Genomic DNA, 57671 nt, shown 5'->3' with positions numbered 1-57671 from the left:
ATCAACGAAGGAGTGAAACCATCGTAATAAAACGATACGCAATATGCAGTGTAATCTGTATTTGAAGCAAGGTTACTTATGGTGCTCGCATAATCAGTATCCGCATTGGTTACCGAAATTTCTTTATAGTAATCGCTTCCTACAGCTTGTCCATTGCTGTCTTGTCCATTGAAGACTTGGCTTAGATCAGGAGCTGATTCAGAGCTTTCGAGAACTACAACTCTGGTATAGTGTTGCGTCCCGCCTGTATTGGTTAAGTTGGTGACTATGTCGGCCGAATTTTCAGAGATAGCACTTGCCAATGGATACCCAACTGTATATTGGGCGGTAGCATTTAGAGTGGTGAAAGGAACTTCGGTGGGGATGGTCGATTCAATGGGGGTTGGCGTAAAGCCAGACATGTAGTACGAAATACAATAAGCGATATAGCTTGTCGAAGGATTTAAATTCGTTGCATCCAAGCTGTAGTCCGTATCTTGACTCGGTATGCTGATGGTTTTGGTATGATCTGATGGAACCGGAAGACCATCTCCACCGAGTCCTTGATATACTTGAATTAGAGATGGTTTTGTGGCATCTGATTCTAATACGACAAATTTTGTGTAATATATATTCCCACTCGTGTTTGTGATATTAGAAGTTATCGTTGTTTCACTTTCAGTAATTCCTGAGGCTAGAGGAAACCCCGTTGTATATGATTGCCCACTTAAATGCCCAGAAAAGAGAAATAGTAATGCTATAGTAAAAATATTATAAATATGTTTCATCATGATCGTTTTAAAGGGCATTGGTTTAAATATCAAAACGAAAGATACTATTTTGATTTTAAACATAAAACCACAATTTGGAAATATTTGATGACTTAAGTTGTTCGATAATAAAGTAATAAGTGTTTGAAATGTTTATACGACAAACGACTATAAAAGTTGCAGTCGTGCAAGGTAGTCGTAATGAGGGCCATCGGCTATTTTTTCAAAGGAGAAACCATTTTTATAGGCTTCTTGCGACAACAATGCAGCATCAATAAAAAGCCATTTAAATTGGTCGCTTTTTTGATCTTCGTAGCTCATTGAGTAGCTAACCTCACCGTAGTACTCTTCGTCAGATGGAATTATGTCCGAATCTTCATCCATAAATAGGTAGCGCAGGTCAGAGCTATCTAATATTATTTGCCCACCTGAAGCTAGCAGTTTTTTAACCTGAGCGAAGAATGTTGGTAATTCATCAATGGTTTTAGCTAAACCTATACCATTCATCATGAGCAGCAAGGTATCGTATTTATTTTCTGATTCAAACTCGAAAAAATCACTTGTAACATAGTTCTTAACACCACGCTGCAATGCTGCTTGTTTGCAGCCTATTGATGTGTCGATGCAATCAACAGCTAATCCTTTATTTTGAAGGTATAAGGCATGGGAGCCAACACCAGCACCAATATCTAACACTCTGCCTTTGCATAGCATCAATGCTTTTTGCTCAATATCGGGCATTTGATGAAATGATCGAAAGAGGTAGTTGACCGGAATAAAATCATCTTCTGCAATGTCTGACTTTACTAGTATCTGATTATCTTTTTTACCCGAAAGATAATCGAGTGCTGCTTTTCCAAAAGGATCATTTTTCATTCCGTATCTTTTTCTAAAGTTAAAGAATAGCTTGTTTTAATGGAATATAACAAGACAAGTAATAAGAGTGTTGCGTCTTGTTATGGATTGCTCATCAATAACAAAGGCCAATTCATACGAATTGGCCTTTGTTCTATATCTATAAAGACATTACAATACGCTTGCGATTTTATCCGCTTTGTATTTGCCATCTTTTAATTTTTCTTGTACTTCCGAGAATGCTTTGATCGTATATTCAACGTCTTCGATTGTATGAACAGCTGTTGGTATAATACGAAGCATTATCTGATCTTTTGGAATAACAGGGTAAACTACAATAGAACAGAAGATGTTGTAGTTTTCGCGCAAATCCATTGTGATTTGTGTTGCTTCAGGTACATTTCCTTCGAGGAAAACCGGGGTAACAGGAGATTCTGTTTCTCCTAAGTTGAAGCCCGCAGCTTTAAGTCCTGATTGAAGCGCATTAACAACCTTCCAAAGATTCTCTTTGTGTTCTGGTTGTTCACGCAACATCTCTAACCTTTTCAATGCACCGTATACCATAGGCATTGGTAGTGATTTTGCGAATATCTGTGAACGTAAATTGTAACGTAAGTAGCTAACAACTTCTTCAGTACCTGCAACAAATCCACCAATACCTGCCATCGATTTGGCAAAAGTACTAAAGTGTACGTCAATCTGATCAGTCACATCAAAGTGTTCAGCAACTCCAGCACCAGTTTTACCCATCGTACCAAAACCATGTGCATCATCAACTAAAATGCGGAAGTTATATTTTTCTTTAAGCTTTACGATGTCTTTTAGATTACCAAGATCACCGGCCATGCCAAATACACCTTCGGTAATTAAAAGGATACCACCTTTCGTGTCTTTTACGCGTTTGGTAGCAAACTCAAGCATTTTCTCGCATTTAGCCATATCGTTATGGGCAAATACAAAACTTTTACCACCTTTTGCTTTATGTAAAAAGATACCGTCCATGATACAAGCGTGCGATTCTGAATCATACACTATTACATCATTTCGAGTTACTAAAGTGTCGATAATTGATACCATTCCCTGGTAACCAAAATTGAGCAAGTACGAGTCTTCGTGACCTACAAATTCAGCTAATTTAGCCTCCAGTTCTTCGTGTTTGCTGGTGTGTCCCGACATCATGCGAGCGCCCATTGGGTAGGCCATTCCAAATTCTGCAGCTGCATCTGCATCTGCTTTTCTTACATCAGGATGATTGGCTAATCCCAGGTAGTTATTTAAACTCCAGGTAAGAACTTCTTTCCCACGAAACTTCATCTTTGGACTAATCTCACCTTCCAATTTTGGAAACATGAAATAACCGTGAGCTTCTTTACCGTATTGACCCAAAGGGCCCATGTGTTCTTTTATCTTGTCGAAAATGTCCACTATATTGAGCTTTAAAAATTCGTGGCAAATGTAATGTTTTTAGTAGTCTTATGAAAAAAACAAGTTAAAAATTACAAAGTAATGCATGGTGCAATCATCTATGTTTGTTGATTATTAGAGTGATAGTCGATTGTGTTACTAAATAAAGTTTAATCTGAAACAACTTGATTTATGCAGTATATATTAATTTAGGGCTTGTGAGGTTTTAAAGTAAAGCATATCTTTGCACGATGTTTTAAAGTCTTTGAATAGGCTTTAAGGTTTATTAATGGACGATATTGTAAATAAATCATATGAGAATTAAGTACTTAGTGATTTTGGTGGTTGTTTTTACTACTCTTTTAAATACCGGATGTAGTAATTATCAAAAGTTGCTTAAGAGTCAGGATTATGAGACGTGGTATACCGAAGGTGTTAAATACTACGAGAAAGAGGACTATACTCGTGCTGCATCCTTATTGGGGCCTCTAATGAATATTTACCGAGGAACGGACAAGGCTGAAGATATAAATTACATCTATGCTAACTGTTTATATGGTTTACACGACAATATTAATTCAGGACATTATTATCGCGAATTTGCAAAGAATTTTCCGGCAAGTCCAAGGGCTGAGGAGTGTTTGTTTATGAGTGCATATACGTATTATAATCAATCGCCAAAACCTCGATTGGATCAAACTACAACTGAGCAAGCAATACAAGAATTTCAGTTGTTTATTAATATGTATCCTGAAAGTGCAAGGGTTGAAGAGTCAACTCGTCTGATGGATGAGCTTCGTGATAAATTGGTATATAAGTCGTACCTAAGTGCAAAGCTGTATTATGATTTGGGCGACTACTTAGGTAATAATTATAAATCAGCGGTGATTGCTGCTGAAAACAGTTTGAAAGATTTTCCAGATACCAAGTATCGTGAAGAATTGTCGTTTTTGATTTTAGAATCAAAATATATTCAAGCTGAAAAAAGTGTTGAAGAAAAAAAGGAAGAAAGAATCAGAGATGCTATTGATGAGTATTATTCTTTTATCAATGAATTTTCTGAAGGGAAATATAGAAAAAGAGCAGATCGTATTTTGAGTAATTCAGAATCGATGCTGAAAGGTTATGATGTTGCAGAAAAATAAATAGTTAAGATATGTCAATCGACTACAAAAAAACGAATGCACCAGTTTCTACCGTTACTTGGGATAAGAATGAATTATCTGAGTCAACTGGTAATTTATATGAATCGCTGGTAGTTATAGGTAAACGTGCTAATCAGATTAGTGCTGAGATGAAGGAAGAGTTGAATAGTAAACTTCAAGAATTTGCTTCATATACCGATAACTTAGAAGAGGTATTTGAAAATCGTGAGCAAATTGAGATTTCTCGTTTCTATGAGCGTTTGCCGAAATCTGTTTGCATTGCGACTCAAGAATTTGTTGAAGGTGGTGTTTATCACCGTAATCCTGATGCAGAAGAAGCAGAGTAAGATCACGGATGTAATGATTGCCTAAGGGTAATTGTGAATCATCGTTAGAATATTATACTTATAAAAAGATAAAGGATGATGAACTATTTTCCTTTATCTTTTTTTATTTTACGGTATGCTAAAAGGAAAAAAGTTTATTCTAGGTGTCTCGGGTGGTATTGCTGCCTACAAAACTGCGCATTTGATTCGTCTTTTGGTGAAGCAAGGAGCAGAAGTACAGGTTATAATGACCAAGTTGGCGAAAGAGTTTATTACGCCCTTAACCTTAGCTACTTTATCAAAACGACCTATTTTAGTTGATTTCTTTAATCCTGAAAATGGAGATTGGAACAGTCATGTTGATAATGGACTTTGGGCCGATGCCATGATAGTAGCACCTGCTACGGCTAATACGATGGGGAAAATGGCCAATGGGGTTGCAGATAATCTCTTAATTACAACCTATCTTTCAGCACGATGTCCTGTGTTTATTGCTCCAACAATGGATTTGGATATGTACCAGCATCCATCGACAGTTCGAAATATGGAAACATTGCGATCGTATGGCAACTATATGATTGAGCCCAATTCGGGTGAATTGGCTAGTGGTTTAGTTGGTAAAGGTCGAATGGCAGAGCCCGAAGAAATTGTTGATTCATTAAATGCTTATTTTACGGCGAACCAGAAATCTGATTTTGAAGGAAAGTCTGTTTTGGTTACGGCTGGGCCTACACACGAAAAGATTGATCCAGTGAGATTTATAGGCAATTATTCATCCGGAAAAATGGGGTATGCCATCGCGCATGAATTTGCTCAACGTGGGGCGATAGTTACCTTGGTAAGTGGGCCAACGTCTTTGAGTGTTGATCATCCCAATATTAATAGGGTGAACGTGGTTTCTGCTTCTGAGATGTACAATGCTTGTAGCCCGGTTTTTCCTAATGTGGATGTGGCTGTTATGTCGGCTGCAGTTGCTGATTATACGCCGGTGACAAAGGCGCAAATAAAAATTAAACGTGTCAATAAGGATTTGAATATTGAGTTAGAGTCAACCGTTGATATAGCAAAGGATTTAGGGCATAAGAAGAAAGACAATCAGCTTGTCGTTGGTTTCGCTCTGGAAACGAATGATGCCGTTAATAATGCCAAGAAAAAGTTAGAAAGCAAGCAGCTTGATATGATTGTTTTAAATACCTTGGAGGATGATGGCGCTGGCTTTAATGTGGATACGAATAAAATTAGTATCGTCGACAAGCAAAATAATACCAAAGATTTCGCGTTGAAGTCTAAGGTTGAGGTTGCTGTTGATATTGTTAATGAAATTCAGACCTTGCTAAACTCTAAATAAATACTGAAAATTATTCTTATGAGAATTGCCATTTTTGTTTTGTTTTTAAACATTAGTACCATGCTTTCTGCACAGGAGTTTCAGTGTGCTGTTCAGGTGGTTTCGCCAAGTATACAAGGAACAAATAAAAAGGTGTTTGAAACCCTCCAGAAAGAAATAATGGAGTTTATGAACAATCAGAAATGGACGAGTGATGTGTTTAAGCCTGAGGAGCGCATTGATTGTAATATTCTTATCAATATTGCTGAACAAATTTCCATAGATGAGTTTAAGGGCTCAATTCAGATACAGGCTAGACGACCGATCTATAATTCGGCCTATCACTCGGTATTATTTAATCACCAGGATGTTGATTTACATTTTAAGTATGTAGAGTTCGAGTCGTTAATTTACAATCCCAATAATTTTGATTCAAATTTGGTGGGTGTTCTGGCTTATTATGCTTTCATTATTTTAGGAATGGATTATGATTCGTATCAGCCGAGTGGAGGCACTCCTTATTTTCAGCAAGCAGAACAGATTGTGAGTCGTGCGCAAAACGCAGTACAAGCAGGATGGAAATCGTTTGAAAGTCAGCGTAACCGTTATTGGTTGGTTGAGAATATTTTAAATGAGTATCACCGTCCATTGCGACAATGCATGTACAGCTATCACAGAATAGGTTTGGATGTGATGAGCGATAAGGTAGAAGATGGACGGGCTTCAATCTTAAAGGGTTTGGAGCAGTTACGTAAAGTTCAACGTCAAAGGCCTGGATCGTTTTACATGCAAGTTTTCTTCACAGCAAAATCGGATGAGTTGGTTAAAATATTTGAAGAATCGTTTTCAATGGAAAAAGGTAGAGCTGTTGAAGTTTTGAATGAAGTAGATCCTTCGAATAATAAGAAGTACGAAAAAATATTAACTGCTAAATAAGACAATGTTAAAGTCACTTTCCATTTCGAATTATGCATTAATTGATCGAATCGAAATTAATTTTGATGCCGGATTAACTGTTATTACTGGCGAAACCGGAGCTGGTAAATCAGTGTTGCTTGGAGCCTTAGCTTTAATTCTTGGTCAACGAAGTGATTTAAGTGCTTTGTTGGATCGCGATCAGAAATGTGTAGTTGAAGGAGAATTTTCTGTTGAGCAATATGGTTTAGAAGCTACATTTAAGGAGCATGATGTGGATTATGAGTCATTAACAATAATACGGCGCGAGATTCTTCCATCTGGTAAATCGAGGGCCTTTGTTAATGATACACCGGTTAATTTGGCCTTTCTAAAGACGATTGGAGCGTCGTTAATTGATGTGCATTCGCAGCATCAGAATTTATTACTTGACGACAATGGATTTCACCGCTTGGTGATCGATAGTGTGGCCAGCAATAGATCATTGTTGGAGGATTATCAGAAAATTTATAATGAGTATCTGACATTAAATAAGAGAATTGAAGAAATTGTTGCGGAGAATAATCGTCAAAAGGATGATTTAGATTATATGCAATTTCAGTTCGATCAGCTTGAGGAAGCAAACCTAAAGCTTGACGAGCAAAATGAATTGGAAGAGAGGCTTAAAGAACTTTCGCACGTTGAGGAAATAAAAACTTCGCTTTCCATCGTTGTTGGCGGTCTCGCTGACGAATCGAATGGAGTGCTTGAGTCACTTCGTGCGTCCTTAAATGCGATTAATACGATACAACAGTATCTGAATGATGGCGATGAATTAGCTCAACGTATTAATTCATCATATATTGATTTAAAGGATTTATCAGACGATTTGGAAACTAGGGTTGAAGATTTAGAATACGACCCAGTGGCCATACATACAACTCAGGAAAGGTTAGATTTAATTTATAGTTTGCAAAAGAAGCACCATGTTGATTCGGTTGAAGCATTAATAGATTTACATGGTCAGTTACAAACTAAAATTAATAAGTTGAATTTTTTCGATGAAGAGCTGAAATTGTTACAGACCGATTTAGAAAAATTATCAGACCAACTTACTAAGATTGGTAAAGAGCTAACGAAATCTAGACTTGCTGTTTTCGATCAGGTTAAACAAACTATCGAGAAACACCTGATAGAATTAGGTATGCCACATGCTAATTTTGTTATTAAAAACGAAGCAACAAAAAGTTTCACTTTGCATGGAATGGATAGTATTGAATTCTTATTTGCTGCAAATAAAAATGGAACACCATCTTCTATTAATAAAGTAGCATCGGGAGGTGAAATGTCGCGTGTGATGCTTAGCATTAAGGCATTGTTGTCATCGGCAAAAGGATTACCTACCATCATATTTGACGAAATCGACACAGGTGTTTCGGGTGAAGTGGCAGATCAGATGGGAGTCATCATGTCAGAAATGGCACGGAATATGCAAGTGGTGAGTATCACTCATTTACCTCAGATTACTGTTAAGGGTAGTGAGCACTTTAAGGTATTCAAAACAGACAGTGAGGATAAAACTATTTCTCAAATTAAGAAACTATCAAAGGAAGAACGTGTGGTGGAAGTGGCAAAGATGTTAAGTGGTGCGAATTTAACTGATGTAGCCCTCGAAAATGCACGTATGCTATTGAATAATTGATATTAGCTGACTAAATTGAAGAACTTTTTATCAGTTTAATTGTTTTTTATTATCAGATTACTTTAAAATAATTGAAATTGTAACTTGTGCTGTACAACATATAGTCTATATTTGTGCGCTCAAAAATAAAATGATATGGGATTTGATCTTTTAAAAGGAAAAAGGGGTATTATATTCGGAGCACTCAACGACATGTCTATTGCATGGAAAATCGCTGAACGCGCTCACGAAGAAGGTGCTCAATTCACATTATCTAATACTCCAGTTGCTTGCCGTATGGGTGAAGTGATTGATCTGGGTAAAAAGTGTAATGCTGAAATTATTCCAGCTGATGCGACTAAGGTATCTGATCTGGAAGAGGTTTTTTCTAAATCACAGGAAATTTTAGGTGGAAAAGTAGATTTTGTTCTCCACTCAATTGGAATGTCCTTAAACGTTCGTAAAAAACGTGTATATCACGATTTGGATTACAATTATTTGAATAAGACTCTGGATATCTCAGCTATATCTTTCCATAAAATGTTACAAGTAGCTTTTAAAATGGACGCTATCAGTGAGTGGGGCTCTGTTTTAGGTTTAAGTTATGTTGCTGCACAACGTACATTGTATGGATATAACGATATGGCAGATGCGAAAGCATTACTTGAGTCGATAGCCAGAAGTTTCGGTTATATTTATGGACGTGAGCGCAAAGTACGTGTAAACACAGTTTCACAGTCGCCAACCATAACAACGGCAGGTAGTGGAGTAAAAGGCATTGATGGCCTAATTGACTTTTCTGATCGTATGTCGCCGCTTGGTAATGCTGATGCAGATGATTGTGCTAACTATTGTTTAACCATGTTCTCTGATTTGACTAAGAAAGTAACCATGCAAAATCTTTTCCATGATGGTGGTTTTTCGAATATGGGTATGAGTCTTAGGGCTATGACTCAATATAATAAGAGTTTTGATCAGAATGAAATAGAAGATTTATACTAGCTAATTAAAAAGGGTGTGTAAAGCACCCTTTTTTTATAGGGATTATTTCCTGTAAATCAAAGCGTTTAAATTTTTGGAATCGTACTTAATTAATTAAATTTGGCGTCGTTTTAAACAAACGACGTTTGTGTTTTAAACACATTCTAGTAAAAAAGTAGGAAAAATTAATCTTATCATGGATAAATACCGGATAAATCACCTTAAAGAGTTAGAAGCTGAATCAATCTTCGTTATTAGGGAGGTTGCGGCTCAGTTTGAAAATCCTGTCATGCTATTTTCAGGAGGAAAAGACTCAATTGTGATGTTTCATTTAGCGCGTAAGGCGTTTTGGCCTGCAAAGGTTCCATTTCCATTAATGCATATCGATACGGGGCATAATTTCCCGGAAGCTATTGAATATCGCGATAGAACAATGGAGGAGACCGGGACTAAATGTATTGTTGCTTTGGTTCAGGATTCAATTAACGAAGGTAGAGTTGTGGAAGAGAAGGGTGTTAATGCCAGTCGTAATAAACTGCAGACAACTACTTTATTGGATGCCATAGAAAGTCGCAAGTTTGATGCTGCCATGGGTGGTGGTCGTCGCGATGAAGAAAAAGCACGTGCTAAGGAAAGATTCTTTTCACACCGTGATGAGTTTGGACAATGGGATCCAAAAAATCAACGACCTGAGTTATGGAATATCTTTAACGGTCGTAAAAATATGGGTGAGCATTTTCGTGTTTTCCCGATAAGTAACTGGACTGAGATGGATGTGTGGCAATACATTTATATGGAACAGATTGACTTGCCAAGTTTGTATTTTACTCATAAGCGCGAGGTGTTTAATCGGGATGGTGTTTGGTTGGCCAAATTGCCATTTATGCAATTGAAAGATACCGAAGAGGTAAAAGAGCTTGATGTGCGCTGTCGTACCATTGGTGATGTTACTTGCACGGGTCTTACACTTTCAACGGCTAATTCATTAGAAGATATTATCCATGAAGTTGCGTCAACACGTACAACAGAGCGTGGAGGCAGAGCGGATGATAAACGTTCAGAATCTGCTATGGAAGATCGCAAGCGCGAAGGCTATTTTTAAATCATCTTGTAAAATCTGAAAAAATTAAATAATATGTCCGGAAAAGAATCAGGATATCTTGATATGGAGCTTTTACGATTCACTACTGCAGGTAGTGTTGATGATGGTAAAAGCACTTTGATTGGTAGGTTATTATACGATAGTAAAGCAATATTTGAGGATCAGATGGAGGCCATTGAACGTGCAAGTGAGCGTTCTGGTCATGAGGATGTGAATTTAGCTTTGTTAACAGACGGTCTGCGATCGGAACGTGAGCAAGGTATTACCATTGATGTGGCTTATCGTTATTTCGCAACACCCAAACGAAAGTTTATAATTGCAGATACGCCGGGGCACATTCAGTATACTCGTAATATGGTTACTGGCGCTAGTACTGCCAATGTAGCACTTATATTAGTAGATGCACGTCATGGAGTTTTAGAGCAGACTTTACGTCATGCTTTTATTGCTTCCTTACTTCAGATACCTCACGTTATCTTTTGTATCAATAAAATGGACTTGGTTGAGTATAGTCAAGAACGATATGAGCAAATTAAGGCTGATATTGATGCCGTTTCTTCAAAGTTGTCGGTTAAAGATATTCGTTTTGTGCCAATTAGTGCATTAAATGGAGATAACGTTGTAGATCGTTCGGAACCAATGTCGTGGTACGATGGGCCAACCTTGATGTATTTATTGGAGAATATCCACATCAGTAGCGATATCAATCACGAAGATTTCCGTTTTCCTGTTCAATACGTTATTCGTCCACAATCGGCAGAATGGCCTGATTATCGTGGGTACGCCGGTCGTGTATCTAGCGGAGATATCAAACTAGGTGATGAAGTAACAGTATTGCCTAGTGGATTTGCTTCTAAGGTTAAGTCCATTGATATGATGAATGAGTCGATGGAAGTTGGTTTTGCTCCTCAATCGGTTTCAATTACTCTTGAAGATGACATTGATATTAGTCGTGGCGATATGATCGTTAAGACAAATAACGGAAGAGCTCCTCAAAATAGTCAGGATATTGAATTGATGATTTGTTGGTTTAACGAACGTGCTTTGGTGCCACGCGGTAAATACGTTATTCGCCACACTTCATCAGATGCACGCTGTATGATTACCGAGGTCAAGTATAAGATGAATATCAATACCTTGGAAAAAAACGAGGAGGATAAGTCGGTTGGTATGAACGATATTGCACGTGTTAAGCTCCGTTCAACCAAGCCTTTGTTTTTCGATTCTTATAACCGTAATCGTTTTACAGGAAGTGTTATTTTGGTTGATGAAGGAACCAATGAAACGGTTGCTGCAGGAATGATTATTTAAAAGATACTTTTTTTGAAAAAAGTGGCCTTATTAATAATATTTAAGGATGGCATCTTTATTTCTATGTTTAGGAAAAAGATGCCATCCGTATTTTATTTAGAACTTCCAACCAAAGGTAAAAGCTGCTTGGTGCTTTCTATTCGACAATTCTATAGGTTCATTAAAGGAGAGGCCTTCCAGAACTGCGTTTTGACTTGTGTTAAGATAGTAGTTGCTCTCATTAGTTTTAAGAGCGTAAGCAACATCAAAAAAGAAGTTTTTGTTTCTTATTCCAATACCGCCTGTTGCCATCCATTGGGTGGGTTCAATGTCAACAAATTCCTTTTTTATATAAGAGTCAAAGTAGGCAGCACCTAATCTTACTGCTAAATATGGTAAGGGTTTGATCTCAATTCCAGCTCTCATGTTATGTGCAATTTTCATTTGATTCGAAATGTCGTCGTTAATTGCATCAAAATAGGTTTGGTAACCATCTTTAGAAGTCATTTTTGAGCTTGTATGATCTGTCATTTCATAGTCGAATGATAGTAGTGCAAATTTGCTTAATATTAATGCAGCACTTGCTTCTACCTTATAGGGGGTGCGGTAATTATAAGTGAATTCGTCAATATCTGTTTTAGCATGATGGTTATCGCGATTAACTAAATAACTTTCGATACCTTGATAGTATTCATCTTTAATTTCCATAAAAGAAGGTGTATGAATAGATACGCCAAGGCGCAAAGGGTTAAGGTTTAGAATAGCTCCAAATTTACCGTTGATGCCAAATCCTTTTTGAGTAAGTAAGCCATAGGCATCAAAATAATCTAAATCCTTTGGACCACTTGGATTGAAGCTATTGGTATTTATTTCGCGAAAACTTTCTTTTTGCTCAAAGCGAAATGATTGAAAATTTAAAGATGCTCCAAGCATCAAAATATGGCTAACATTGGCTCCAAAGGTTATGCCATATTCACCTGCATAACCGCTTTGATCAATTATGTTTTTTTGATTAATTCCATTTGCGTTGCGGTAATAGATTTCACTGGTTCCATCATCGTAATCGATTACATCTTCGTATTGACTATAGTAGATAGTTCCATCATCGAAAACCGGATCCATTAAGTATGTATCATATGCTAGGCCTGCTCTTCCATTCAATTGATCAGGATATGCGTTGCGAGGAATAAAGTTGCCACTCGCATCGTAATAGCCATGTGCTTCGTTTCGAATAACACTTAAAAGAGTTCTAACATCTGTATGTTGTCCGTTATCGTCATAGAGTCCATCTTTAATACCTGTTCCAATTTGCATGTTGGATTTAAAATTAAAGTCTGCTGTTCTATTATAGGTAAATCCAAAGTGCGTACTTATTATTCCCTTTTCTTTTTCTCTCAATGGGCGATAAGTGGTTACAAAACCAATCTGATTCAAAGGGAAAGAATAGTTGTCTTCTGATGACTTAATCCCTTGGTATGTTGCTTTGTTTTGGTTGAGCGAAATGGATGGTGTTATTGCAAATTCTGATGTTCTATAAACAGCAATGCCTGCAGGGTTAATGCTTAAGGCGCTTAAATCCCCACCTAAGGCACCAAATGCGTTTGCCATTCCCATTGATCTGGCGGTGCCCGTGAGTTCATTTTGGTTGAATCGAATTGCATCGTCTAAACTTTGAGCTTGGGCAATACAAGTTATGACTGCAATTGTGAAAATTGTAGTTATTATTTTTTTCATTTCAATCTAATTTAAGGTTTGATGTTTACTTTTAACGTCTACCTCCACTGCTTCTGCTGGACCCACCACTACTTCTGCTTGAAGATCCACTACTTCCCGAAGAACTTCTGCTACCTGAACTGCTAGAACTACCTGAGTAACTTCGACTACTGCTACCAGAAGAACGAGATGGTGAGTAGGAGCTTCTGGAATTGCTATTTGAGCTTCGCGAAGGAGAATAGGAGCTACGAGTTGTTGAGCTTTTGTTGTTGCTGTAATTGCTTCTATTTGAGTTGCCAGAATATGTTCTGTTGGTACTTCTTGTTGAAGTATTTCTATTAACATTACTGGTTCGGTTATTGGAACTTGGTCGTGTATAAGAACTTGATCTTCTATTTGAGGAGTTGGTGCTTCTGCTAGTAGAGGTTCCTGAACTTGATCGTGTAGTTTGGTTGCCAGTATAACTTCTGCGAGTAGCTCTGGTCGAGCTATTTTGTTTGTTTGTTGAAGTTGATTTTGTGTTCGGGTTTTGACGGTTTGAGTATGAATACGTTCTTCCTGAATTTGTATCAGTTACAGTTCGTTTATTTTGTTCATTGTATGATACTCTAGTGTTGCCAACAGTGTAAGGGTCTTTGTTTATAAAGGTTTTAGTTTTTATGTAATCTGAACGTCCGCTTGATACGGAACTACCTCCTGGCCTAACAGAAGTTGCTTGCCCTCCTCGAGGTCTATAATTTCTTTCTTGTGCAATAGTACCACTTCCTCCAGGGTAGTAACCGCCACCACCACCATAGTAGTAGCCATTATTCCATCCGTTGTAATAGCCGTGGTGATACCCTGGCCAATAACCACAACTATACCAATGACTGTGTCCGTAGCCATACCCATACCATGGATCATAGTAGCCGCCATAGCCCCATCTCCATGGATTGTGGTATCCATAATTAAACCGATAGTTATTGTACATGGGGCTTGTCCATGATGGAAATGCATAGGCATAGTTGCCATCTACATAAACATTCCAATCCCAATTGTTGAAATAAACCATGTCATTATAAAGAGGCGACCAATAAGGAATACCGTTGAATGGTCCATGGAAACGAATCATACGTTCAGCATAATCCTGGTCCATTTGTCCGCCTTGGAAACCATTTACCCAATAACCGGTTTCTTCGTTGTAATAAACCAATGAATCGGTTTCCTGGATACTGTCGTTGCTTAAAAGAGTCAGATACTCATTTTGTATTTGGGAGAAATTGCGATTATCTTCTTGTGCAAACTCAGTTTTTTGATAATCTCTTGTTAGTTCATTGAAATCTTTCTTATCCTGTTTCTTAACTTCTTTATCTTCCTTAACCGGGATATAGTCATCAGAAACAGTCATGGGAGAACTTTGCGGACGATAATAAATGTCGTCTTCGTAATAACTGCTGTCTGTCCATTGAGTAGAGCTACAGGCAGCTAATAATGATAAAGCGAGCAGGCTTAAAAGCGATCTAAGTTTCATAATGATTCCTCCAAAATTGAACTGGCATAATTGCACTTAAAAACAAGCAAGTATCGTACCATAATCTTAAAAAATGCAAAAAAAGTTAAAAATTTTACCATTTATTTAAAATGCACTCTGCCAATCGTACAATTTAATACCTGAGCAATATTAAAAAAACGATGCTAACAGCCTAATATTTCGCTTGAAATTTTGTTATTTTGTGCCTCTTATACAATGTAGGAATAAAATAAGGATAAAGATATGGCAAAAGTATTAACGCCGAGGAGTGAAAGTTATTCGCAATGGTACAACGACCTTGTGATAAAAGCAGATTTAGCTGAGAATTCAGCAGTGCGTGGATGTATGGTGATTAAGCCCTATGGCTATGCTATTTGGGAAAAAATGCAGGCTGAACTAGACCGTATGTTCAAAGATACTGGTCACGAAAATGCTTATTTCCCCTTATTTATTCCAAAATCATTTTTTAGTAAAGAAGCAGCCCATGTTGAAGGTTTTGCTAAAGAATGTGCTGTTGTAACTCATTATCGATTAATGAATGACCCTAATGGGGATGGTGTGGTTGTTGATCCGGAGGCCAAGTTGGAGGAAGAATTAATTGTTCGACCTACTTCTGAAACCATAATATGGAATACCTATAAAAATTGGATTCAATCCTATCGCGATTTACCAATTAAGTGTAATCAATGGGCTAATGTTGTTCGTTGGGAAATGCGTACCCGTTTATTTCTTCGCACGGCTGAATTTCTTTGGCAAGAAGGGCACACGGCTCATTCAACAAAGCAAGAAGCCATTGAGGAAACAGAAACAATGATTAATGTTTATGCCGATTTTGCTGAAAAGTTTATGGGTGTGCCTGTTATTAAAGGTCTCAAGACGGCCAGTGAACGATTTGCTGGGGCATTAGAAACCTATACCATTGAGGCATTAATGCAGGATGGTAAAGCACTTCAGTCTGGAACGTCTCACTTTTTAGGTCAGAACTTTGCCAAAGCTTTTGATGTTAAGTTTGCCAATAAGGAAGGAAAAGAGGATTATGTTTGGGCTACATCATGGGGTGTTTCTACTCGTTTGATGGGTGCCTTAATTATGGCTCACTCCGATGATAAAGGTTTGGTATTGCCTCCTAAATTGGCGCCTTACCAAGTGGTTATCGTTCCTATTTATCGTAAAGATGAAGAATTGGAAAAAATTAAGGTAGTAGCTGAAGATATCAAAGCTAAATTAAGATTGCGTGGTATTGATGTGAAGTTTGATTTTAGTGATAACAGAAAGCCAGGCTGGAAATTTGCCGAGTATGAATTAAAGGGTGTTCCAGTTCGTTTAGGAATTGGTCCTCGCGATTTGGAGAATGGAACTGTTGAAGTGGCGCGTCGCGATAACTTGACTAAAGAGGTTGTTGCGCTTGATGGAATTGATAATCACATTGCGGATTTATTGGAACAAATTCAGGCAAATATTTACCAAAAGGCTCTTGGTTTCCGTGCAGAAAGTACTTGCTCTGTTGATTCTTACGATGAGTTTAAGAAGGCATTGGATGATAAACCAGGCTTTATTTTTGCTCATTGGGATGGCACAGAAGAAACAGAAAAGCGCATCAAGGATGAAACGAAGGCGACGATACGTTGTATACCTTTGGATCAACCGGATGAAGAAGGCGTTTGTATGGTTACAGGTAAGCCATCTAAAAAACGTGTTATGTTTGCACGCTCCTATTAAGAGGATTATAAATTTTAATATACTAAGGGAAATCATATTTGATTTCCCTTTTTTTGACTTTATTTATTGCATAGATTTACTTTAACTATTGTAATTGGAACCATTTGTTTGGTAAAAGCAATTAAATAAAACGTTTATGAGCAAAAGTGAATTAATAAAAAAGGGTATAGTTCAGCTATTGAATACCAAGGCAGTAATTAAGCAAGATGTTTATGCATCTACACGAAAATATTTCGAGAACCTGAAAGAAGTACTTGTAAAGGTTGTTGACGAATATAATTTACAAATTGAGAATCAAGATAAACGAATACAACTGCGATTTCAGGACAAAGGAGAATATGTGGCTCAGTTGAAGGTAGCTGGCGATGTTTTAGTTTTCCATATGCATACTAATACCTTTGAATTTGACCGCGAGCATGAAGTTTGGAAGAGTGAATATGTAAAAGGTAATGTAGCTAATTCGTATTGTGGGGTTATTAATATTTACAACTTCCTGCACGATTCCTTTCGCTATAATCGTATGAATGATATTGGTTATTTAATAGCTCGTGTTTTTGTAAATCGTGAGGGACATTACTTTGTAGAAGGGAAGCGACAACATGGAACAGGTATTAAAGATTTCGGCACATCAATATTATCTCCTGATAAGTGGCAACAAATTGTTGAGACGGCTGTTTTATATGCGCTTGAGTTTGATTTATTGGTACCACCATACGATGATGTTAAACTTATTTCGATGTTGCAGATGAATGATGAAATGATGAATTCGCAGATGCGCACTGGTAAACGACTCGGTTTTGTTTATAATGCAGATGATGTATCGCAATAGGTAGTAATATTATTATTTAGAAATTTAAAAAGTTATAAATAAAACGCTATTGGCCATTAGCTAATAGCTATTAGCTTTCAAAATATGGAACAATTATTAGAACGCTTTTTAGGCTACGTTAAAATAGATACTCAATCGGATACTGATACTGGTCTTACCCCATCAACACCAGGGCAAATGCAATTTGCACATGCATTGGTTGAGGAGCTAAAAGAGATTGGTTTATCGGATGTTGAGGTGGATGAGAACGGTTATGTAATGGCTATGTTGCCTGCTACAGTTGATTACGATGTGCCTGTAATTGGTTTTATCGCACATATGGATACCAGTCCTGATTTTAGTGGTAAACATGTTAAACCACGGGTGATTAATAATTATCAAGGTGGTGACATTGAGCTTAATGCGCAGGAGAAAATAATACTTACTACGGCGGATTTTCCTGAAGTAGAGAATTACAAGGGACAGGATCTAGTCGTAACCGACGGCACAACATTATTAGGTGCTGATGATAAGGCTGGAGTTGCTGAGATTGTGACTGCTATGGAATACTTGATAAAGCATCCTGAGGTTAAGCATGGTAAAATTAGAATTTGCTTTACACCTGATGAAGAAATTGGTGCAGGAGCGGATCATTTTAATGTTGAGAAATTTGGAGCTGAATTCGCATATACACTTGATGGTTCTGAGATTGGCGAACTGGAATATGAAAATTTTAATGCTGCCTATGCAAAAGTAACTGTGAATGGACGAATGGTTCATCCAGGATATGCCAAGCATAAAATGCGTAATTCAATTCGTATTGCCAATCAAATAATGAACATGTTGCCGCGACATGAAACGCCGGAGCATACCGATGGTTACGAAGGTTTCTATCACCTAATGTCTTTTAATGGCGATGTTGAGAAAACAGAAATGATGTACATTATTCGTGATTTTAAACGTGATCGTTTTGAAGATCGAAAAACTGAAATGGAACATCTGATTCGGAAAATTAACTCTGAATATGGTGAAGGAACTGCTGTAATAGAAATGAAGGATCAATATTACAATATGCGTGAGAAGGTAGAGCCAGTTATGCATATTGTAGATGTAGCTAAAAAGGCTATGGAAGATTTAGGCATCAAACCAATTGTCAAACCTATCAGGGGTGGAACTGACGGAGCTCGTTTATCATACATGAACTTGCCAACACCCAATATTTTTGCTGGTGGACACAACTTTCACGGGCGATTTGAATTTGTGCCTGTGCAGAGTATGATAAAGGCTGCAGAAGTTATTGTTCGTATCTCGGAATTAGTTGCAAAAAAATAGTCGTAATTCGTGAACAAGTGTATGCTTGGTTTGTTTGATTTGAAGCTGCTTTATTAGGTAGTTTAATTAGAAATTATTTAACGTTTTAAAAAATAGAATTATGGCTGTATTAGTTGGAAAGAAAGCTCCTACTTTTAGTGCAAGTGCTGTTGTTAATGGCGGTGAGATTATTGAAAACTTTTCTTTAGACCAGTATGTAGGTAAAAAGAATGTAATTCTTTATTTCTATCCTGCAGATTTTACATTTGTTTGTCCAACTGAAATTATAGCGTTTCAGGACAAGATTGCTGAGTTTGAAAGCCGCGATGTACAAGTTGTTGGTGTTTCTGTTGATTCAGAATTTTCTCACTGGAAGTGGTTACAGACAGAACCAAAAGATGGTGGAATTAAAGGTGTAAAATACCCATTGGTAGCTGATAACAGCAAAACTATCTCTGAAAACTATGATGTATTAGCTGGTGAGTACGACATGAACGAAGATGGTCAAACTGTATTTAATGGTACACCTATGGCTTATCGTGGTCTTTTCCTTATCGATAAAGAAGGAACTGTTCGTCATCAGGTTGTGAATGACATGCCTTTAGGTCGTAGCATTGAAGAGGCAATCCGTATTGTTGATGCACTTCAGTTTTTCGAAGAGAATGGAGAGGTGTGTCCTGCTGATTGGCATAAAGGAGATAAAGGTTTAACAGCTACACAAGATGGTATTGCTGATTACCTTGGAAGCAAATAAGAAGTAAGATATCATATTTGAAAGCACCTCATTACTGGGGTGCTTTTTTATTTATGAATAGTATGGATGACATCTTTATTATATCTTGTAAGTAAAGATGTCATCCTTATTCATGAGAATTTCATAATTACGATTCTATTTCAGAGATGTAAATATTTCTTATTTTTGCAAGATGCGCAAATACATTGATATACATCCGAAGGATGATGCAGGCTTTAAACAATTGATTTGTCAATCGACACGCGACCAGGGTATTGGTGTTGTGTTAGATGGAAATGGCTTTGAAGCACCTGCTTTTATCAAGAGTTCTCATCGATACGATTTTGTAGCCGGCATTCAAAGTATTGGTGATTGTACCAACGATCTTACTCAAGTTCAGCTTTTTCATAAACAGTGTAAGGATTGGTTGCTTGGTTTTTTAAGCTATGATGTAAAAAATCAGTTGGAAGATTTATCATCTAATAATCTTGATAGGGTAGAGATGCCTGATCTTTATTTCTTTCGCCCTCGGTATCTATTTCTGAAAGATGGTGATAAGTGGCAGGTCGGTTACCTTGATGAATATGATGACATTGAATCAATTCAAGAATTTATTGATGACCTGATAAATTGTGAAGAGTCGGAAGAAGAATATGGTGAGGTAAAATTAAACCATCAGGTTTCGCATCACGATTATTTAAAAGCTATTGAGAAGGTTCAATGGCACATTCAGCGTGGCGATATTTATGAATTAAATTATTGCATGGAGTTTTTTGTGAATGACATTAACATTACTCCACAATGTATCTATCAACGATTAAAGGAAATTTCGCCAACGCCATTTTCTGCTTTCGTGAAGTATCACGATAAATTTTTGATGGGTGCATCACCTGAGCGCTACATGAAAAAAGATGGGCGTAAAATTATCTCACAGCCCATTAAAGGAACGTCTTCGCGAGATAATAACCCCTTTATTGATAAAGCAAATAAAGATTACCTAATAAATTCAGAAAAAGAACGTGCCGAAAATATCATGATTACTGATTTGGTAAGGAATGATTTATCACGTGTAGCAAAACGAGGAAGTGTACAGGTGGATGAACTTTGTGGCGTGTATTCATTCAAACAGGTACACCAAATGATATCTACCGTGTCGGCCGAATTAAAGGATGATGCTACCTGGATGGATGCCATTAAAACATCATTTCCAATGGGGTCGATGACAGGCGCGCCTAAGGTAAGTGCAATGAAACTCATAGAAGAATATGAGCAGAGTAAGCGCGGCCTGTATAGCGGAACAGTTGGTTACATTACTCCTGAAGGCGATTTTGATTTTAATGTGGTTATTCGAAGTGTATTGTATAATCGTAAGAAAAGATACATGTCGTTTATGGTTGGTGGTGCCATAACAAATAAGTCTGATGCCCAAAAGGAATACGAAGAGTGTTTGTTAAAAGCATCGGCTATTATGAAAGTGTTTAATATCCAGAATTAAATGAAGCTAATTGCGTCAACTGATGTCGCTCAGGTTTTAAGAGAGAAATGCTTGGTGAGTACCCAGGATAGTCTATTGGTAGCTGTTAGCGGAGGTGCTGATTCGATGGCTTTGCTGTCTCTACTATCAAAGCAGAATTGGCATATTGAAGCTGCTCATTGTAATTTTCAATTAAGAGAAGAAGAGTCGGAAGGTGATGCAGAGCTTGTTAGATCATTTTGTGACAACCTAGGAATTCGTTTGCATACGAAACGCTTTAGCACTGAAGCCTATGCGGGCCAAAATAAAATTTCCATTGAGATGGCTGCTCGTGATTTACGCTATTCCTGGTTTAATCAACTACTGTCGGATCATGGTCTCGATTTTATTATAAGTGGCCATCATGGAAACGATAATATTGAAACCTTCTTTCTGAATTTAATACGTGGCACAGGTGTGAAAGGCCTTACGGGAATGGCTTATAAGAATGATAAGGTGCTTCGGCCTTTATTAGGTTATTCGCAGGATGACATACTGATCTATTGCAAAGAAAATCAGATCCCATATCGCGATGATAGTTCAAATACCGATACAAAATATTTACGGAATAAAATCCGTCATGAACTAATTCCCGTAATTGAAACCATAAATCCGTCTTTTTTTAAAACAATGCAGAATAACATGATGCACTTAAATGAAGCTGAAATGTTATTGAAGCATGTGGTTGAAGAATTTAGAGATGAAGTGCTCGTTGATGAGCATGATCAAATAATTATACCTATTTCAAAACTACAATTGTATGCCGAAAAAAGAACCATTCTGTTCGAGGTTCTGCGTCCTTATGGATTTAACACAACAGTTGTTGATGAGGTTCTTGAACATCTGGATGGATTATCAGGCAAACAGTTTTTTAGTGATACGCATCGCTTAATAAAGGATCGACATAACTTGCTTGTGTTGGAAAAGAAAGATATTGAAGTTGATCACTTTTGGGTGGAAGAAGGTTTGACTTTGAATCCGATAAAGCTGCTTGTTAGCGCGTATGAAAAGACACCGGATTTTGCTTTTTCTAAAACAAATGATCAGGTTCACTTTGATGCTGATACAATTGAGCTTCCCTTGTTAGTGCGACGATGGCAGCATGGTGATGAGTTCATGCCTCTTGGTATGAAGGGTTTTAAAAAACTAAGCGATTTCTTTATTGATAATAAATTCAGTTTGGCCGATAAGGAGAATGCATGGATTATGATTTCAGGTGAAGATATTATTTGGGTACTTGGGCATCGAATAGATGAGCGATTTAAAACGACTAAACGCACCAAACGTATATTGGAGTTTAAGCTTGGTTAGGTATGGAAATTTGGTTAATTTGCGTATAACTGCTTATTAATTCAACTATGACCAATCTAACCTTAATTGAAATTACACCTGATAATGTAGAGCAGGAAACACTATTCTGTATTAAAGATCTTAAAAACCCAGCCTTTAAGTGCAAACAAACCTGGTTTGAAAAAAGATATGCGGAAGGCCTCCGAATGATTGCTGCCAAGAATGAATCAGGAAAATTACTGGCATTTATTGAATACCTTCCGGCAACTCATGCATGGCGACCGATTCATGCGCCTAAGTTCATGTTTATTCACTGTATGTACGTCTATGCCAATAAAGATAAACAGCAAGGTTTGGGTTCCAGTTTAATCAAAGCTTGCGAAGCAGATGCCAAAGCAAGAGGTTTGGCAGGCGTGTGTGTAATGACAAGTAAAGGATCGTGGATAACAGATAAACGTATCTTTGAAAAAAATGATTACATCAAACAAGAGAGTAAAGGTCGATTCGAATTAATGGTTAAAGCTTGGGATAGGGCAGATGCTCATCTAATTGACTGGACCAAACAATTGGATAAGTATAAAGGCTGGCATTTGCTTTATGCTGATCAGTGTCCATGGCACCTTAAGGCAGTGGAAGTAATTAAAAAGGTTGCTAAGGATAAAGGAATATGCCTTAAGGTAAAGAGACTTGAATCCAGAGCTGAAATTGAATCCATACCATCGGGTTTTGGAACTTTCGCTTTAGTTCGTGATGGCAAATTACTCAGTGATCACTATATTAGCGAAACCCGCTTCCATAATATTCTTAAAAAAGAGCTAGAATGTGAGTTTTAAGGGTTAGTTGCACTATTGCCCGCAACCCATCCGGTTGAATATGCAATTTGCAGGTTGTAACCACCTGTCTCTGCATCTAAATCAATAATTTCGCCAGCGAAATGCAGGCCTTTAATTAATTTAGATTCCATGGTTTTTGCAGTAATCTCATTGGTTGGTATTCCACCAGCAGTAATAATAGCTTCTTTGAACGATCGGTTTTTCGAAACTGTAAAGGCCAGATTTTTTAATAAATGGCGAACCTGCTTGCGATCTTTTGCTGTTAGCTGGTGACATTCTTTCTCGGTGTTTATACCCAAGTGCTCAATGAAAACGGGAACCATGGTTGAGGGCAACCAAAACTTGAATATGTTGGCGATCTTCTTTTTTCCGTGCTCATTCAAATCACGCTGTAAGCGTTGATCTAGTTTCTGTTCGTCAAGAGCAGGTTTGAGGTCAATTGTTATTTCTACTTTTTGATTATTTTGAAGAGCAGATACCGCAATGCGACTTAGGGTTAAAATAATTGGGCCCGATAGGCCAAAGTGAGTAAATAGCATTTCACCAAAGGCCTCGCCCATTTTTTTACCATCCACCCAAACAACAGCTTTTACATTTTTAAGGTTTAAGCCTTGTAGCTTTTGAGCTAAATCACCTTCGGTTTCAAGTGGAACCAAAGCAGGAATAGCTTTTGTAAGCGTGTGACCATATTTTTGAGCCAGTTCATAACCATCGCCAGTGGAGCCCGTTGCTGGGTATGATTTGCCTCCTGTTGCTATTATTACTTTATCAGCTAAAATTCTCTGACCTTTTGCAATAAGCCCTTTAATAGTATTGTCTTCAATAATTAAATCATCCACTTTATAGTGACACTGAATTTCAATATTTAGCTTGCGACACCAGGCTAATAGGGCTTTTAATACATCAGCACTTTTATTACTTGTTGGGAAATAGCGACCACCGCGCTCCAGCGTAACATCAACACCAAACTCTTCGAGTAAGGCCAGAATCTCTTTGGAATAATATTGTGAAAAAACCTTTTTAAGAAAGCGACCGTTGGGAAATACATGAGTAATAAACTCGCTGATGGGCGCACTGTTGGTAATATTACAACGACCTTTACCGGTAATAAGGAGTTTACGTCCTTCAGAACGCATCTTTTCTAATACCAATACTTTTTTACCAAGTTCAGCAGCTCTTCCTGCAGCCAATAATCCGGCTGGTCCTGCTCCAACAACAATCACATCATAATTACTCATGCTGCAAAGGTATTGTTTATTCTTTTATTATTGGCAAGGTATTGCTTGCTGCAACTATATGTTTTATTTTTGCCTACATCATTGGTAATGACTCTAAATGAGTTTTTTATTGATGAATTTCAAACAAACCAACTTTATAACTATGAAACCTTTTGCTTGCCTTATGATATTAGGCCTTTTCTTTAATACAACGATTGCTCAGAAATTCCTAGACATTAATAAAAGGAGTAAGGTTAATAATCCCAATGTTGATTTTAGCCTTCAATCATTAAAGTCAGCTGAAGAGAAGTATTATCTGGAAGAAGAGCAAGCAAAGACTCTTAAGGATGCACAATGGCAATTTCTTGAAAAGTGGAATTATATTTTTAATGTCAACGGTTTCGAAACTAGTCAGGAAAAATATGTTCGTGATATTGAGTCTTCTCCTTGGAGTAAAGATTCAGACTATCAATATACATACGATGCTAATAATAATATTCTGGTTTATGAATATTCATATTCTTATACGCAGTCAAAAGAGATTTTTACTTATAATGACAATGATCAGACACTAACCAAGGAGGTTCAGAATTATAATAATGGTTGGATACCACAGACTAAAGTGGTTTTTACATATTTAAATAATGATTTACTTTCGAAAAGCTTTTATAACTGGGATAGTAATAGTTGGTTAATTAATTATATAACCAATTGTACGGTTGATGCAGAAGGGCGTGTAATTGAGGAATTAACACTTGATCAAGACCTGAACTACGATGGACAAATAGATTATCATGACCATAAGAAAATAACTTATTCCTATTCAGATGGCAAGCTAATTGAAACTGAAACCTGGATGAAATCTGATAATACCACTTGGTTTTTACATTCGAAGGATGAACAAATTTTTAACGACGATAATCTGTTTATTGGTTTAAAGAGCTATAAATACGATGAAGCGTTAGGGGATGTTGAATTACGGTGGGATGAAACCTGGGAGTATGATGTGAATAATAACCCAACAGTTTATGTGTATAGGTTTCTCGAAGAGGATGATACTTGGTATAGAAGTAAAATGGAACTGGAGTATGATTTAAGTGCGAGTGCGTCAAATTATATTTTACCAAAAAATATAGATTTTGATCTTACTTTTAATAATAAAGTGATTAGGAGTAGAAATTATAATTACGATAATAATGTTTGGAATGAGTATAGGGTTACCGACCTATATTATACTGGAGAAGTACCAACATTGATTAGGCCTTCGGATATAGCAAGCTTAAAAATAAAGCAGAATGGTAAATCACTTTCTTTTGAATGGGATATAATAGAATCGGATTATCTATTGGAAGTAATCAATGTGTGTGGGAAGCATGTGTTTCGACAAGTAGTTAGTAATCAGGAAACAATTCAACTTAATAACATCGTTAGTGGTATTTATATATATCGCTTAAGTAATGGTTCGAAATCAAAAGTGGGAAAGCTTGCACTGTAATAATCGCTAAACTATTCCACCGCCTATTAATAAATCATCCTGATAAAATACAATGGATTGTCCTGGGGTAATGGCCCAAACATCTTCATTAAATTGTACCTTTAGTTTATCATTTTTAATTGATATGTGACCAACATAACCCGGGACACTGTCAAGTCCACGAATTCGAATGAATACTTCTCTGTTCATCCAAAGTTGTTGATTAGCCGTAAGCTTGAAGTTGCCTAGTAGAATGCTATCAGTATAGAGTTGATTTCGATCGCCACTAACAAGGGTTCTGTTTTTTGGATCGATAGCTATAACGCACTTCCCTTTAACTACTCCTTCAATTCCTCTACGTTGGCCAATGGTATAAAATGGGTAGCCATCGTGCTGCCCAAGTACTTGATTGTTTTCGTCAACAATAGGACCATTTGCAAATGCATGATGGTCAGTTGGTAATATTGTTTTCAGATAATCACGATAGTCTGTTCCGGAAAGAAAACAGACACCCATGCTTTCTTTTTTGTCGGCTATTTGCTTGTATCCCAAATTTTCAGCCAGTTCACGTACCTCACGTTTGTGCAAATGCCCCAAAGGAAAAAGTGCTCTGCTTAGCACTTTCTGACTAAGGTTCCAGAGGAAATAAGACTGATCTTTAGCTGGATCAAGCCCTTTTTGGATATAGTAATAATCATTTTGCTTTTTGACCCGAACATAGTGACCCGTGGCTATGTGAGCGCATTGTAGTTGCTTGGCTAACTCAAGCAGGTACTTCCACTTTATGGTTTCGTTGCAATAAACACATGGGTTAGGTGTGCGACCTTCAATGTATTCGTTGGCAAAATAAGCAATGACGGTTTCTTTAAAATCTTGTCGGCAATCTATCAGATGGTGTTCAATGTTTAGTTTTGAGGCCAATGCTTTCGCTTCAACAATATGCCGATCTGATTCCCCAGTATGTGTTTGTAAGGTGGCGCCAATCACCTCATATCCATTTTGTAATAATAGCACGGCAGCCATTGAACTATCCATGCCGCCACTCATTCCTAAAATCACCTTTTTATTTTCTGCCATTGCTATTCTGATATTTGGCGAAGATAGGGAATTACATTCTTCTACAGATGACATCTTTTTTCTTTGGATAAAATAAAGATGTCATCTATAAGTAGTTTACTAACTATTCTTCAATGTTTGCACGAACAGTATTCAGAAAAGCTTGCATCCCTACACTGTCCTTTTCTTTTATTAAGGAAAGAAGGTGTTTTAGCTGAAAGCGAATATTTTCAACCTGCTCATAGGTAAATGGATTGAAAAGAATTTCGGTTAGCAGATGATCTTCTTCGGATAATAAACCTTTGGCAATATTCATGTGTTTGTTGAACGTTGTTCCAGGTGCTTTCTGATGTTTCATGCAGGCGGCAAATACCAATGAAGATGAGAATGGTATTGACAATGAGTAGGCAATAGTTTCATCATGGGCATCAAAACTATAGTCGTGTATATTTAAACCAAGTGAAGCGAAAAAATCTTTAAAGAAAGCTTTCCCAAGATGATCACTTTGTGTGATGATAATGGCGTGGTGCATGCTTAAGTCCTTCAGGTTGGCAAAGGTTGGACCAAACATGGGGTGGGTCGAAACGTAGCGGCATCCACTTGATTCATAAAACTCTTGGAAGCCTGTTTTTACAGAAGCAATGTCGGACAATATACAGTCTTTTGGCAAGTAGGGTAGCACCTCCTTAAAAGCATCAAGTGTGTATTTTAGACTAACTGCATTGATAAGAATTTCAGGAGCAAATTCACTAATTTCATCTAACTTAGTTAGGCGTTGGGTATTAAAAACATAACGCAGCTTGCTGATGTCGTGATCAAAGATAGCTACTTCATGTTCGAGGCATAAGGCATCGGTTAGCCAAGTTCCCATTTTTCCAGCGCCTAGTATACAAATTTTCATTGGTTGAGAGTTTAGCTCCCCGAAGGGAGCTGATGATTTCTGTGTTAAGAATTATGTCTAAAGTTAGTCTTTTGCCAATTCTTTATTCATAATTTTATTCTGTCGGTTAATCGACTCTTCGTGCACATGCTCAAAAACACGAATCACAAATTCAGGATTTAATTTCGATTCTTCAGCCTGTTCTTTGCGTTTATTCATGATTTCATCGTAACGACGCGTTTGAAGAATGGTAATATTGTTGTCAAACTTATATTTACCAATTGCTTCCGAAATTTTCATTCTTGAACTCAATGTTTCTAATAATTGCTTATCCAATAAGTCAATTTTCTTACGCAATTCATCTAAAGTAACACGCGGACGATCACCAATTGCTGACTGACGTACTACAAGGTTACCCATTATGTCTGACAGGTGATCAGGTGTTACCTGTTGGCTCGCATCACTCCATGCTTTTTCAGGGCAAATGTGCGATTCAATAATTAATCCGTCAAAGTTAAGATCCATTGCTTCCTGAGAAACATCTGCAATCATTTCGCTTTTCCCTGAAATGTGACTAGGATCGGTGATGATTGGTAAATTAGGAACTCTTCTACGCAATTCAATTGGAATTTGCCATTCCGGGTTGTTTCTGAATTCAGTTTTGTCGTATGTACTAAAACCTCTATGGATGGCGCCAATTCGTTTGATACCAGCACGATTTACGCGCTCAATGGCTCCTATCCATAAATCCAAATCGGGATTAACGGGATTCTTTACCAATACCGGCACATCACTTCCAGCTAGAGCATCGGCTACTTCTTGAACAGCAAATGGGTTAGCAGTGGTACGGGCACCGATCCATAACATGTCAACTCCAAATTTTAGAGCTTCATATACGTGATGGGCTGTGGCTACTTCAACACTAATGAACATGCCTGTTTCTTCCTTTACTTTTTTAAGCCAAGGCAGACCAAGGGTTCCAACGCCTTCGAAAGCACCAGGGCGTGTGCGTGGTTTCCATATTCCGGCACGGAATATTTTTACACCTTGAGCAGACAATAAGCGTGCTGTTTCAAGCACTTGCTCTTCTGTTTCGGCACTACAAGGTCCAGCAATTAAAATAGGTCTCTCCAGTTTAAGTCCTGGTAACTCTAGCGGTAATAAATCAAGTTTGTGATCCATGGTTATTGTTTTGATAATTTTTCGATTCTTTGTTTTGCTTCAATCAATGTTTCTTGCTTTGTGCAAAGACTTATGCGAATGTATTGTTGACCTTTACCTCCAAATATGAAACCAGGCGTAATAAAAACATCACATCCATATAGTATTTTGTCAGATAAGGATCCACTATCGGAATATTGAGATGGGATTTTAGCCCAAACAAACATTCCTGATTGAGAGGTGTCGTATTTACATTCAAGAAGATCCATGATATCATGTACCAATGCTCTTCTTTGTAGGTATTCTTTATTAATACTATCGTACCAGTCTTGTTCAAGACTAAGCGCCTCAACAGCTGCTAGCTGCAGTGGCTTAAACATACCCGAATCCATATTGCTTTTCACTCTCAGGATATATTGTATGAATGTTGGATTAGATATGGCCATTCCAACTCGCCAACCAGCCATGTTATGCGATTTACTTAAAGAGTTAAGCTCAATTGCGATGTCTTTTGCACCTTCTATGTTCATGATGCTCTGGGGCGAATCGTTCAGGATGAAGCTGTATGGGTTGTCGTTACAGATAACGATGTTATGCTTCTTACCAAATGCAATTATTTGCTTGAAAAAATCTCTATCCGCATTCGATCCAGTCGGCATATTTGGATAGTTAATCCACATTAGTTTTACCTTACTTAGGTCTAGTTGTTCTAGTTCATTTAAATTTGGAAGCCAAGCGTTGTTCTCATCCAGGTCGTACGATATTAGTTTGGCCTCTGCTATTTTACTTGCTGAAGCATAGGTTGGGTAGCCCGGATTTGGAACCAAAACACTATCTCCAGGATTTAGAAACGCCATTGTAATGTGCATAATTCCTTCTTTCGATCCCATTAATGGAAGAATTTCAGAACTAGCATCAATATCAACATCGTAAAACCTACTGTACCAATTGCTCATGGCTTCGCGTAATTCGGGAATGCCAACGTAGCTCTGGTAGCCATGGTTATTCTTGTCAGCACTTTGTGCGTTAAGTTGGGCAAGAACATTGGGTGCTGGTGCCATATCAGGATTACCAATACCTAGATTAATGATTGACTTACCTTGCTTACGTAATTTGTCCAATTCTTTAAGCTTGATTGAAAAGTAGTATTCTTCAATCTGGTTGATTCTATTGGCGGCTTTTATATTATTCATGGTTTTAGTTTTGACCGTTTTGAGCTGGGTACGATTGTTTTCCTTTTTCGTACTCACCAAGTGTTTTCAGTTTTTGACAAAGTGGACGAATGGCATCTAACGATTGCAGATAGCGCTTATAGTCCGTGAAAGTCACATCTACATAAAAAAGATATTCCCACTCGTGCCCAACAATTGGTAATGATTGTATCTTGGTAAGGTTGATGGAATAGAAATTAAGTATGGTCAATATTTTAGATAGGCTACCTTCCTCGTGCGGTAAGGAAAAAACCAATGACGATTTATTGATTCTGTTTTGTTCAAGTAATTCATCCGTTTCGGTTAAAGCCTTATCAGTAATTACTAAAAATCGAGTGAAATTCTTTTTGTTAGTTTCTATGCCTGCCGCTAGTATGTTGAGTTTATACATATTAGCTGCCAATTCAGAAGCAATAGCACCAACACCTTCCAATTTTTCATCGGCAATTAACTTGGCGCTTAGCGCTGTATCTTCTGAAGCTATCAATTTGATGTGTGGGTAATCTTTAAAGAAGACTTCGCATTGCGCCAAAGCCATAGGGTGAGAATGCACTTCTTTAATGTCATCCATAGTTTGCCCCGGTAAAGCCATTAATTGATGTTTGATACGAAGTTTGTATTCTCCAATTATCATCAAATCGCTATCCTTGAGCATTGTGTAGTTAGGAAGCAAACTTCCAACAAGCGTGTTTTCAATAGCAATAATGCCATAGATAGATCGGTCGTTTTTCAAAGTTTGAAATAGCTCAGGAAAGGTAAGGCATGGCACTATCTCAAGTTTATCATCCTCGAAATAGGCCTTGGCTGCAATTTCGTGGTTTGCTCCTGGCCAACCTTGTATGGCTATTTTTTTCGCTTGTTTCATGTTTTGCAAAATGTGATGTAAAAAAAAACCCGCCTTACGAGGCGGGTTTTAAATATTATGTATGTGATTATTTTTTCATAACGAGCCCACCTCTTTAGTCTGTGCTAAAAAAGAAATAATAAAAGTTATAAAAATATACGTGGACCATTTTCTTCTATTTTGTGCTACAAATGTAGAGATTAATTTCAGTATACCAAATTGTGACTAAATAAATACTAAAAAATTTAATTAGTATTTAATAAGGGGTGTTTAGCTATAGATTGAAATGTGGTGTTTTGTGATAATTTAAACCTTTATCCGAGAAATCATTAAAATTTAGTTTGAGCTAACTTCAGTTAATGCAGTTTCTAATCGAAAATCACTCTTAGAATGTAATGGATGAATCACTGAAAATTTACTGCCGTAGTTTAGTTTTGTGCTTACTTCAATACTTCCACCGAGTAGATGTATCAGTTCCTTGGTAATGCTTAATCCAAGTCCGGAACCAGCTGCTTTTTTCATTTGGTTATTTTCTACCTGAGAAAAACGGCGGAATATATTTTTAAGTTGATCGTCAGGAATACCGATGCCAGTATCGCTTACTGAAAGAAGTAAGAGGTCGTTCTTAGTTTTAGCTTTAATTAATATTTTACCTTCTTTTGTAAATTTAAGAGCATTGGTCAACAGATTGAATAATATTTGCTTAAGTCGGATAGCATCAGTTTCAATGCTTAAGTTGGTGTCAATCTGATTTATATCAAGATCGATGGATAGTTGAAGATTGTTAAGTTTATCTTTTTCCGTTTTAAATTGCTGATATATTTCTTGCAGAAATTCTGCGACATTAATGGTGGAGTATTGCAATTCGAGATGTCCCGACTCAAGTTGCGAGAATACTAAAATGTCGGAGATGAGTTTTAGAAGTTGTTGACCATTACTCTGTATAATGTTGACGTAACTGCTTTTTTCATCTTCTGTAATTGTATTATCATCGAGTAGTTCAGAGAAACCAATGATGGCATTCATTGGTGTGCGTATTTCATGCGACATGTTTGCCAAAAAAGTGGACTTAAGTAGGTCTGATTCTTCTGCTTTTTCTTTGGCTTCAATTAGTTCCCACTCATTTCTTTTCTTATCAGTAATGTCCGTAATCACTTTTACAAAACCAATGGGCACATCCTCAGAATCGTATACCGGGCTTGTTTTTGTAGAAAAATAATTTTTCGAACTCTCGTTATAATGCTCATATGTTTCAGTTTGTTTTGATAATAAACTGTTTTCATATTGACAAAAGGAGCAAGGTTCGTTGTTTTTGAAAGCGGCTTTATGGCATTTTTCACCGACAAGCTTTTCAAATGGAACTGATTGACGATTTTTAAAGGCAGCATTGGCCCATAATATTCTATAATTTGGATCAATAAAAACAACCTGATCATCAATGCTGTTTAAAATTAAAGCCTTTTCTATTTCTAAACGGTCTATCAGCTTTTTATTGAGCAATTTTTGTTTGTATTCCTCTTTCAAATTCTTATCCTGCTTATTAATGATTTTTTTCAAAATAAACAGAGTGAAAGCAAGAATTAGAATACTTATAGTTAGTGTTATTATGGCAATTTTTAGCCAAGTGGGTATAACTTTGGTCGGGTTGGTTACTAGCCATTGATCAATTATACTTTTATATAATTCGGGCGTTTCGCTTTGAAGTTTGAGTACGCCAAGGTCAATGTCACTCAACAACTGTGGATCGTTACTTACAAAATGTAGGTTGACAGGATTAAAAAGAATAGAAGTTTCTAATATCGATTCATTTTCGTAATAATAATGGCCAATAACTTTATTAATGGCGGCTGCTTCAATTTTATGCTGCATTAAATCCGATAAAAGGTCGGCTGAATTATCGTACCATATAATATCGGCGTTAAAGTTGAAGTCGCGTAGGAGTTGACTAAATGCAATCGCTTGAATATCTCCCTTTTCTAGGCCTATTTTACTGCCATTTATGTCAGAGATGTTTTGAATTGAACTATGCTCGTTTTTGTAGATCACACCCCAGTTGGTAAAAATTACTTCATCGGAATAGATGAACTGCTTAGCTCTTTCTTTGGAAAATGCTATGCCAGGAAGTATGTCTATTTCATTGTTTTTAAGTGCGTCCAGACCTTGTTTAAGATGGTAGTTTTGATAGCTTAGCTGCCAATTATTATTATCTGCTATTCGCTCAAGAATATCAATGAAAATGCCCTTTGCTTGCTGTAGTGAATCGGTGTAGATTAATGGTGGGTTGTGATAAACACCAACCTTTATATCTCGAGCAAGAGTAACATTATTAGCACCGAGTTTACCAAACGATAAACACAGTAGGAGAATGTAAATTGTTAATTTGGGCATTTGTATTTTTCTAATAGATACAAATATAATTATTTGACATAGAAAGCAATGGCTATGAATTAGTTTTCTTCAATTTCTTGCAACTCCAGCCAACGCATCTCAATTTCATCAAGTTGCTCCATTGTTTCCGATAGTGTTTTAGATTTCAAAACCAATTCATCACTTTGGAGTTGACCTGAGTTAAGTTCGTTTTGTAAATCTTCCTTTAATTTTTCTAATTTTTCAATTTCCTTTTCAATGCCTTCAAGTTCGCGTTTTTCTTTGAAGCTTAATTTACGCGGCTTGTCTTTTGGCTGTGCTTTTTTAGGAGCTGCTTTCTCTTTCTTCGTGGTTTTATTGATCGTTTTCTCTGTTTTCTTTGCCTGTTCATGATAGTCGGTATAGTTACCAGGAAAGTCTTTAATCTTTCCGTTTCCTTCAAATACAAAAAGATGTTCACTTACCTTATCAAGAAAATAGCGGTCGTGTGAGACAATGATTACACAGCCCTTGAAATTTTGCAGGTAATCTTCCAATACATTGAGGGTGAAAATATCTAAATCGTTGGTTGGCTCATCGAGAATTAAAAAGTTAGGATTCTTAATCAGTACAGTCATCAAGAATAAACGCTTCTTTTCCCCACCGCTTAAATTGCTCACAAGTACATGATGCATTTCGTTTGGAAAGAGGAAGTAGCGCAAGAATTGGGCCGCCGACATACGTTGTTCATTACCCAAAGAAATATCATCGGCTATTTCAGATATAACATCAATCACTTTTTTATTTTCATCAATCTTGATGCCTTCCTGTCGATAATAACCTATTACAACTGTTTCACCAGTTTCAACTTCGCCAGAATCGGGTTGAAGGGCGTTTGTAAGAATGTTAAGAAAGGTTGACTTACCTGTTCCATTTTTACCAACAATGCCAACTTTTTCGTATTGCGAAAATTTGTAGCTAAAATCTTGTATCAGATTAAGGTCATCGAACGATTTGCATACATTATGGAAGTTGATTACTTTTTTTCCTAAACGTGATTGAGCTATGCCTAGTTCAAGGTTCTGCTCGCCTGTGCTTTGGTTGGCTTTATCCTTTAAATCATGAAAAGCATCAATTCTGTACTTAGCTTTGGTTGCCCTTGCCTGAGGCATGCGATTCATCCATTCTTGTTCTTTACGCAGTAGGTTGCGTGCTTTTTCAACCTCGAGGTGCTTGTTTTCAATTCGCTCCTGACGTTTACGTAAGAAATACGAATAATTGCCTTCGTACTTATAAATGGTTTCATCGGCCAATTCTATTATTTCATTGCAAACACGATCGAGGAAATAACGGTCGTGTGTAACCATTAATAATGTGGCCTTCGATTTTGAAAGATATTGTTCCAACCAGTCTACCATTTCTAAATCAAGGTGGTTGGTAGGCTCATCTAATATTAATAGGTCAGGTTCGCTAATTAAAATACTTGCTAAGGCAACACGTTTGCGCTGTCCACCAGATAGTTCAGATACGGGCTGGTCGAAGCGGGTAATCTTGAGTTGCGATAACACTTGTTTGATCCGTTGTTCGTAATCCCAAGCTTGCAACGAATCCATCTTTTCAATGAGCGTTCCGAGTTTATCCTGCTCATTGTTTTCGATGGCTTCTTCGTAGGCTTTAATGGTTTGAACAACTTCACTTTCAGTATTGAATACTTCTTCAATTACCGTATGTTTAATGTCCAGATATGGGTCTTGAGATAAGTACCCCAGCGTAATGCCATTGCGAAGAATAACCGTGCCTTCGTTTGAGGGCATTTGGTTTGCGAGTATATTTAATAATGTTGTTTTACCAGCTCCATTACGTGCAATGAGCGCAACTTTCTGCCCCTCTGCTAAGCCAATGTTGATATTATTGAATAAGCGGATGTCTCCCCAATGCTGAGTAATGTTTTCAGCCGATAAATAATTAATCATATACTTTTATTTCTGATGGCGAAGATAGCCAAAATAAAAGGATAGTTCGAATAAATTACTAACCACTAAACCAGCCTTTGAAAGCCTGAACCTTATCGCGACTGACAATAATCTCTCGATCAAAATCTTGTTCAAGTTTAATTTTAAGGCGGCTATTGGAGTGTACCAACACCTCTTGTATTTTGTTGATGTTAACAATAAAGGATCGACTTATTCTGAAAAAAGTCGAGGGGTTAAGCATCTCTTCTAATTCTTCGAGTTTGTAATCAATGATGTAACGATTGCCTAACTCTGTTAAGATGAACGCTGTTCTTCCTTCGGCATAGAATAAGACGATTTTTTCGGTAGTAACTGATTTGATTCGTTCACCCAGTTTCACCATAAATCGTTCCTTGTAAGTCTTTCTGTACTGAAGTAAGGCTTCGTTGAGTTCTTCCAGTTTTAAACGTTGGCTAGCCGATGAAAGATTCTGACGCAGGCTTTCAAGCTTTTCAATACTGTGAAATAAATCTTCGTAGGTATATGGTTTAAGTAGGTAGTCGATGCTATTAACCTTAAAGGCTTGCACAGCATATTCGTTATAAGCTGTGGTGAAAATGACGGGTATGTTTACTTGTACTTTGTTGAATATTTCGAAACTTAAACCATCTGATAGTTGAATGTCCATGAAAATCAAATCGACGCTATTCAGCGGATTTTTAATCCATTCAACACTTTGAGATACAGATTCAAGAATTGCCTCAACACTTATGGTTGAGTCGTAACGTGAGAGTAGGCCAATTAATCGTTCTGCAGCAGGTTTTTCGTCTTCTATTATTAATATTCTCATAGTTTTTATTCTTCTTCTATTTCAAATAAAGGGATGTGTATGTTTATGTGAGAGTTATTAACATGCACATTGGGTGTACTATCGCTAAAAAAATGATAAGCTTTATTGAGCAAGCTCAGATCCCAGTGATTCACATCTTCGAAATTAATTTTAGGATTGTTTGAGGCAACAAAGGATAAATGCTCATTATTGCTTGTTAGGTTTATTTGTAGTGGTTGGTAACGATTAATGATTGACCTTTTGCAGAGCTCCATAATGAGTGTTGAGATGGTGCCCGGAATAATTTGACGTTCGCTAAGTTCGTCTTTTAATTGATCGGTTATGCTGATGGAATTATTGTGTTTGATGTTAAGCAAGTACAAAAGTGAATTCACATTCTTTAATTCTTCGCTAAGGCTTACTAATTCCAGATGGCGTGTATCTAGTATGTAACGATAGGTTTTTGACAAGTGATTAACAAGGTTGTCAGCCAGCTTTTTATCTTTTTTTACAACAGAAATTAAATCTTCCAGCGAATCATAAAGTAGCTGTGGATTAATTTGCAATTTGTAGTTTCTAAGATCGTGCTCCATGTTTTTTCGTAGCTCTTTCTCTCTCAAATAGTGTATTTCTTTTTGAATGGCCATAAAGGATGTGCTCACATGAATGATAGCAAATACCACCGAGACAATTCCATATACCCCATTAAATACGAATAGTTCGGAGTAGAAATCTTTCAGGCCGAGTATGAAATAAAAATATAAGGATACGAGTGGCGTAATAATAAGGATGGAGAAGACCACAGAAATGGACGGAATCAATAATATTCTTGCAGAAGCACTGGGGCCTCGCTTTGATTTGTCAGTTTCTTCGGGTTCTGTTTTGCTAAGGTCTATTGGATAATATTTATCTACTATCCGTAAAAAGAAGCGTTGTGATGCAAGTAGAATAAATGATAGAATAATGGAGATGAGTACCTCATGACTAAAAAAATTAGACCCCATCTGATCCAGTGTGTCAAATACCAGTAAGATGAGGAGGTAAGCAAGGATACCTGTTGGTATCGGTAGCAGAAATCTCAACCATTTTTGTATGCCGCTGTCTTCTTTCTTCATTAGTCAGGTATTGGCTGTCTTTAAATATACATCTTTTATGAGCAGAATAATTTAAATGGCTTTGGAAATAATTGGCAGTTGAACTACAAAAGAGTGGTTTCTGCTAATATTTAGTTCTTTATTAGTGAAATAAGCATAGCGCTTTTTAATATTTTCCAAACCAATTTTATGCGACACATGTTCCACCGGTTTTTTTACCATTTGATTTTCAACTTCAATAAAGCCCATTTTACGTTCGAAATTATTGCTTACCGAGATCATTTGAGCCTTGTCAGATTCAATAATTATTTTGAGCGGTTTCTCCTCCGAAAACTGATTGTGCTTGACGGCATTTTCTACTAATAATTGAAATGTCATAGGCGGGATAAAACTGGTCTTATGGGCAGCATTAAGATCAATTGAAATTTCTAAGGCGTTTTCAAAGCGGATGCGTAGTAGGTAATAATAGGCTTCGATAAATTTTAATTCCTCTTCTACACTTACCAAATCTTTCTGATGGCTTTCAATAATATAATTAAAGGTTTGGGCAAATTTGCGCACGAATCCTTCGGTTGTTGCTATGTCGCGATGTAGCAATGATGCGATGGTATTTAAAGTATTAAACAGATAGTGCGGACTGAGTTGGCTTTTTAATATTTCGTATTGCAATTTTAAGCGTTCTCTAATCATCTGCTCACTTTCAATATTGGCTTGTGTGAAGCTTGTAAAAGAGTATTGGTAAAGATTAATGAGGATATAAACCAAATTAGATATTTCGAAGAGAATAATGAATTTCAGGGTAATGTCCCATTGCTCCGATATATACGTTAGCAATTCTTTATCAGGAAATTTGATGTAGACAAAAGCTTTTAAACTAATTAGTAAAACACCAAATGCCACCAAAGAGTTGAGCAGGAATTGCAGTGTGAATCGCAATACCATGCCTGATAACCATGGCTTGTAAGTATTAAGTTGTTTAGTGATAAGCGAGAACAGTGCAAAAACAAACCAAGATGTAATTACAAATAATGACAGTGTATCTAACTGATTGGTGAATTGCGGCAAAGTCCCCAATTCACTATATGATAAATAACTAAAGGCCAGCACTCCATAAAGTGTGCTGACCAATGCTTTTGTAAATAGTTTCTTAGACGAATAACCAGATGTCTCAGACTTTATCATTCCTCTAATTTACTGTATTGTTTTCAAAACTCTATTTTTTTCGTACTCCGATTCAAGTTCTTTTGCCATTGACTTAAACACATATCTTACCGAAGAGTTTTTTCCTGGAAGTTGCGGGCTCAAACGAACCAAAACAGCAGCCTTTTCAACATCAACATCAATTTGTTGGGTTGCTTCGATAATTTTAATTGTCATTTCATCATTCATCTCAGGATGATCAATAACCAGTCGAAGAAGTTCCTCAATGGTACTTGCCTGATCCATTTGATTAATAAGGTTAAAGAGTTGATTAGTATTATTCTCCTGTAATGGAAACTGCTTAATAACTTCGCGCAAGACCGCACCAGCCCCATGTTGAAAATCTGATGTTAAAGGGCTCACTTGTCTTAATAGTTGATACATGGCTTGTTCGTTCAGCTTGTTTTTGTTTAGTAAATCAAGCATCACATTGTATTTTTCCATATCACTATCCACTCCTGAAAGAACTTGAAAGTAGGCTTCAATAACCTGTTCATCATTTATGAATAGTCGGTTAGCTTTTCGTAAAATCAGTCCTCTTTGACTATTAGAAGAAATATTCTCAGCCGTTTTTAAATAACTGATAAGAGCTGTTTTATCAGTTTTGGTCTTGCCCGATGAGAAACTAGCATCTAAAAGAGCTGTTGTTATTTCGCCTTTTAAAACGTAATATGAGTCAGACATGTCATCAAGTGTGGAACGAAATTCGTTCATTATCGCATCATTTTTTGGCAAATAAGGGATGCAATACAATAGAACGGCACCTTGTTCTCTTTCCGATGAAAAATCTTCAACTACATTTAATAAGCTAATCCAACTATCGTTCGATAATTTTTTCTTCTTCAATAAATCCTTGATAACATTACCTTTTTCAGAATTAATTTCCATGTCATCAATAATGTCGAAGTAGGCTTTTCGGATGGTAAAATCGTCGCTGTATTGCTTATTAAACATTCGTAAGGTTGAACCTCGTTCGGTGTTATAATCATGTGTTGCTGTTGCTTCTAATAATGCTGATAACTGTTGCGTATTTAGTTCATAATTTTCAAGAATGTATCTAATTAAAGTGCCTTTGGTACTATTTGAACGTATTTCTGCAATTTCGTTTAAAATAGGAATGATATCCTGATCTTTAATTTGGTTGTCAAAAACCAGTGTTTTCATCACATTTTTTCGACTGCCACCGGAGTATGACTCAATGGTGAAAAATTTCCACTTGCTGGAGTAACTGTAGCTCGAACTTTCCTCTTCATATTGATCTAGTACAGCTCTTAATCCGTCAGAACTATAAATTCTGCGAACACGAGACTCTATTCCTAAATCACTTTTCTTAACGATATTCGGCAAAATTTCGCCCAACCACTTCTTTCCTTCTGGTTCAAATGAGGTTTTGGATTTCCCAACAAAGTACTCGTAAGTTAATTGCCCTTTATCATCGGCATGAATATATAAACGGCGGTTATTACCAAATGCTGTTTTATTTATTTCAACAAAGCCATTTGGCGAAATGGAGTTAATCATTTGATCGTCGTTCGACACTTCTATAATGCCTTTGTATTTAAGATCAAAAGGAAAATCATTTCCATTGGTGCTAAATATTACTTCATCATCGTTGTATACTACTACGCTTTTGTATTTTTTGCGAGGGTTCTTCTCTGCAAACGCATTGCTTGCAAATAGGCTCGATCCCATTATCCCAATTATGAAAATGGATAGCCACTTGGTAGGTATAGTAAAATTCTTGTTCATATCTATGGGTTTAAATTATTTCATTTTAATTGATACAACAATATTACATTAGAACAAGCTTATTATAAAACAAGATGAAGTGAGTTGTAGAATTAATGTAGTCAATTGCATTTTTTTAACATGAATTGCACTTAAAAGAAAAGCCTGCTCGAAAAAGCAGGCTCATAGTATTGGAAATGACTTTACTTATTGGGTAGCAACAGGCTTCGCAATAGCCTCAATGCGTTCCAATTCTTCACTTGAGAAATCAAGCTTGTCAAGAGCGCCCAGGTTATTGCTTAATTGCTGCACCGAAGAAGCTCCGACTAGAACAGAAGTGACTGTTTTGTTGTGCAATAACCAAGCTACTGCCATTTGCGCCAAAGATTGATTTCGGTTGGTAGCCAAATTATTTAGTTGTACAATAGCATCTCTTTTTGTTTCGGTCAAAGCCGATTCTTTAAGAAAATGTGCTTTCGCCATTCTTGAATCCTGAGGTATATCTTTTAAATAGCGATTGGTAAGCAGACCTTGCGCAAGAGGAGAAAAAGGAATGCAGCCAACACCTCTTTTATCCAATACCTCCAACAGACCACCTTCAACCCAGCGATCAAATATGTTATAGCGTGGTTGATGTATTAAACATGGTGTCCCAAGATCTCTTAATATTGATTCGGCCTTTTGTGTTTGTTCGGCTGAGTAATTTGATAGTCCAACATATAGAGCTTTTCCTTGCCGTACCATTAAATCAAGTGCGCCCATGGTTTCTTCAAGTGGTGTTTCCGGATCGGGGCGATGCGAATAGAAAATGTCGACATAGTCAACGTTCATTCGTTTTAAACTCTGGTGCAGACTCGCCATCATATTTTTCTTCGATCCCCACTCTCCGTAAGGGCCATCCCACATTAAATAACCTGCTTTACTTGATAAAACGAGTTCATCGCGATAGGCTTTTAATTCGTTTTTCATCACCTTACCTAAGGTTTCTTCCGCTGATCCTGGCTCGGGGCCATAGTTGTTTGCCAAGTCAAAATGCGTAATTCCATTATCGAAGGCATGTAACAAAATGGCTTTAGCATTTTCGTAAACATCAACAGAACCAAAGTTATGCCATAGACCTAATGAGATGGCAGGTAGTTTAAGACCGCTTCTACCACATCGGTTATAAATCATTTTATCGTAGCGATTTTCTGAGGCTATATAATTCATAGTACTTGTTTATTTTGTAAGAAAGTTAATCATTTTTAATCCCGATTGTTCACAAACTTCGCAAAAACCTTTGGCTTCATTGGATTTCATGCGACAATTATAGGCTGGGCGATATACACCTTTAGCTACGTATCCGCCACCTTCGAATACACCTGTGGTGTCTTTGTATTTGTTATCTGTAGGTGTTGGTATAGGATAATCTTGAGGTAAAAGTTTGAGCCATTTAGATTCAAAATCAACCAAGGTCGTAACATTTGGTTGCCATGGTTCTATTTTAAGATTAAAGAAATCTTGATAAGCTACATCAGATGTGTAATACTCGTCGGCCAAGCCAAATAAGCCATGCCCAATTTCATGAATCAATACTTTTTTTGATAAGGCATGATCAGAGGTGCCAATAGAAAAGTGATTGTAAATACCACCGCCTCCGTATCTATCAGAATTTACAAGAACAACAATGTGATCGTAGGGAGCAGCGCAGGCAATATCTCTTATCGATTTAACATCGTAAGTTTCCAAATAACGATCTACATAAAATGTATTAAATGCAGAGCTAACAGCCGTTTGACTCCAATTCTTTTTTTCTGGTTCACTTGGCCCATTATCTATTGATGGAGAACAAATTGCCCATACGTTAATTTTGTCTTTTGCCTCTTTAAAAGGACTTTGACTAAGAAGATAACGTGCTTGTTGTTCTACATTAGCTTTGAATTTTTTCATCTCATCCTTTCTATATCCTTCAGCGATAAAAGTCAGATCAAGCATGTGTTCTGAATCGCCATTGTTGATAACCGGAATAACTTCGTAGGGTGAATCTTTAACAACTTTAATGTTGGCGTTTTTAGGATTAATAAGGCTGGAGTATAATTCGATAAACGAACCGTCTTTTTCGCGAGATTGCAGTACAAAGCTAATATTGGCTTTTGGATAAGGAAATGTTACGCTGTGGTAAAATGCTCTTTTAGAGCTGTTGGCTTCTTCTGTTGTTCGCCATTCCTCAAAAAGCGTACAAAAACCTCTGGTATATAAGGTGTCTCCTGAGTTCTTATTAATTATCAAAAATCGATATTCACCATAATTGAATGTGTCGATGAGCGCGGTATGTGATCCTCCCCAATGCGGTTCTTTTTTTATGTCGATAATATAGGCTGATTGTGCCAAAGCATCACCAGCTAAAATAAGATCGACTCGCATCGATTTATCTACGAAATGTTTGTCAAACGGCATTTGTGCATTTAAACAGCTTGAGATTAAAAAAAAGATAGTGATATTTACTATAAGGAATTTCATATGATTATAATTTGTTTTTATTTGCCATATGGAACTCTGAAGTAAATTTTATCCCCTCCTATGTGAATATTTAGATGGTAAATTTACTTGGTCGTTTCATATGTGATGTATTATAATTGTAGCCTGTTATTAAGAAGCTATAAAATTGATCTAAATATAGAAAGCAATGGTAAGTAATGAAAATGAATATGTTCTTAAGTTAGACGAAATCTTTAATGTTTCAGTCACTAACTATTTAATTAGTTTAGGTTTATCCAGTGATTTGGCAGTGTTAATTAGAACTGTTTTATTGATTTTAATAGTGGTTGGCTTAAGTTATCTCATTAATAAGGTGACTAAGTACTACATTGTTCATGTGGTGGAGAAGATTATTCGTAAAACAAAATCAAAATACGATGATTACTTCATTGAAAGAAAAGTATTTCAGCGTTTATCTCATTTGGCACCAGCTGCTTTTTTGTATTTGGTAAATGGTTTAGTGTTTAAAGATTTTCCAAGTGCATCGTATATTTTTGAGAATGTGATTCTGATATACCTTGTTCTCATAGGTGTTTGGACCTTAACAGCATTCTTTAGTGCGGTAATGGATATTTATAATGCACAACCTTATTCGCAAGATAGACCAATCAAAGGTTATATTCAGGTAGTGCAAATTGTGGGCTATTTCATTGGCGTATTAATCGTGATATCAATTATTTTTAATGTTGAGTTAGTTGCCATTTTTACTGGTTTGGGAGCAGTAGCTGCTGTTTTGATATTGGTGTTTAAGGATACTATCTTAGGATTTGTTGCAAGTATTCAGCTATCGGCGAATAAAATGGTGCGACCAGGTGATTGGATTAGCATGCCTTCGCACAATACTGATGGTACCGTGTTGGATATATCATTAAATACTGTTAAAATTCAAAATTGGGATAAAACGATTACCACAGTTCCTACTTATGCCATGGTGTCAGATTCGTTTTCAAATTGGAAAGGGATGGAAGAATCTGAAGGAAGGCGCATAAAGCGTTCCATTAATCTTGATATGCGTAGTGTAAAGTTTTGTTCGCCCGAGCTTATAGAACGATGCAAAAAGATGTATTTATTGAAAGATTACATAACGAAAAAGGAGGAGGAGATAATAAATTACAACAAGACATTACAAGTAGATGAGACGGTGACTGCCAATGGTAGGCGATTGACTAACATTGGTGTTTTTAGAAAATACTTGGAAGCATACTTGCATAAAAATCCGAATATACACGATGGCATGACTTTTTTGGTTAGGCACTTGCAACCTACCGAAAAGGGTATTCCCATTGAGATTTATGTTTTTAGTAATGATCAGGCATGGGGTAGGTTCGAAGAAATACAGGCTGATATTTTTGACCATATATTGGCTGTATTACCCGAATTTGAACTACAGGTATTCCAATTTCCGGGAGGAGGAGATTTTAAAATGTAGTTTTAGATTGAATTTTTCTTTATAATGGTTATAAATTGATGTTCGTATTTCCTTATTATGAAAGATTGATGATGCAAACGGTTTGATTGATAATGGATAGTGTGTAGTTTTAATTGGTGTAAAATATTAAGTGATTTTGTTAATTGACTGTTTTTGCTGATTAATATCGTTGGATATTAAATTATTTAACTTTATTATTGTAGCAATTTATTAATTATTACGTGTTTTTTATTACAGATTCAAACATTTGTCACATATACTATGGAAAGCAATTTACAAATCGATAGTTTAGATAAGAAGATTTTATCACTCATTACAAAAAATGCTCGAATTCCATTTCTTGAGGTAGCAAGAGAATGTAAGGTGTCGGGTGCTGCCATTCATCAACGCATTCAGCGACTTATGAATATGGGAGTAATAAAGGGATCAGAATTTATTATTAACCCAAGTAAGATAGGTTATCATACCTGTGCTTTTATGGGTGTTTTCCTTAAAAAAGCCAGTTTATTTGATAAGGTGGTTAAGATGTTGGAAGAAGTTCCTCAGATTGTTGAGTGTCATTATACCACTGGTCAATATGCTATCTTTATTAAGATTTATGCTAAAAGTAACGAACACTTAAAGCGTATTTTGCATGATAAACTTCAAGCAATCGCAGGTATTTCAGCTACTGAAACTATCATTTCTTTAGATGAATGCTTCAAGCGTCAGTTACCTATCGACTAGGGATTAGTAAAATACAATATTAAAGCCGTTATGTTTTTTGCATAACGGCTTTGTTTTTTTACAATTATCTTGAAATGTCTTGAATGATTATAACAGCCACTTTGTATTAATGATATTGAATAGGGCTTGATTGAATTGCCTAAAAGCTGATTCTATGGATTGGTTTATTTTTGAGCTTTCAATACTGGAGTTGTCTGTCAATTTCTCTTCCAGAAGATTTAATTCGTAGCGGGTACTATTTTTTGATAATAGAAGATGAGGTAGGGTATTGATTGTTGCTTTTACTTCGTATTCATCATCTTTCATTACACCTTTCTCAATTAATAGGGGGTGAGCTTCAAAAAAGTTGAAAGTGTTATTTCCCAGATATAATTGTAAGTGAAAGCGTTGTAATAATGGAATATTATAATAAAATGCAAATTTGTTTCGCGGATCGTTGAGAGTAATACGAATAGAATTATTACCCTTGTTGACCGGAGAATAATTAATAGTCCATTCGATATCTTTTACACTAGAATGTACTTCTTTAATTTTTAATAGAAATATCAAACGTCGCTTTACAATCTGTGTAAAATGAACGTCATCTTTATGTTGCAAAGCTAATTTATCAATTGATTGAGCTGTAAAACTAAGTGTCTCAGACATGGTAAATCGAATTCAATGTGCTTGTAATTGGTTTAGCATTAGTAAAACTTACATCTATTCGGCCAAGACATACGCCTGAGTATGCTGCTTGATTAATGATAACTTCTTTGCCAATCGCGTTTTTTACCTTAGTTGGTTTCTCTAAATAGGTATGTGTGTGCCCTCCTAGAATTAAATCGATGTTAGAAGTGGCTTCAGCCAAACTGTGATCTGAAATTTTCTCACTTTCATATTTATATCCGAGGTGCGATAAACAGATGACGTAATCGCACTGCTCATTGTTCCTTAAATGGTTAGCTGTTTTTTCGGCGACTGAGATAGGATTGTTGTATTTAGTTTTACCGTACGAAGCGCTATTAACCAGGCCTTCCAGCTCAATTCCAACACCTAGAATACCAATTTTAATAGCTCCTTTGTTAAAAACTTTATAAGGAAAAGTTAAGCCATGCAAGGGTGTTTCATTAAAATCGTAATTGCTACTAATGAATGGGAATTTTGCTTCTTTAACTCTTTTAGATAGTTCCACAATGCCATTGTCGAATTCGTGATTTCCAATGGTTGCAGCATCGTAGTGCATTTTATTCATTAATTCAATTTCTAACTTTCCTTTATAGAAATTGAAATAAGGCGTGCCTTGAAAAATATCACCAGCATCTAATAGTAATGTGTGTTCTGCTGATTTTCGAATGTCATCAATAAGTGCGGCTCTTTTTGAGAAGCCTCCTTTACCAGGCCATTCCCAATGATCGTTGGCGAGTGCTTCAATCTGACTGTGTACATCATTCGTATGCAGAATAGTCAATTTAGCTTGTTTATTACTGCAACTATTAAGTAGTGGCAGAGTGCTAATGGCAGCGGTTCCACTAAGTGCGTTTTTTATAAATTGGCGTCTATTTTGTGGCATAGCTAATTCGCTTATCTAGTTGACTATTGATTGATATATTTTTTGTGTGAAGATCTGAAATGTGATCTATGATAACATCTCTTACCTTTAACTTAGTATTGTAATTAGGCGCTCCATCTTTGAATATTGTGAAATGATCGCCTCCATTTGCCAAATAATCGGATGTGGCAATAATATAATTCTTTTCCTCAAGAGCCTTGTTATTTACTTTTATATTAGTTGCTTTTTTATCTGCAATAACGAATGAAGCTCCTGATAAACCATCGCCACCAACACTCGCCATGAAATCAAATAATTCGATCACCTGCTGTTTGTTTAATGTCACCAAAATAATTTCATTTTCAAATGGCATCAGGTTAAAAATATTTTTCACCATAATGTCTCCCTTCTCAATCGCAGTTCGTAACCCTTTATAGTTGATAATGGCAATATCCGCAGAAGGAAAATCAGGATTATTTGAACAAAAGTTGTTCGTAGAAGAAAGCATTAAATCGGCCGTAAAGTTGGTTAACAAGCTTTCGGGCATACCTTTAGTTAATTGCTGTTCGCAATGACCAATCACTTTATTCATTTCTTGTTCGAGACTATCGGTGTAAGGCGCAATGTACTTATCAATTTCAGGGATAGTAGCTAATGAATCTGTAATAAAAGTCATTTGCGATGAGCTTTCCTTTACCCTGTAATTATTATTACAACTTAAGAGATAGGTTGATATTGCTAGAATCAGCGTGGCTTGTATTAGTTTATTCAATGGTCGTTTATTGGATTTTATCATGAGGGTTTAAATTTATATTAGCTATGCTTACATTTGAGCTCGATTAGCTATTCTTAAATAGAAGTCAAATATTAAGAAAAGGTTCGACAAATTGATAATAAAGTTCAATTATTTGTAAGTATATGTCCATTTTTTTAGACCAAATTCATTCTAATATTCATACCAGTTGGAACTTGTTCCTCAATGAAGATGTTAGAAGGCTTTTGCTTGAAATTGAAAACAAGTTGAAAGATCAGGAGGCTGTTACCCCTTTGCCAGAGAGAGTTTTGCATTTTATGACACGCGATGTTAAGAATGCCAAAGTGGTAATTATTGGACAAGATCCTTATCCTCAGGAAGGTGTTGCAACGGGCAGAGCTTTTGAAGTAGGCACCTTGAAATCGTGGCACAGTACCTTTCGGAATACCTCTTTAAAGAACATTGTTAGAGCCTTGTATTTTGCTGATACGGGCAATTATTTGACATTTAATCAAATTAAGCCTCAACTTCAAACAGGTGGATTGTTTGATCAGATGTTTCAATTATTAGAGCCGGATGAATTATTTAAATATTGGGAGGAGCAAGGCGTACTTCTTTTGAATACTTCGTTTACTTGCGAAGTTGGGGTGCCTGGTAGTCATGCTAAAATATGGTCGGAATTCACGAAACAGTTATTGAGTTATATCGATCAGAAGAATGAGAACTTAAATTGGTTTTTGTGGGGAAATCATGCCAAAGAGATAACTGCACATTTGACTTTGAAGAATAAATATGTTACTAATCACCCAATGATATGTAAAGAAGGTGAAAGTGATTTTTTGTTTGGCAATACCAAGCCATTTGTTGAAACAAGTCAGCTTATTGATTGGACGGGTAAAAGAAAAGGCTTGTCTTAAAAATAAATTTGCTAATCTAATAGCATAGTCGAGATGGGTTATGAGCAATAATCAATTAATAACTGTTTTTTTATTTTACCCCTCCAACCTCCCCTAAAGTGGGAGGCTAAAGTCCCCTTCAGGGGATATAGGGGTTCTTAAATCTAAAGTTTATTGCAAACAAAAAGTTAATATATTATTTTTTCAGACAAATTCAGGTCAGTTATTTAATTCGATCGAGGTAGAGTTTTCTAACATCAATTAAATAGTTACGATTAACATTCGGATTATAAATACGCACCATGTCAATGACTCCAAAGCCTTCGTGAATATGGCCAAGAGCAGCATCAAAGGTACTATGATCCCAATTGTGCTTTACTTTTTGGGTAATGTCTTCAAAGTGTTTCCAAGTAAGTCTTTTGGGTATGGTAAAGTAGCCATGGTCTTTCTCGTCTAAATCAAAAAATATTCCATCTTCAATTTTTTCCAGCATAAAGAATTTTTTCAAACGGATTATGCCCTGACCATCACGTTTTTTTGGCTTCTTCTTCAATTCAACACCTTCATCTAAGTAACACGACTGCAAATCTTGAATTTGGTCAAAGGTATCCAAGCGTCGAATACGAATGACGTGATATACTTCATTGTGAATATTAATGGTACCAGATGCTGCACTAAAATCAGCGCTGAAATATTGTTTAATATTTTGTGTCGCACGCGTTACTTCTTCCAGTGTATACAGTTTATTTAGTACTAAATAAATGTACAGAGGTTTTGAATCAGAGGGTATTTCGCTGTAATATCCAAAATATCCAGGAAATGGTTCTGGTGCTTCAAGTACAAAGGTGTTAGGAAGAATCTTATCATCCATCGTCACCAAAGATTCCTGTTTTAACAGGTTTCCGTATCGTTCTAAAATTAATTTTTTTTGACTCATAAGATGTGTGGTTTTAGTATTTACTTCCGTTTGTTCACCATGCGTTTTGAAAAGGTAGCAAAAAAAAAGCTTCGGGTCAATATCAAAATAGCATCATGAGGTATTATTTAATGTTCTCTAACAAATGTTGGCGTATCGGGTTTTGATAATTCTTGATGATAGTAATAACCATCAATAGCAAATGCCCTAAGATCATCGGGATGCTCTATTTTGTTCTCTATGATAAATCGAGTCATCTGGCCACGAGCTTTTTTAGCAAAAAAACTGATGACCTTGTATTCGCCATTTTTTTGATCTTTAAAGACAGGTGTTACAATTCTTTTGTCGAACTTCTTTTTGTTGATTGATTTGAAATATTCGTTTGAGGCCAAATTGATAAGCACCTCTTCATCGGAAGCATTCATATCATCCAAAAGCAGCTTGGTTATTTTATCGCCCCAAAATTCATATAGGTTTTTCTTGGTGCGAACTGACAATTTAGTACCCATCTCAAGGCGGTAGGGCATGATGGCGTCCAAGGGGCGAAGTAAGCCATATAAACCCGACAGTATGCGCAGATGATTATCAGCATAATCAATTGCATCACTACTTAAGTGGTAGGCATCAATACCTGTGTATACCTCACCTTTAAAGGCAAACAAAGCGGCTCTAATTTCTTCATCAACAAAAGGATGCTGCCAAATTTGAAAGCGATGATGGTTTAATTGAGTCAATTGAGTGCTTATATTCATAAGTTGACCCAAGTCATCTGGTTTGAACTTTTTTAATTTTTGTACAAGAGTATGGGCTTCCTTCGGAAACCTTATGGAAGAATTTTGAGTTTGTGGTACCGCAGACTCAAAATCAAGAGATTTTGCTGGTGAAATTACTATGAACATGTGTTTCTGGTTTATTGTATTTTACAACAAACTTATGGTTTATAAGTTCAATAAACTCAGATTTCATAAGGATTCCACTTATTTTAGTCAGCAATAATGACTTCGATACCCGCATTAATTAGTTTAGCATGATCATCTTCACCAAGCCCTCTGTCTGTAACTATTACATCAATATCAGTTAATTGGCCAATTACAGCCAGGCTTCTGCGCTTGAATTTACTGGAGTCAACCACTAAAATTACTTTTTTTGCCATGCGCAACATTGTTCTGTTCAGAGCTGCTTCTTCAATGTGGGGTGTGCTAAATCCTAGATTGACGTCAATTCCATCAGCACCAATAAATAATTTATCGCTAAAAAACTTCTTAAAGTTATTCTGAGCAATGGAGCCAACGAGCGAAAAGGATTTCTTACGCATTGTGCCGCCAGGCATAATTACATTTATCTGTTCTAATTCGGCTAATGGCCCCGCTATATGTAAGGCGTTGGTTATAACAGTGAGGTTCTTGAATCGACTTAGATGGTTGGCAACCTCTTTTGTTGTTGTTCCTGAATCCAGAACTATTGTGTCACCTTCTTCAATGAGTTTGGCAGCCTTTCGACCGATGGCTTCTTTTTCGCGTGCATTTTTCACTCTCTTTTCAGAGAGTTTCATTTCTAAAGTTACCTTGTCTGTCTTGATGGCTCCACCTCTGGCTCGAATAAGCAGGTTTTTGTGTTCAAGTTGAGTAAGGTCATTTCGTATGGTAACTTCACTAACCTTAAATTGCTCACTAAGTTCATGTACGTTAACTTGCCCCTTTGTTTCAAGAGTTTTAAGGATAAGTCCTCTGCGTCCAACTGTTGTTTCTGGATCAAGATTGCTCATAAGTGTCTATATTATTGAAGTGCCAATAGGCGTACAAATTAAGTAAAAAATAGAATTTATAGCGTGCATGTATAGCTTTTAATTGTAAGGTACGGATCTGATTCATTAAATATGATGTTACCTTTGGCTAAAAATTTTTACTGTTAAAAATGTCAGCAGCAACGCAGTCGAACTTTTACATGGCCCCTTTGCAAGGATACACCAATCCTTTTTATCGCTATGCTTTTTCAAAAGTATATGGAAATATTTCTAAATATTTTACGCCGTTTATTGAGGAAGGAACATCATTTGAAAAACAGATTCAGTATGAATTAAATCCAAAGTTTACTCAAGATATAAGCGTAGTTCCACAACTTGTGACTACCGATCCAAAGTTTCTTTTGATGTATGCTGAAAGAATGATTGCCTTGGGATTTGATGAAATAAACCTTAACATGGGGTGCCCATTCCCAATGTTGGTTAAGCGTGGCTTGGGTGGTGGAATGTTAAAGGATCATAAAGTTATTGATGCCTTGCTCAATGCATTTTTTAATGTTGAACTTCCGATTGCTCTAAGTATTAAAATGCGTTCGGGAATAAGCACCATTGAAGAGGGAAAGAGGGTGTTTAGTGTTTTGAATAATTACGACATTAAAGAGGTAGTTGTTCACCCACGATTGGTTAATCAAAAGTACAGTGGCACTGTTTCTTTCGAACATTTCGATTGGTTTTACAAGAACACCGATCATCAGATGTGTGCCAATGGAGATATTAATTCTTACGATGATTATTTTCAATGGAGAGAACGTTACCCTGATGTGAAAAGCTTTATGATTGGCAGAGGATTGCTCACTAATCCGTTTTTAATAAATGATTTGAATGAGGTTGTAAGCGATAAACAAGTCGATATGTTCAAGCAGTTTCATCAGTATTATTACGACTTAGTTGTTGAACATTGCATTAATTGGAATCAGGCCTTTAATTATCTGAATTCGTTCTGGTATTATCCATTAAATATTTCGGTCGAAAAAAAGCGTTTATTTCGTCGTTTGAAAAAGCATAACCATGCAGAATCGTATGCCCTGTGGCTAGCTCAGGTGTGGGCAACTTTTAAAACTAATTAAGATTGTAAATTGATAGTTTGATTGCAAAAATGGTACATTTGTGCTCGTATTTAAATCATAGTTTATGAACTTAGATGAAGTAAAATCCTTGCTAGTGCATGAAGCACAAGCAGTACAGAATATTCCGGCTACTGATGATTTTATCAAAGCGGTTGATATTATTGAAGAGCAGGTTCACCAGAAAGGTGGAAAATTAGTGACTACGGGAATGGGTAAAGCTGGTCAAATAGCTGTCAATATGGCAACTACTTTTAGCTCAACGGGTACCGCATCTATCTTTCTTCATCCGAGTGAAGCGCAGCACGGTGATCTTGGTGTTGTGCAAGAAAATGATGTCATATTAATGATTTCCAATTCTGGAAAGACACGTGAAATTATAGAGTTGATTGATCTTGTTCGCGGTTTACGACCAGGTATTCCAATTATCGTTATCACAAGTAATACTGAATCAGTATTGGCCAAAGAAGCGAATGTGTGCATTAGTACTGGGAATCCAAAGGAGGTTTGTACCCTTGGTTTAACGCCTACAACATCTACTACAACCATGACTGTAATTGGGGATGTGTTGGTTGTACTGTTAATGAAAAAAATTAATTTCTCAAATGCCGATTATGCTAAACGTCACCATGGTGGTTATTTAGGCCATAAATCGCGTAAGGCAGCAGGATTATAATATACTAGACTTATGAGTTTTAATTGGAAGAGCCTGCAAAATGGCTCTGATATACGTGGCGTTGCCTTAACTGGTATTGCCAACCAACCTGTGAATTTAACGAGCGATGTTGTTGCCCATTTGGCAAAAGCATTTAGTGTATGGTTGGAGAAGAAAAAGAAAAAAGCGACAGGCCTAAAGATTGCTGTTGGAATGGATTCCAGATTGTCAGGTCCTGATTTGAAAAAAGCTTTTTCAGAAGCATTGATTAACAAAGGGATTGATGTTTATGATTGCGGTTTGGCTTCCACACCTGCAATGTTTATGGTTACTGTAACCGAACCTTTTATGGTTGATGGTGCTGTAATGCTAACTGCAAGTCATTTACCTTACAATCGTAATGGTTTAAAGTTTTTTACCTCAGAAGGAGGATTAGAGAAGCAAGATATAACGGAGATATTAAACATTGCTGAGAACGGAGATTTTGATGAGCAATCTGACTCCAAAGAAGGAGAGCTTAGCGAAGTTGATTTCATTAGTACTTATTCCAATATTTTAGCCGATAAAATAAGGACTGAAGTAAATGATGCTGATAATTACCAGAAACCATTGAGTGGTTCTAAAATTGTGTTAGACGCTGGTAATGGAGCTGGTGGTTTTTATGCGCATAAGGTTTTGGAAGCACTAGGGGCTAATATTGAAGGTAGTCAATTTCTTGATCCTGATGGGCGTTTTCCAAATCATATTCCTAATCCTGAGGATGAGCGAGCAATGGCTTCTATCTGTGCCGCTGTCAAGAATAATTCAGCTGATCTGGGTATTATCTTTGATACCGATGTTGATAGGGCGGCTATTGTTGATGCGGAAGGAAATCCTATTAATAGAAATGAATTGATCGCGCTTTCGGCAGCTATTGTCAACGAGGAGCATCCAAATTCAACCATGGTAACCGATTCGATCACGTCGGATGGATTAGCTTGGTTTATTAATGAACATATTGGTGCAAAACATCATCGTTTTAAGCGTGGTTATAAAAATGTAATAAATGAGTCAATTCGCCTTAATGAGCAAGGCGAAGAGTCGTGGTTAGCTATCGAAACATCAGGGCATGCTGCCTTAAAGGAAAATTATTTCTTAGATGATGGTGCTTATTTGGTTACCAAGATTTTGATTAAGATGGCGAAACTAAAAAAAGAAGGCAAAAGTTTGTCATCTTTGATTGAGTCTCTGCCGCGCCCAAAAGAGAGTAAGGAGTTTCGATTGCTAATTGAGCAAGCCGAATTCGCAGCATACGGAGAAAGAGTGATTAGTGAATTGGGAATGTATGCCGCTTCGCAAGCGAATTGGGAGCTGGTCGCTAATAATTACGAAGGTGTTCGTGTGTCATGTAAAGGGGCTAATGAGCAAGGATGGTTTTTATTACGTTTATCACTACACGACCCTGTAATTCCATTAAATATTGAATCAGACCTTGAAGGAGGCGTTTCGAAAATCGCTGAAAAGCTATTGGAATTTTTTAATAATTTTGAATACCTTAATTTAAAAGCTTTACAAAATAATTAGTTATGAGAGTGGAGAAGTCAAATGCAGTTGCTCTAATAGTTGATATTCAGGAACGTTTATTTCCTCATATTGATGGATATCAAGAATTAGAAAAAAATGTTGGAATTTTGATTGGTGGTTTGAAGGCCTTGGAAGTGCCAGTGTTGGTTACGGAGCAATATGTTAAAGGTTTAGGAGCATCTATACCTTCAGTTGAAGAGTTGATAGCACAAGATCCTCATGTTGAAAAAATGGCTTTTAGTTGTTGCGATGAACCTAAGTTCACTGAGACGTTGGAGTTAACAACTAAACGATTTGTGATAATTGCAGGTATTGAATCACACATTTGTGTTTTACAAACGGCAATTGATTTAAAGGAAAGAGGATTTAATCCAGTTGTAGTTGAGGATTGTGTTGGCTCGCGTAATCCGGCTAATAAAGCTAATGCCATGGAGCGTTTGCGCCAGGAAGGTGTAATTGTTTCTACCTACGAATCAATTCTTTTTGAATTATGCCGTTATGCTGGAACAGATGCTTTCAAAACCATTAGTAAATTGGTGAAATAACTGAAAATAACTTACTTTAAGCCATCCTGCATTTGTGGGATGGCTTTTTTTATCTAAAAATAAATGTATGCGTCGGGTTTTTGGAGTAGGAGAAACAGTCTTAGATGTGATTTTTAAAAACAATCAGCCACTTGCATCAAAAGCTGGAGGTAGTGCTTTAAATACAATGGTTTCTTTGGCTAGGATGGAGGTGCCTTCCTATTTTATTTCAGAGATAGGAAATGATAAGGTTGGTAATCTAATTATGGATTTCCTTGGTGAAAATAGATTAGCAACGCAATATGTTTGTCGATTTGATGAAGGGAAATCTGCCTTGGCACTTGCTTTTCTAAACGAAGATAATGATGCCGAATATGAGTTTTTTAAGGATTATCCGACTCAACGATTAGAAGGTGAGATGCCCGATTTCTGTAAAAATGATATAATTGTATTCGGATCATTCTTTGGTTTGAATCCTGTTGTTAGGCCACGCTTGCTTGATTATTTAAATCATGCTAAATCGAAAGGCACAATTATTATTTACGATCCAAACTTTCGAAGTCATCATTTAGAGAATAGAAACAATCTGATCAAAACCATTGAAGAGAATTTTTTATTGGCAGATATTGTCCGTGGTAGTGATGAGGATTTCTACAATATTTATGGCCTAAAAAATGCTTCGGATGTATATTCTCAAGTTGCACCTTTTTGCAAAAACCTTATTGTTACAGCTAATAAAAACGGGGTTTATACCTTCTCCAAAGATCATACACATCATTTTAAAGTGCCTATAATTGATCCAATCAGTACAATAGGAGCCGGTGATAATTTTAACGCCGGAATGATTAAAGCTATCTTGGATTTCAATATTAACAAAAAGGCCACTTTGGATTTATCAGATGCTGATTTGATGCATTTGGCCGCCTATGGTATTGAGTTCTCTAGCGAAGTTTGTATGCAAATGGACAATTATGTTCCTGGCAATTTCAAACTCCACTTCAATAGTAAGGTAAAGCAACGTCTAAAACTGATAAACTAAGAGATTTAATCGTAAAGCTCTTCTCTTGTGTAGAAGTCACTTTGAATTAATACTTCGTCAATATTGTTCTTAGTAACGGTTTTCGAATCAATTTTAATACTTGGAATATCTGCAAAGCCATTGTTGATGTATACAAATTCATTTTTTGCTGGCAAACGACCATTTGCCAGTTCAAATGTAATTTCAGCTGCTTTATACGCCGTTTCTTTTAAGGGATGAAAAGCGGTCATCAATTGCTTGCCGGCAATAATGTTTTTTACACCTCTAACTTCTGCATCCTGACCTGTGATATAAACATCGCTCATTAGCTCATGTTTATCAAGAACGCGTATGGCGGCATCAGCTATACCGTCATAACCGGCAAAAATAATATCAGGTTTGGTTCCGTTAAGTGATAAAAATTGCTCGAATTCGTATTCTGCATTTATGTCATTCCATTCTTCAATATGTGTTTTATAAAGAATTTTAAGATCTCCAGACTTAACTAAAGGTGCAATGGCATTATCAATGGATGCTTGAAGTTCAACCGCATTTTTATCGTATTTATCACCACCCAAAATAACCACATTTCCAGTTTGAGTTTTTTTCAAAACGGCATCAACCATTAATTTACCAAGCGATTCATTATTTCCTGATATGTAGAAATCAGGTTCGCTATTTTTTATCATTCGATTATAGGCGATTACCTTCACCCCTCGTGAATGTGCTTCGCGAATGATAGCGGCTGCTGTGTTGGTGTTAATTGCAATTATTACAAGCGCGTCAATGCCTTGATCAAACATTTCAATGGCTTTGGTGTATTGCAGGTTTTCGTCGCCTTCTCCATCATCAATTATTACTTTGACACCAAGTTGTTCCGCTCTTTCTTTAAAATAATTAGCTTCTTTAATGTAGCGTGCAGTGGCTTTTGTTGAAAATAGGAAACCAAACTGTAGGTTTTCTTTTTTGCTACAGCCAAGCATAAGCATTGCCATAACAACAATAGTAAGGAGGACTCTCATAATGGATTTAGTAATTGTTAGCTGTGGCTAAAATAGTGTTTTTGGTGATAGTATCTCCAAAAAATATTTGTTTTTTAGTTTGCTACATGAAACGAGCCATGAGATAAGTTATCTCACACAGGAGAATGACTAAGTTGGCGAGTTCCATGTGACCATTAAGAAATAAATTTTAGACACATGAAAAGAGTCTTATGTAACAACAAATGCTCCGAAGAGCATTTGTTTAAAAACGTTATTTTATAGTTCGTTCGTATCTAGAGGTTATTTTAATTGTAAACTTCTTCTTTGGTATACGTACCACTCTTTATCAATACTTCATCAATGTTTTCGATTGTAACAGCTTTGGAATTCATTTTAATGGTTGGTACATCAATAAGGCCATTATTTATATAGGATAATTCTGATTTTTCAGGCATTTTATCGTTGCCAAGGTTAACAGCTAGTTCTGCAACTTGATAAGCAATTTCCTTTAGTGGGTGAAACACCGTCATTACTTGTTTCCCATCAATAATGTTTTTTATTGCTCTCAGTTCAGCGTCCTGCCCTGTTATATAAACATTTTCCATTAAATTGTTGCGTTCGAGCATATGTATAACAGATTCAGCTATGCCGTCGTATCCAGCAAATACGATATCAGGTTTTTCACCGCTTAAGGATAGGAATTGTTCAAATTCATAGGTGGCATTATGGTCGCTCCACTCTTCTATGAATGTTTTATAGAGTACTTTAAGTTGGCCGCTTTCAACCAAGGGAGCTATTTCTTTGTCAATGGCATCCTGTAATTCAACGGCATTTCTGTCGTATTTATCACCGGCTAATATCACTACATTTCCAGTTTGTGTTTTCTTTAAAACTTCTCTTGTCATGTGTTGCCCAATCAGGTCGTTGTTAGCCGCAATAAAAAGGTTTGGCTCACAGTTTTTAATAAGTCTGTTTTTAGTACATGACAAAACTGTAAATAATTGGCAGTCAACTAAATAAGATGTGTGTTTTCTTGCTTAAAACCTTGGCATTCAGTATCTTACAAAGGATTTCTGAAGTCTTTTGTAATGAATACGAATACCAAGGTAGATACCAAAAAT

The 57671-nt window shown here is 36.6% G+C and carries 51 protein-coding genes (1 of these 51 running past the window's edge); 24 read left to right on the top strand and 27 right to left on the bottom strand.

Annotated features, from left to right (window positions below):
- The 3 genes from ACRD7B_RS08065 to ACRD7B_RS08055 form a co-directional block, all read right to left on the bottom strand.
- On the bottom strand, nucleotides 1–770 hold the 5' end (the start) of the coding sequence (locus tag ACRD7B_RS08065; RefSeq protein WP_430823995.1) for a hypothetical protein. It extends 3811 nt beyond the left edge of the window; 770 of the gene's 4581 nt are visible here — the first part of the coding sequence; its start codon is at nucleotides 768–770; the stop codon falls past the left edge of the window.
- A gap of 147 nt (nucleotides 771–917) precedes the next feature.
- Nucleotides 918–1625: a class I SAM-dependent methyltransferase gene (locus ACRD7B_RS08060; protein WP_430823994.1), complete on the bottom strand. Its 708-nt coding sequence runs from the start codon at nucleotides 1623–1625 to the stop codon at nucleotides 918–920.
- A 150-nt stretch (nucleotides 1626–1775) separates the two neighbouring features.
- On the bottom strand, nucleotides 1776–3029 hold the full coding sequence (locus ACRD7B_RS08055) for an aminotransferase class I/II-fold pyridoxal phosphate-dependent enzyme (RefSeq protein WP_430823993.1): 1254 nt from the start codon (nucleotides 3027–3029) through the stop codon (nucleotides 1776–1778).
- 293 nt (nucleotides 3030–3322) lie between these two features.
- On the opposite strand from ACRD7B_RS08055, the gene ACRD7B_RS08050 reads away from it, so the two are divergent.
- The 8 genes from ACRD7B_RS08050 (at nucleotide 3323) to ACRD7B_RS08015 (ending at nucleotide 11775) form a co-directional block, all read left to right on the top strand.
- Nucleotides 3323–4153: an outer membrane protein assembly factor BamD gene (locus ACRD7B_RS08050; protein ID WP_430823992.1), complete on the top strand. Its 831-nt coding sequence runs from the start codon at nucleotides 3323–3325 to the stop codon at nucleotides 4151–4153.
- A gap of 11 nt (nucleotides 4154–4164) precedes the next feature.
- Complete coding sequence (locus tag ACRD7B_RS08045) at nucleotides 4165–4500, top strand: DNA-directed RNA polymerase subunit omega (RefSeq protein WP_430823991.1); 336 nt, start codon at nucleotides 4165–4167, stop codon at nucleotides 4498–4500.
- A 115-nt stretch (nucleotides 4501–4615) separates the two neighbouring features.
- The gene (gene coaBC / locus ACRD7B_RS08040; protein ID WP_430823990.1) at nucleotides 4616–5827 is read left to right on the top strand and encodes a bifunctional phosphopantothenoylcysteine decarboxylase/phosphopantothenate--cysteine ligase CoaBC; all 1212 of its coding nucleotides are present in this window, start codon (nucleotides 4616–4618) and stop codon (nucleotides 5825–5827) included.
- Between the two features lie 18 nt (nucleotides 5828–5845).
- Entirely contained in the window at nucleotides 5846–6742 is an 897-nt protein-coding gene (porD, locus tag ACRD7B_RS08035) for a type IX secretion system protein PorD (RefSeq protein WP_430823989.1), read from the top strand.
- A gap of 4 nt (nucleotides 6743–6746) precedes the next feature.
- Nucleotides 6747–8402: a DNA repair protein RecN gene (gene recN, locus ACRD7B_RS08030; protein ID WP_430823988.1), complete on the top strand. Its 1656-nt coding sequence runs from the start codon at nucleotides 6747–6749 to the stop codon at nucleotides 8400–8402.
- A gap of 135 nt (nucleotides 8403–8537) precedes the next feature.
- On the top strand, nucleotides 8538–9383 hold the full coding sequence (locus tag ACRD7B_RS08025) for an enoyl-ACP reductase FabI (RefSeq protein WP_430823987.1): 846 nt from the start codon (nucleotides 8538–8540) through the stop codon (nucleotides 9381–9383).
- Nucleotides 9384–9558: 175 nt separating this feature from the next.
- Nucleotides 9559–10464, top strand: coding sequence for a sulfate adenylyltransferase subunit CysD (gene cysD, locus ACRD7B_RS08020; RefSeq protein WP_430823986.1), 906 nt, complete (start codon nucleotides 9559–9561; stop codon nucleotides 10462–10464).
- A gap of 33 nt (nucleotides 10465–10497) precedes the next feature.
- Nucleotides 10498–11775, top strand: a complete 1278-nt coding sequence (locus ACRD7B_RS08015; protein WP_430823985.1) for a sulfate adenylyltransferase subunit 1 — start codon at nucleotides 10498–10500, stop codon at nucleotides 11773–11775.
- A 96-nt stretch (nucleotides 11776–11871) separates the two neighbouring features.
- On the opposite strand, the gene ACRD7B_RS08010 is transcribed toward ACRD7B_RS08015, so the two are convergent.
- Both ACRD7B_RS08010 and ACRD7B_RS08005 read right to left on the bottom strand, forming a co-directional pair.
- Entirely contained in the window at nucleotides 11872–13488 is a 1617-nt protein-coding gene (locus tag ACRD7B_RS08010) for an OmpP1/FadL family transporter (protein ID WP_430823984.1), read from the bottom strand.
- A gap of 31 nt (nucleotides 13489–13519) precedes the next feature.
- Entirely contained in the window at nucleotides 13520–14977 is a 1458-nt protein-coding gene (locus ACRD7B_RS08005; protein WP_430823983.1) for a hypothetical protein, read from the bottom strand.
- Between the two features lie 243 nt (nucleotides 14978–15220).
- Here ACRD7B_RS08005 and proS point away from each other — a divergent pair, with 243 nt between their 5' ends.
- The 7 genes from proS to ACRD7B_RS07970 all read left to right on the top strand — a co-directional run bounded on the left by proS (nucleotide 15221) and on the right by ACRD7B_RS07970 (nucleotide 23184).
- Nucleotides 15221–16696: a proline--tRNA ligase gene (proS, locus tag ACRD7B_RS08000; protein ID WP_430823982.1), complete on the top strand. Its 1476-nt coding sequence runs from the start codon at nucleotides 15221–15223 to the stop codon at nucleotides 16694–16696.
- 136 nt (nucleotides 16697–16832) lie between these two features.
- Entirely contained in the window at nucleotides 16833–17525 is a 693-nt protein-coding gene (locus tag ACRD7B_RS07995) for a hypothetical protein (RefSeq protein ID WP_430823981.1), read from the top strand.
- A gap of 84 nt (nucleotides 17526–17609) precedes the next feature.
- On the top strand, nucleotides 17610–18836 hold the full coding sequence (gene pepT, locus ACRD7B_RS07990; RefSeq protein WP_430823980.1) for a peptidase T: 1227 nt from the start codon (nucleotides 17610–17612) through the stop codon (nucleotides 18834–18836).
- A gap of 100 nt (nucleotides 18837–18936) precedes the next feature.
- On the top strand, nucleotides 18937–19569 hold the full coding sequence (locus tag ACRD7B_RS07985) for a peroxiredoxin (protein WP_430823979.1): 633 nt from the start codon (nucleotides 18937–18939) through the stop codon (nucleotides 19567–19569).
- Nucleotides 19570–19741: 172 nt separating this feature from the next.
- The gene (locus ACRD7B_RS07980; protein ID WP_430823978.1) at nucleotides 19742–21043 is read left to right on the top strand and encodes an anthranilate synthase component I family protein; all 1302 of its coding nucleotides are present in this window, start codon (nucleotides 19742–19744) and stop codon (nucleotides 21041–21043) included.
- Nucleotides 21044–22372 (top strand): tRNA lysidine(34) synthetase TilS, encoded by a 1329-nt coding sequence (tilS, locus tag ACRD7B_RS07975; RefSeq protein ID WP_430823977.1) that lies wholly within the window; start codon nucleotides 21044–21046, stop codon nucleotides 22370–22372.
- A 47-nt stretch (nucleotides 22373–22419) separates the two neighbouring features.
- Nucleotides 22420–23184: a GNAT family N-acetyltransferase gene (locus tag ACRD7B_RS07970; RefSeq protein WP_430823976.1), complete on the top strand. Its 765-nt coding sequence runs from the start codon at nucleotides 22420–22422 to the stop codon at nucleotides 23182–23184.
- Here ACRD7B_RS07970 and ACRD7B_RS07965 read toward each other — a convergent pair.
- Nucleotides 23181–24422: a BaiN/RdsA family NAD(P)/FAD-dependent oxidoreductase gene (locus ACRD7B_RS07965; protein WP_430823975.1), complete on the bottom strand. Its 1242-nt coding sequence runs from the start codon at nucleotides 24420–24422 to the stop codon at nucleotides 23181–23183. The two genes, ACRD7B_RS07970 and ACRD7B_RS07965, sit on opposite strands and share 4 nt — an antisense overlap.
- Nucleotides 24423–24585: 163 nt before the next feature.
- Here ACRD7B_RS07965 and ACRD7B_RS07960 point away from each other — a divergent pair, with 163 nt between their 5' ends.
- The gene (locus ACRD7B_RS07960) at nucleotides 24586–25896 is read left to right on the top strand and encodes a T9SS type A sorting domain-containing protein (protein WP_430823974.1); all 1311 of its coding nucleotides are present in this window, start codon (nucleotides 24586–24588) and stop codon (nucleotides 25894–25896) included.
- 6 nt (nucleotides 25897–25902) lie between these two features.
- On the opposite strand, the gene mnmA is transcribed toward ACRD7B_RS07960, so the two are convergent.
- The 13 genes from mnmA to ACRD7B_RS07895 form a co-directional block, all read right to left on the bottom strand.
- Nucleotides 25903–26952 carry a tRNA 2-thiouridine(34) synthase MnmA gene (gene mnmA / locus ACRD7B_RS07955; RefSeq protein ID WP_430823973.1) on the bottom strand — a complete coding sequence of 350 codons (1050 nt, stop codon included), beginning with the start codon at nucleotides 26950–26952 and terminating at the stop codon, nucleotides 25903–25905.
- A gap of 103 nt (nucleotides 26953–27055) precedes the next feature.
- Nucleotides 27056–27832, bottom strand: coding sequence for a prephenate dehydrogenase/arogenate dehydrogenase family protein (locus ACRD7B_RS07950; protein WP_430823972.1), 777 nt, complete (start codon nucleotides 27830–27832; stop codon nucleotides 27056–27058).
- Between the two features lie 63 nt (nucleotides 27833–27895).
- Entirely contained in the window at nucleotides 27896–28993 is a 1098-nt protein-coding gene (locus tag ACRD7B_RS07945) for a chorismate mutase (RefSeq protein ID WP_430823971.1), read from the bottom strand.
- Between the two features lie 2 nt (nucleotides 28994–28995).
- Nucleotides 28996–30165 carry a pyridoxal phosphate-dependent aminotransferase gene (locus ACRD7B_RS07940; protein WP_430823970.1) on the bottom strand — a complete coding sequence of 390 codons (1170 nt, stop codon included), beginning with the start codon at nucleotides 30163–30165 and terminating at the stop codon, nucleotides 28996–28998.
- A gap of 4 nt (nucleotides 30166–30169) precedes the next feature.
- Nucleotides 30170–31048, bottom strand: a complete 879-nt coding sequence (locus ACRD7B_RS07935) for a prephenate dehydratase (RefSeq protein WP_430823969.1) — start codon at nucleotides 31046–31048, stop codon at nucleotides 30170–30172.
- A gap of 315 nt (nucleotides 31049–31363) precedes the next feature.
- The gene (locus ACRD7B_RS07930; RefSeq protein ID WP_430823968.1) at nucleotides 31364–33415 is read right to left on the bottom strand and encodes an ATP-binding protein; all 2052 of its coding nucleotides are present in this window, start codon (nucleotides 33413–33415) and stop codon (nucleotides 31364–31366) included.
- Between the two features lie 59 nt (nucleotides 33416–33474).
- Nucleotides 33475–35346, bottom strand: a complete 1872-nt coding sequence (locus ACRD7B_RS07925; RefSeq protein ID WP_430823967.1) for an ABC-F family ATP-binding cassette domain-containing protein — start codon at nucleotides 35344–35346, stop codon at nucleotides 33475–33477.
- 58 nt (nucleotides 35347–35404) lie between these two features.
- Nucleotides 35405–36175 carry a LytR/AlgR family response regulator transcription factor gene (locus tag ACRD7B_RS07920; protein ID WP_430823966.1) on the bottom strand — a complete coding sequence of 257 codons (771 nt, stop codon included), beginning with the start codon at nucleotides 36173–36175 and terminating at the stop codon, nucleotides 35405–35407.
- 5 nt (nucleotides 36176–36180) lie between these two features.
- A complete protein-coding gene (locus ACRD7B_RS07915; protein ID WP_430823965.1) occupies nucleotides 36181–37269 on the bottom strand; it encodes a histidine kinase in 1089 nt (362 codons plus the stop codon).
- Nucleotides 37270–37320: 51 nt separating this feature from the next.
- On the bottom strand, nucleotides 37321–38430 hold the full coding sequence (locus ACRD7B_RS07910) for a sensor histidine kinase (protein ID WP_430823964.1): 1110 nt from the start codon (nucleotides 38428–38430) through the stop codon (nucleotides 37321–37323).
- 9 nt (nucleotides 38431–38439) lie between these two features.
- Complete coding sequence (locus ACRD7B_RS07905; RefSeq protein ID WP_430823963.1) at nucleotides 38440–40197, bottom strand: hypothetical protein; 1758 nt, start codon at nucleotides 40195–40197, stop codon at nucleotides 38440–38442.
- 186 nt (nucleotides 40198–40383) lie between these two features.
- Nucleotides 40384–41385, bottom strand: a complete 1002-nt coding sequence (locus ACRD7B_RS07900) for an aldo/keto reductase (protein WP_430823962.1) — start codon at nucleotides 41383–41385, stop codon at nucleotides 40384–40386.
- 9 nt (nucleotides 41386–41394) lie between these two features.
- Nucleotides 41395–42675 carry a M64 family metallopeptidase gene (locus tag ACRD7B_RS07895; protein WP_430823961.1) on the bottom strand — a complete coding sequence of 427 codons (1281 nt, stop codon included), beginning with the start codon at nucleotides 42673–42675 and terminating at the stop codon, nucleotides 41395–41397.
- 166 nt (nucleotides 42676–42841) lie between these two features.
- Here ACRD7B_RS07895 and ACRD7B_RS07890 point away from each other — a divergent pair, with 166 nt between their 5' ends.
- Both ACRD7B_RS07890 and ACRD7B_RS07885 read left to right on the top strand, forming a co-directional pair.
- The gene (locus tag ACRD7B_RS07890; RefSeq protein ID WP_430823960.1) at nucleotides 42842–44122 is read left to right on the top strand and encodes a mechanosensitive ion channel family protein; all 1281 of its coding nucleotides are present in this window, start codon (nucleotides 42842–42844) and stop codon (nucleotides 44120–44122) included.
- A 261-nt stretch (nucleotides 44123–44383) separates the two neighbouring features.
- Complete coding sequence (locus ACRD7B_RS07885) at nucleotides 44384–44848, top strand: Lrp/AsnC ligand binding domain-containing protein (protein ID WP_430823959.1); 465 nt, start codon at nucleotides 44384–44386, stop codon at nucleotides 44846–44848.
- An 87-nt stretch (nucleotides 44849–44935) separates the two neighbouring features.
- Here the strand turns inward: ACRD7B_RS07885 and ACRD7B_RS07880 are convergent, their stop codons facing one another.
- The 3 genes from ACRD7B_RS07880 to ACRD7B_RS07870 are packed head-to-tail and all read right to left on the bottom strand — an operon-like array spanning nucleotide 44936 to nucleotide 47172.
- Nucleotides 44936–45493, bottom strand: a complete 558-nt coding sequence (locus ACRD7B_RS07880; protein WP_430823958.1) for a hypothetical protein — start codon at nucleotides 45491–45493, stop codon at nucleotides 44936–44938.
- Nucleotides 45486–46397 carry a bifunctional metallophosphatase/5'-nucleotidase gene (locus tag ACRD7B_RS07875; RefSeq protein WP_430823957.1) on the bottom strand — a complete coding sequence of 304 codons (912 nt, stop codon included), beginning with the start codon at nucleotides 46395–46397 and terminating at the stop codon, nucleotides 45486–45488. The genes ACRD7B_RS07880 and ACRD7B_RS07875 overlap by 8 nt, the downstream gene beginning before the upstream one ends.
- Nucleotides 46384–47172: a 5'-nucleotidase C-terminal domain-containing protein gene (locus tag ACRD7B_RS07870; RefSeq protein WP_430823956.1), complete on the bottom strand. Its 789-nt coding sequence runs from the start codon at nucleotides 47170–47172 to the stop codon at nucleotides 46384–46386. The genes ACRD7B_RS07875 and ACRD7B_RS07870 overlap by 14 nt, the downstream gene beginning before the upstream one ends.
- Nucleotides 47173–47294: 122 nt before the next feature.
- Between ACRD7B_RS07870 and ACRD7B_RS07865 the strand changes: the two genes are divergently transcribed.
- Nucleotides 47295–48047, top strand: coding sequence for a uracil-DNA glycosylase (locus ACRD7B_RS07865; protein ID WP_430823954.1), 753 nt, complete (start codon nucleotides 47295–47297; stop codon nucleotides 48045–48047).
- Nucleotides 48048–48249: 202 nt separating this feature from the next.
- On the opposite strand, the gene ACRD7B_RS07860 is transcribed toward ACRD7B_RS07865, so the two are convergent.
- From ACRD7B_RS07860 to agaR, 3 genes are all read right to left on the bottom strand, one after another.
- A complete protein-coding gene (locus ACRD7B_RS07860) occupies nucleotides 48250–48963 on the bottom strand; it encodes a hypothetical protein (RefSeq protein WP_430823953.1) in 714 nt (237 codons plus the stop codon).
- 107 nt (nucleotides 48964–49070) lie between these two features.
- A complete protein-coding gene (yaaA, locus tag ACRD7B_RS07855) occupies nucleotides 49071–49841 on the bottom strand; it encodes a peroxide stress protein YaaA (protein WP_430823952.1) in 771 nt (256 codons plus the stop codon).
- 83 nt (nucleotides 49842–49924) lie between these two features.
- Complete coding sequence (gene agaR, locus ACRD7B_RS07850) at nucleotides 49925–50707, bottom strand: transcriptional repressor AgaR (RefSeq protein WP_430823951.1); 783 nt, start codon at nucleotides 50705–50707, stop codon at nucleotides 49925–49927.
- 149 nt (nucleotides 50708–50856) lie between these two features.
- On the opposite strand from agaR, the gene ACRD7B_RS07845 reads away from it, so the two are divergent.
- From ACRD7B_RS07845 to ACRD7B_RS07825, 5 genes are all read left to right on the top strand, one after another.
- Nucleotides 50857–51810 (top strand): tRNA-dihydrouridine synthase family protein, encoded by a 954-nt coding sequence (locus ACRD7B_RS07845; protein ID WP_430823950.1) that lies wholly within the window; start codon nucleotides 50857–50859, stop codon nucleotides 51808–51810.
- 64 nt (nucleotides 51811–51874) lie between these two features.
- On the top strand, nucleotides 51875–52483 hold the full coding sequence (locus ACRD7B_RS07840; protein ID WP_430823948.1) for an SIS domain-containing protein: 609 nt from the start codon (nucleotides 51875–51877) through the stop codon (nucleotides 52481–52483).
- Nucleotides 52484–52495: 12 nt separating this feature from the next.
- The gene (locus ACRD7B_RS07835) at nucleotides 52496–54025 is read left to right on the top strand and encodes a phosphohexomutase domain-containing protein (protein WP_430823947.1); all 1530 of its coding nucleotides are present in this window, start codon (nucleotides 52496–52498) and stop codon (nucleotides 54023–54025) included.
- A gap of 2 nt (nucleotides 54026–54027) precedes the next feature.
- Entirely contained in the window at nucleotides 54028–54570 is a 543-nt protein-coding gene (locus ACRD7B_RS07830; protein WP_430823946.1) for a hydrolase, read from the top strand.
- Nucleotides 54571–54637: 67 nt separating this feature from the next.
- Entirely contained in the window at nucleotides 54638–55588 is a 951-nt protein-coding gene (locus tag ACRD7B_RS07825) for a PfkB family carbohydrate kinase (RefSeq protein WP_430823945.1), read from the top strand.
- A gap of 5 nt (nucleotides 55589–55593) precedes the next feature.
- Here ACRD7B_RS07825 and ACRD7B_RS07820 read toward each other — a convergent pair whose 3' ends face one another.
- Together ACRD7B_RS07820 and ACRD7B_RS07815 are read right to left on the bottom strand one after the other, a co-directional pair.
- Nucleotides 55594–56589 carry a substrate-binding domain-containing protein gene (locus ACRD7B_RS07820; RefSeq protein WP_430823944.1) on the bottom strand — a complete coding sequence of 332 codons (996 nt, stop codon included), beginning with the start codon at nucleotides 56587–56589 and terminating at the stop codon, nucleotides 55594–55596.
- Nucleotides 56590–56855: 266 nt separating this feature from the next.
- On the bottom strand, nucleotides 56856–57539 hold the full coding sequence (locus ACRD7B_RS07815; protein WP_430823943.1) for a substrate-binding domain-containing protein: 684 nt from the start codon (nucleotides 57537–57539) through the stop codon (nucleotides 56856–56858).
- Nucleotides 57540–57671 lie beyond the last annotated feature (132 nt).

The sequence above is a fragment of the Carboxylicivirga fragile genome, assembly GCF_050589805.1.
In the GTDB taxonomy this organism is placed as follows: Bacteria; Bacteroidota; Bacteroidia; order Bacteroidales; family Marinilabiliaceae; genus Carboxylicivirga; species Carboxylicivirga fragile.
The sequence above is the reverse complement of the archived record's forward strand: the minus strand, read 5'-3'. Positions and strand labels throughout refer to the sequence as shown.

Coding starts and splice junctions, on each gene's coding strand:
- ACRD7B_RS08060 (WP_430823994.1), bottom strand. CDS start 1,625: ATGAAAAATGATCCTTTTGGAAAAGCAGCACTCGATTATCTTTCGGGT.
- ACRD7B_RS08050 (WP_430823992.1), top strand. CDS start 3,323: ATGAGAATTAAGTACTTAGTGATTTTGGTGGTTGTTTTTACTACTCTT.
- ACRD7B_RS08045 (WP_430823991.1), top strand. CDS start 4,165: ATGTCAATCGACTACAAAAAAACGAATGCACCAGTTTCTACCGTTACT.
- coaBC (WP_430823990.1), top strand. CDS start 4,616: ATGCTAAAAGGAAAAAAGTTTATTCTAGGTGTCTCGGGTGGTATTGCT.
- porD (WP_430823989.1), top strand. CDS start 5,846: ATGAGAATTGCCATTTTTGTTTTGTTTTTAAACATTAGTACCATGCTT.
- recN (WP_430823988.1), top strand. CDS start 6,747: ATGTTAAAGTCACTTTCCATTTCGAATTATGCATTAATTGATCGAATC.
- ACRD7B_RS08025 (WP_430823987.1), top strand. CDS start 8,538: ATGGGATTTGATCTTTTAAAAGGAAAAAGGGGTATTATATTCGGAGCA.
- cysD (WP_430823986.1), top strand. CDS start 9,559: ATGGATAAATACCGGATAAATCACCTTAAAGAGTTAGAAGCTGAATCA.
- ACRD7B_RS08015 (WP_430823985.1), top strand. CDS start 10,498: ATGTCCGGAAAAGAATCAGGATATCTTGATATGGAGCTTTTACGATTC.
- ACRD7B_RS08010 (WP_430823984.1), bottom strand. CDS start 13,488: ATGAAAAAAATAATAACTACAATTTTCACAATTGCAGTCATAACTTGT.
- ACRD7B_RS08005 (WP_430823983.1), bottom strand. CDS start 14,977: ATGAAACTTAGATCGCTTTTAAGCCTGCTCGCTTTATCATTATTAGCT.
- proS (WP_430823982.1), top strand. CDS start 15,221: ATGGCAAAAGTATTAACGCCGAGGAGTGAAAGTTATTCGCAATGGTAC.
- ACRD7B_RS07995 (WP_430823981.1), top strand. CDS start 16,833: ATGAGCAAAAGTGAATTAATAAAAAAGGGTATAGTTCAGCTATTGAAT.
- pepT (WP_430823980.1), top strand. CDS start 17,610: ATGGAACAATTATTAGAACGCTTTTTAGGCTACGTTAAAATAGATACT.
- ACRD7B_RS07985 (WP_430823979.1), top strand. CDS start 18,937: ATGGCTGTATTAGTTGGAAAGAAAGCTCCTACTTTTAGTGCAAGTGCT.
- ACRD7B_RS07980 (WP_430823978.1), top strand. CDS start 19,742: ATGCGCAAATACATTGATATACATCCGAAGGATGATGCAGGCTTTAAA.
- tilS (WP_430823977.1), top strand. CDS start 21,044: ATGAAGCTAATTGCGTCAACTGATGTCGCTCAGGTTTTAAGAGAGAAA.
- ACRD7B_RS07970 (WP_430823976.1), top strand. CDS start 22,420: ATGACCAATCTAACCTTAATTGAAATTACACCTGATAATGTAGAGCAG.
- ACRD7B_RS07965 (WP_430823975.1), bottom strand. CDS start 24,422: ATGAGTAATTATGATGTGATTGTTGTTGGAGCAGGACCAGCCGGATTA.
- ACRD7B_RS07960 (WP_430823974.1), top strand. CDS start 24,586: ATGATATTAGGCCTTTTCTTTAATACAACGATTGCTCAGAAATTCCTA.
- mnmA (WP_430823973.1), bottom strand. CDS start 26,952: ATGGCAGAAAATAAAAAGGTGATTTTAGGAATGAGTGGCGGCATGGAT.
- ACRD7B_RS07950 (WP_430823972.1), bottom strand. CDS start 27,832: ATGAAAATTTGTATACTAGGCGCTGGAAAAATGGGAACTTGGCTAACC.
- ACRD7B_RS07945 (WP_430823971.1), bottom strand. CDS start 28,993: ATGGATCACAAACTTGATTTATTACCGCTAGAGTTACCAGGACTTAAA.
- ACRD7B_RS07940 (WP_430823970.1), bottom strand. CDS start 30,165: ATGAATAATATAAAAGCCGCCAATAGAATCAACCAGATTGAAGAATAC.
- ACRD7B_RS07935 (WP_430823969.1), bottom strand. CDS start 31,048: ATGAAACAAGCGAAAAAAATAGCCATACAAGGTTGGCCAGGAGCAAAC.
- ACRD7B_RS07930 (WP_430823968.1), bottom strand. CDS start 33,415: ATGCCCAAATTAACAATTTACATTCTCCTACTGTGTTTATCGTTTGGT.
- ACRD7B_RS07925 (WP_430823967.1), bottom strand. CDS start 35,346: ATGATTAATTATTTATCGGCTGAAAACATTACTCAGCATTGGGGAGAC.
- ACRD7B_RS07920 (WP_430823966.1), bottom strand. CDS start 36,175: ATGAGAATATTAATAATAGAAGACGAAAAACCTGCTGCAGAACGATTA.
- ACRD7B_RS07915 (WP_430823965.1), bottom strand. CDS start 37,269: ATGAAGAAAGAAGACAGCGGCATACAAAAATGGTTGAGATTTCTGCTA.
- ACRD7B_RS07910 (WP_430823964.1), bottom strand. CDS start 38,430: ATGATAAAGTCTGAGACATCTGGTTATTCGTCTAAGAAACTATTTACA.
- ACRD7B_RS07905 (WP_430823963.1), bottom strand. CDS start 40,197: ATGAACAAGAATTTTACTATACCTACCAAGTGGCTATCCATTTTCATA.
- ACRD7B_RS07900 (WP_430823962.1), bottom strand. CDS start 41,385: ATGAATTATATAGCCTCAGAAAATCGCTACGATAAAATGATTTATAAC.
- ACRD7B_RS07895 (WP_430823961.1), bottom strand. CDS start 42,675: ATGAAATTCCTTATAGTAAATATCACTATCTTTTTTTTAATCTCAAGC.
- ACRD7B_RS07890 (WP_430823960.1), top strand. CDS start 42,842: ATGGTAAGTAATGAAAATGAATATGTTCTTAAGTTAGACGAAATCTTT.
- ACRD7B_RS07885 (WP_430823959.1), top strand. CDS start 44,384: ATGGAAAGCAATTTACAAATCGATAGTTTAGATAAGAAGATTTTATCA.
- ACRD7B_RS07880 (WP_430823958.1), bottom strand. CDS start 45,493: ATGTCTGAGACACTTAGTTTTACAGCTCAATCAATTGATAAATTAGCT.
- ACRD7B_RS07875 (WP_430823957.1), bottom strand. CDS start 46,397: ATGCCACAAAATAGACGCCAATTTATAAAAAACGCACTTAGTGGAACC.
- ACRD7B_RS07870 (WP_430823956.1), bottom strand. CDS start 47,172: ATGATAAAATCCAATAAACGACCATTGAATAAACTAATACAAGCCACG.
- ACRD7B_RS07865 (WP_430823954.1), top strand. CDS start 47,295: ATGTCCATTTTTTTAGACCAAATTCATTCTAATATTCATACCAGTTGG.
- ACRD7B_RS07860 (WP_430823953.1), bottom strand. CDS start 48,963: ATGAGTCAAAAAAAATTAATTTTAGAACGATACGGAAACCTGTTAAAA.
- yaaA (WP_430823952.1), bottom strand. CDS start 49,841: ATGTTCATAGTAATTTCACCAGCAAAATCTCTTGATTTTGAGTCTGCG.
- agaR (WP_430823951.1), bottom strand. CDS start 50,707: ATGAGCAATCTTGATCCAGAAACAACAGTTGGACGCAGAGGACTTATC.
- ACRD7B_RS07845 (WP_430823950.1), top strand. CDS start 50,857: ATGTCAGCAGCAACGCAGTCGAACTTTTACATGGCCCCTTTGCAAGGA.
- ACRD7B_RS07840 (WP_430823948.1), top strand. CDS start 51,875: ATGAACTTAGATGAAGTAAAATCCTTGCTAGTGCATGAAGCACAAGCA.
- ACRD7B_RS07835 (WP_430823947.1), top strand. CDS start 52,496: ATGAGTTTTAATTGGAAGAGCCTGCAAAATGGCTCTGATATACGTGGC.
- ACRD7B_RS07830 (WP_430823946.1), top strand. CDS start 54,028: ATGAGAGTGGAGAAGTCAAATGCAGTTGCTCTAATAGTTGATATTCAG.
- ACRD7B_RS07825 (WP_430823945.1), top strand. CDS start 54,638: ATGCGTCGGGTTTTTGGAGTAGGAGAAACAGTCTTAGATGTGATTTTT.
- ACRD7B_RS07820 (WP_430823944.1), bottom strand. CDS start 56,589: ATGAGAGTCCTCCTTACTATTGTTGTTATGGCAATGCTTATGCTTGGC.